Source organism: Streptomyces sp. NPDC104307, assembly GCF_055584045.1.
Genome location: NZ_JBVJMU010000009.1, coordinates 36,066 through 93,736, shown reverse-complemented (window position 1 = coordinate 93,736; position 57,671 = coordinate 36,066). Strand labels below are relative to the sequence as shown.

The window sequence follows — 57,671 nt, the reverse complement described above, 5'->3', positions numbered from 1 at the left end:
GCGAGAAGCCGGTCGGCAACGGCGCGTACAAGTTCGTCAGCTGGGACCACAAGAAGCAGATCAAGGTCGTCCGCAACGACGACTACAAGGGTGCCGACAAGGCGAAGAACGGTGGTGTGATCTTCAAGAACTACACCACCCTCGAAACCGCCTACGAGGACCTGAAGTCGGGCAACGTCGACGTCCTGCGTCAGATCGGCCCGAAGGACCTCCCGGTCTACCGTTCCGACCTCGGTGACCGCGCGGTGGACAAGCCGTACTCGTCGATCCAGACGATCGCTGTCGCCTTCTACACCAAGCAGTTCAAGGACATCGACCCGAAGGTCCTCCAGGGCCTGTCGATGGGCATCGACCGCGACACGATCACCAAGACCGTGCTCCAGGGCACGCGCGAGCCGGCCACCGGCTGGGTCGCCCAGGGTGTTCTCGGCTACCAGAAGGACGCCGCGGGCGACGTCACCAAGTACGACCCGGCGAAGGCCAAGGCTCTCATCAAGGAGGGTGGCGGCGTCCCGGGCAACAAGATCTCGATCCAGTTCAACGCCGACGGCGGCCACAAGGAATGGGTCGAGGCGGTCTGCAACAGCATCAAGCAGTCCACCGGTGTCGCTTGCACCACCGACTCGAAGGCCGACTTCCAGGCCGACACGAACGCGCGTGACGCCAAGGAGGTCAAGTCCCTCTACCGCTCCGGCTGGGTGCTCGACTACCCGGTGAACGCGAACTTCATCTCGGACCTGTTCCGTACCGGCGCAGCCGGTAACCAGGGTGACTTCTCGAACAAGGGCCTTGACGCGGAGATCAAGAAGGCCGACTCCGCGGCTTCCCTCGACGCGTCCGTCGCGGCCTACCAGAAGATCGAGAAGGAGCTGGTGAACTACATGCCCTCCATCCCGCTCTGGTACTACAAGGTCAACGCCGGTTACTCGGAGAAGGTCCAGAACGTCGATTACGCGCAGGACGGCGACCCGATCCTGACCAAGATCGAAGTCAAGAAGTAACCACACCGACGTAGTCCGCGCGCGGGCGCGGGACCGCTGAAAGACGGTCCGCGCCTGTCCGCACGCCGTGGCCGGGGGGCCCTTCCACGCATCCGACGAACCCTCAGGGGGAAGTCGGGTGCGGGGGAGGGCCCGTTGGCTGCTGCTTGCCTATTACATGGAGGCATGATGGGGCGCTATGTCGCACGACGACTGCTCCAGATGATCCCGGTCTTCCTCGGGACAACGCTGCTGATCTTCCTGATGGTCTACACGCTGCCCGGCGACCCCGTGCGCGGGCTCTTCGGGGACAAGGGTGTCGATCCGGCCACACTGGCGAGACTTCGCCATGAAAAGGGCCTTGATCTGCCGATTCTGCAGCAGTACTGGAATTACATGACAGGCATCGTCCTGCATTTCGATTTCGGCGATCAGATAGCCAGCGGGCGTCCCGTCACGGACGTCCTCGGCGACGCGTTCCCCGTCACCCTCCGGCTGGCCGGCATGGCGTTCGTCATCGAGATCGTCGTGGGCATCAGCCTCGGGACGATCGCCGGCCTGCGCGCCGGCCGGCTCACCGACAACGTGGTCCTGGTCTTCACCCTGCTGATCATCTCGATCCCGGTGTTCGTCCTCGGCTTCATCATCAAGGCGGTGTTCGCCTTCCAGCTGGACTGGATCTCTCCGAACGTGTCCGGTGAGGCCAAATGGAGCGAACTACTGGCACCAGCCATCGTGCTGGGATCACTCTCCCTCGCCTACGTCGCGCGGCTCACGCGTACGACGATGGCCGAGAACCTGCGCTCCGACTACATGCGCACCGCCATCGCCAAGGGACTTCCCAAGCGGCGCATCGTCGGCGTGCACCTGATGCGCAACTCGCTGATCCCCGTGATCACCTTCCTCGGCACCGACCTCGGTGCCCTGATGGGCGGCGCGGTCGTCACCGAGGGCCTGTTCAACGTGAAGGGCATCGGCGGCACGATCTACGAGTCGATCCAGAAGCGCGAGGGCACGACGCTCGTCGGCCTCGTCACCATTCTGGTGCTCGTCTACCTCCTCATGAGCCTCATCGTCGACCTGCTGTACGCGGTCCTGGACCCGAGGATCCGTTATGCCTGACGTGACCAAGACCGCTCCCGCTCCCGAGGACGCCAAGGCGCCCCTCGCGGACCCCTCGGCGGTCGTCAAGGCCGAGAAGGCCCGCAGCCTCTGGGGCGACGCCTGGCGGGACCTGCGTACCAACTGGTACTTCATCATCTCGTCGGTACTGATCGTCATCCTGCTGGTGATCGCCGTCTTCCCCGGCCTGTTCACGAGTGCCTCGCCGACCTCCGCCGACCTGGTGCACCACTACCTGGGCAAGCCGGAGCTGAGCAAGATCGGCTCCGAGGGCTGGCTCGGTTACGACGGCCAGGGCCACAGTGTCTTCGCGCGTGTCATCTACGGCACCCGCGCCTCGGTGACCGTCGGTATCTGCGTGACGCTCCTGGTGACGCTGTTCGGCGGGCTGATCGGCATGCTCGCCGGCTACTTCGGCGGCTGGGTCGACGCCCTGCTCTCCGGGTTCTTCACCAACGTCTTCCTCGGCATCCCCTTCCTGCTGGGCGCCATGGTGGTGCTGCAGGCCTTCTCCGACCGGACGGTATGGGTGGTCATCTTCGCCCTGGCGTTCCTGGGCTGGACCCAGATCGCGCGTGTCATGCGCGGTGCGGTGATCGTGATCAAACAGTCGGACTACGTGCAGGCCGCCAGAGCGCTGGGCGCGGGTACCAACCGGATCCTCTTCCGGCACATCCTGCCCAACGCCATGGCCCCGGTGATCGTGGTCGCCACCATCTCGCTCGGTGTCTACATCTCCGCCGAGGCGACCCTGTCCTACCTCGGTCTGGGTCTCGCCGACCCGACGATCTCGTGGGGCATGGACATCTCCGGCGGCGCCGCCCAGATCCGTACCGCGCAGCACATCCTGCTGTACCCGTCGATCATGCTCAGCATCACCGTTCTGGCGTTCATCATGCTCGGCGAAGCCGTCCGCAACGCCCTCGATCCCAAGTCGCGATAAGGAGGGTGAACGTGACCACCATCGACAAGACCGCCGAAGTCCCGTCCCCGCGCTCGGGTGACGGCCACGTCGGCCCGCTGCTCGACGTCCGTGATCTGCACGTGGAGTTCCACACCCGTGACGGTGTGGCCAAGGCGGTCAACGGTGTCAACTACACCGTGAACGCCGGTGAGACCCTCGCCGTGCTCGGTGAGTCGGGCTCCGGCAAGTCCGTGACGGCCCAGGCCATCATGGGCATCCTCGACATGCCGCCGGGCAGGATCCCGCAGGGCGAGATCCTCTTCCGCGGCCAGGACATGCTCAAGATGTCCTACGAGGAGCGCCGGAAGATCCGCGGCCAGAAGATCGCGATGATCTTCCAGGACGCGCTCTCCTCGCTGAACCCGGTCCTCACCGTCGGCTACCAGCTCGGCGAGATGTTCCGGGTCCACCAGGGCCTGTCCAAGAAGGAAGCCAAGGCCAAGGCCATCGAGCTGATGGACCAGGTCAAGATCCCCGCCGCCGCGGCCCGGGTCGCGGACTACCCGCACCAGTTCTCCGGCGGTATGCGCCAGCGCATCATGATCGCCATGGCGCTCGCCCTGGAACCGGACCTGATCATCGCGGACGAGCCGACCACCGCGCTCGACGTGACGGTCCAGGCCCAGGTGATGGACCTGCTCGCGGAGCTCCAGCGCGAGTACAACATGGGCCTGATCCTGATCACCCACGACCTGGGTGTCGTCGCGGACGTCGCGGACAAGATCGCCGTGATGTACGCGGGCCGGATCGTCGAGACCGCCCCGGTCCACGAGATCTACAAGCGGCCGGCGCACCCCTACACCAAGGGGCTGCTGGAATCGATCCCGCGCCTTGACCAGAAGGGCCAGGAGCTCTTCGCGATCAAGGGCCTGCCGCCCAACCTGCTCCACGTGCCGTCGGGCTGTGCCTTCAACCCGCGCTGCACCATGGCGCAGGACATCTGCCGTACGGACATCCCGGCCCTGACCCCGGTGACCGAACAGGACGGCGCCGAGCTGGTCGGACGCGGCAGCGCCTGCCACTTCTGGAAGGAGACGATCCATGGCTGACATGAAGAAGGAGCCCGTGGACGCCACCCCGAACGTCACCGAAGTGGAGACGGTCGACGCGGGCACGGAGGCGGAGGCCGTAGCCGCCATCGACGCCCCCGTGTCGCAGGGCGAGCCGATCCTCCAGGTCCGCAACCTGGTCAAGCACTTCCCGCTGACCCAGGGCATCCTGTTCAAGAAGCAGGTCGGGGCCGTCAAGGCCGTCGACGGGATCTCGTTCGACCTCTACGCGGGCGAGACGCTCGGCATCGTGGGCGAGTCCGGCTGTGGCAAGTCCACCGTCGCCAAGCTCCTGATGACACTGGAGCAGGCCACCGCGGGCGAGGTCTTCTTCAAGGGCCAGGACATCACCAAGCTGTCCGGCCGCGCGCTGAAGGCCGTGCGCCGCAACATCCAGATGGTGTTCCAGGACCCGTACACCTCGCTGAACCCCCGTATGACGGTGGGCGACATCATCGGGGAGCCCTACGAGATCCACCCCGAGGTGGCTCCGAAGGGCGACCGCCGCCGCAAGGTCCAGGAGCTCCTGGACGTCGTCGGTCTCAACCCGGAGTACATCAACCGCTATCCGCACCAGTTCTCGGGCGGTCAGCGCCAGCGCATCGGCATCGCCCGGGGCCTCGCGCTCAACCCCGAGATCATCATCTGCGACGAGCCGGTCTCCGCGCTCGACGTGTCGGTGCAGGCTCAGGTCATCAACCTGATGGAGAAGCTCCAGGACGAGTTCAACCTCTCCTACCTCTTCATCGCGCACGACCTGTCGATCGTCCGGCACATCTCGGACCGGGTCGGCGTCATGTACCTCGGCAAGATGGCCGAGATCGGTACGGACACGCAGATCTACGACCACCCGACGCACCCCTACACCCAGGCGCTGCTGTCGGCGGTCCCGGTCCCGGACCCGGAGGCCCGTGAGGGCCGCGAGCGGATCATCCTCTCCGGAGACGTCCCCTCGCCGGCCAACCCGCCCTCCGGCTGCCGCTTCCGCACCCGCTGCTGGAAGGCCGAGGCCAGGTGCGCCGAGGAGATGCCGCTGCTGGCCATCCCCGAGCGCTTCAAGACCTCCACGACGCTGGCCGCGCACGAGTCGGCCTGCCACTTCGCGGAGGAGAAGGACGTGGTCGGCGCGGCCTCGTAGGCCCGTTCCGGACATACAGGCACGGAAGGCCCGGAAACCCTCATGGGTTTCCGGGCCTTCGCTGTCCTCATGGCGAACCGTCATCCTCCGCTTTATGCCGGTTCGCGGTGAGCTGCCGCGCGGGGGGCTACTTGTACTGGATACCCCACAGGTTGTTGCTTCTCCTCACCGGAGCGACGTTGCCGCTCTTTTTCCAGCTCTGCACCTTCCGGCAGCCGCCGCCCGACTTCGGCTCCATGTGCGTCTTGGTGACGCTGAATCCCTTGGCCTCGTGATACATCATCAGCCGCCCCCGGCTCTTACCCTTCTTCTTCGCGACCTCGGTCGAGTACGTCCAGGTGTCCGACTTCGCCCAGGACTTGCCGACCGCCACGCTGAACGAGGTGGAGGCCTTGGCGAAGATCACGCCCGCTTCGGCGCCGACGGTGGCGGTGCCTGTCGCGGTCCAGGTGCCGGTCTTGTTCTTGGCGTAACTGATCGTGACGCCGGGCTTCGCCCAGTCGCTGTGCACATTGGTCGCGCGCCAGACGGTCGTCTTGTTGCCGATCGTGTAGGTCGGGTTCGTCGGGCACTTGGTGCCGGCCGACGCCGGAGCGGCCGCCCCGGCCACGACTCCGGCGCTCAGCAGCGCGGTACTGACAACGGTGCTCATGAGACGCTTCACGTAGATCCTCCTGATCTGAGAGGTTTCATGTGGACGCATCACATGCTGGCAGTGAATGCGCTTGCCATGTATGGGAGTTGAGCGAATTTTGAGCTTTTCTCGTGAAGCCTGAGGAGATCATGGCGCCGGTCGTGTTCAGGGCTCGGCGCGGCAGGGGCCGTACCGCCTCCGGCACGCAGAGGCGCCCGGAACCGATCGGTTCCGGGCGCCTGTCCTCTGTTCCCTGAAGCCGGGCCCGCGGGTGGCTTGGGTCAATGGGCCTACGCGCTCGGTCTCCTGGGCAGGAGGTATCGGATGGGGAGTCAGCCCTCGGCCTTGGGGTTCTTGTCGGGCCGCGGGGCGTCGGACGCCGTACGCGCCTGCGGAATGGACGGGGTGAGGCTGGGCTCCTCCGGATAGTGGCAGGCCGTCAGATGCCCGCCCGTGCCGTCCCGGACCTGTACCAGCTGTGGGGTCTCGCTGGCACACCTGTCCGTTGCCTTCCAGCAGCGGGTGCGAAAGCGGCAGCCGGACGGCGGATTGACGGGGGAGGGGACGTCTCCGGTCAGCCGGATGCGTTCGCGGGACGGCGCGTCGTCGGCGGTGGCTTCGGGCACGGCGGAGAGCAGGGCGCGGGTGTAAGGGTGGCGAGGGCCGGCGTACAGGTCCTCGCGGTCGGCGATCTCCACGATCCGGCCGAGGTACATGACGGCGACCCGCTGCGAGAAGTGCCGAACGATCGCGAGGTCGTGGGCGATGAACAGGAACGCGATGCCCAGTTCCTGCTGGAGCTGCTGGAGCAGGTTCACGACTTGCGCCTGGATCGACACGTCCAACGCCGAGACGGGCTCGTCCGCCACGATCAGCTTCGGCTCCGAGGCGAGCGCTCGGGCCACTCCGATGCGCTGGCGCTGGCCGCCGGAGAATTCGTGCGGGAACCGGTTGTAGTGCTCAGGGTTGAGCCCGACGGTCTCCAGGAGCTCGCGGACCCGTCGCTCGAAGCCGCCGTGCGGCTTGATTCCGTTGATCTCCATCGGGGCGGAGATGATCTTGCCGACCGTCTGGCGCGGATTCAGTGACGCGTACGGGTCCTGGAAGATCATCTGGATCTCGGAGCGGATCGGGGCGAGTTTCTGACGGCCTGCGTGCGTGATGTCCTGGCCGCGGTAGCTGATCGTCCCGCCGGTGGGCTCCAGCAGACGCGTGATGAGCCGGCCCGTCGTCGACTTGCCGCAGCCGGACTCACCGACCAGGCCCAGGCTCTCGCCCTCGGAGATCTGGAGGTTCAGGCCGTCGACGGCCTGAACTGCGCCGATCTTCCGCTTGAACGGAAAGCCAGCCATCACCGGGAAGTGCTTGGTCAGATCTGTGACGTCCAGGAGGGGGCTCGTGCTGTTCATGGTCGTGGGGTCCCGTCTCTTATACGTCAGTGCGACCGGGGCGCGGCATGGTCGGCGAAGAAGTCACGGCGTTGGTCCGCGGTGAGGTGGCAGGCGGCGCCGTGGCTTTCGGCGGTTTCGAGCGGGGGGCGTTCGGCGGCACAGAGCCCGCTCCTTACCTTCTCCGTGAACGCGCAACGCGGATGGAAACTACAGCCGGACGGCGGGTTGAGGAGCGAGGGCGGTGAGCCCGGGATCGGTGACAGCGGTACGTCGACCGGCCCCTCCAGGCTGGGCATCGAGCCCAGCAGGCCCCAGGTATAGGGATGCTGAGGCGCCCGCAGCACCCCGTTCTTGGTGCCGTGCTCCACGCACCGGCCGCCGTACATGACGAGTACGTCGTCCGCGATGTCCGCGATGACACCGAGGTCATGTGTGATGAAGATGATGGCTGTGCCGAACTCCTGCTGGAGGTCCTTGAGGAGGTCCATGATCTGGGCCTGCACCGTCACATCGAGAGCGGTGGTGGGCTCGTCCGCGATCAGCAGCTCGGGGTCGCAGACCAGTGCCATGGCGATCATGGCCCGCTGGCGCATACCGCCGGAGAACTGGTGCGGGTAGTCGTCCACTCGGATGTCCGGCTGGGGGATGCCGACGCGCCTCAGCATCTCGATCGCACGCTGCCGCGACTCTTTCTTCGAGGCGCCGGTGTGCTTGCGGTACGTCTCGCTGATCTGCTTGCCGGTCGTGTGGTACGGAGACAGTGAAGCGAGCGCATCCTGGAAGATCATCGACATCTTGTTGCCGCGCAGCCGTTCCAGTTCCCGTTCGTTGGCGCTGAGCAGGTCATTGCCATCGAGCAGGATCTGCCCGTCGATGGCGGTTCGGTCACGGTCGTGCAGGCCCAGGATCGTCAGGTTCGTGACCGACTTGCCCGAACCCGACTCGCCGACGATGCCGAGTGTCTTGCCCCTGGCCAGATCGAAGGAAAGGCCGTCCACGGCTTTGACGACGCCGTCTTCGGTGGAGAAATGGACCTTCAGATCCCTGATGGAAAGAAAGGGCTGTTGATCGGTGCTCGTCACGGGGACGCTCCTGAGAGGTGTTGCCGGAGTAACTGTCGAGGGCGAGGTGTCCGGTGTCAGGCGAGCCGGATCCGCGGGTCGATCAGGGCGTAGACGGCGTCGACGACGATGTTGAAGACAACGATCGCGCCGGCCGACAGGATGGTGACGCCCAGCAGCATCGGTAGATCGCTCTTGTTCACGGAGTCCACCGCGAGGCGGCCGACGCCCTGCATGCTGAATGTTGTCTCCGTGATGATCGCGCCGCCGATCAGTGTCCCCAGATCAATACCGAAGACTGTGACGATCGGCCCCATGGCGCCTCGCCAGGCGAACCGGAAGAACACATTCGCACGTGACAGACCCTTGGCGCGGGCCGTGCGCACGTAATCCTCGCTGAGTTCCTCAACGAGTTGGGACCGTGTCATACGGGTGTAGTTGGCCGTGAAGATGATCGCCAGGGTGAGCCACGGCAGGAGGAGCCCGGAGACCCAGGCGCCGGGGTCCTCGGTGATCGGGGTGTATGACGGCTGGGACAGCAGACCCAGCTTCGAGACCAGGAAGAACATCGCGATGTATCCGACGAAGTAGATCTGTAGTGAGGACCCGAGCAACGAGGCCGAACTGGCGAACTTGTCCAGGAACTTTCCCTGCTTGAGGGCTGCGAGCATGCCCGCGCCGATTCCCAGGACCAGGAAGACGACGGCCGCCCCGAAGGCGAGCGAGAGAGTGGTCGGCAGGCGGTCCATGATCGTGCCGAGGACAGGTTCACGGTTGGCGAAGGAGTAGCCGAGACAGGGCGCGTCGCAGTAGCCGTATCCGGCGTAGTCGCGCCCCGCGAAGATGCCGACCAGCCAGTGCCAGAACTGCACCGGGACCGGCGAGTCGATGCCCAGGTTCTTGCGGATCTGGGCGAGTGCGTCCGGTGTGCAGTTCTTGCCGCACGACATCATCGCCGGGTCTCGCGGGATGGCGTAGAAGAGGCCGAAGGTGATGGCGCTGATGATCAGCAGGATGACCAGCGCGCCGAGGATTCGACGGACGAGGAAGCGGGACATGGGGGCGTGACTTTCCGGACGGGGCGCCGTCGCCGGGGCGTGAAGGGCAGGGGGCCGGAGGAGAGCCGGCAGAGCGGCAGCTCCCGGGGCCCCGCCGCCGAAGCGCCTTCCCTCCTCGCGGAGGGCTCGACGGTGTTCGGCGGCAGGGCCCGGGTGATTCTGCCTACTTCATGGCGTACAGCTTGCAGAGAGCGACGCAGGTGTTGCCGCTGTCGTACACGACGTTGCCGACCTTGGATCCGTACATCCAGTTGCGGATGGAGTGGTAATCCGGGACGACCGGGGCGAGCTCCATGATCTGACGGTCGATGGCGCCCCAGGCCTTGTTCGCCGCCTCGGTGTCCGTGAGCTTGGCGGCCGCGTCGATTGCCTTGTCGACACTCGGGTCTTTCAGCTGGGCGTAGTTGCTGCGGCCGTCGCCGATGTTCTTGCCGCTCCAGCAGGGGAAGAAGACCGAGTAGCCGTTCGGCCAGTCCGGACTCCAGCCGGCGGCGAACAGGTCGAAGTCGTTGTCGATCTTGCCGATCTGCGTGTAGAAGGTGGACTTGTCGAGCTGCTTGTTCACGACGGTGAAGCCGGCCGCCTCCAGAGCGTTCTTGATGGCGACGGCCTGCTTCAGCGCGTTGTCCGAGGTCTGGTAGGCGATGACCAGCTTCTGGCCGGCCTTGCCGGCCTCCTTCAGCAGGGCCTTGGCCTTGGCCGGGTCGCCACCGGGCTTCGTGGCCACGCCGTACAGGTCGAACTTTGCGTAGCCCGGGGTCACCGGCGAGAGGATGGTGCTTGCCAGTTCGCTGGTGGAAGCGCCGCCACGGATCGTCTGCAGCTGCTGGTGCGGCCACGCCCAGTTGATGGCCTGGCGGACCTTGACGTCCGTGATGCGGGTGGTGTTGATCGGCCAGTAGTAGGTGACCGTGTCGACCTCGATCAGCACGCGCTTCTTGAGCTTGGGGTTGGTGAGGACCTGGGCGGTCCGCTCCGCAGCGACCTCGTTGAAGATCGACATCGCGTACTGGTCCTTGCCCGAGTCCGCTATGTAGCGGTCGGTGGCGGCCAGCGGCTGGAAGCCGAACTGGAAGACGTACTTGTCCGGGTAATTGTTGCGGATCGCGTCGGTCTTCGGGTCCCAGTGCTCGTTTCGCACGAAGGTCATCGACTTGCCGATGCTGCGGCTGTCGACCTTGTACGGACCGCTGGCGAAGGGACGCTTGTCGTACTTCTCCTTGGTGTCGTGTTTCTTGTTCACCAGGGCGTAACCGCGCATCGCGAGGGTGAAGTTGAAGTCCCCCCGCGGCTCGTTCAGATGGAAGGTGATGGTCTTGCCCTCGACCTCGATGGAGTCGAGCTTCTTGCCCTCGTAGGGGCCCTTGTACTTGTCGCCGCCCACCAGGAACTGCTGAACGAAGCGGGGGCCCTCGGTGACGAAGGGGGCGAAGAGCCGTTCGAAGGTGTGCTGGAGGTCCTCGGAGGAGATGTCCGAGCCGTCCTCCCATTTGACGCCGTCCTTCAGCGTAAAGGACCAGGTCTTGCCGCCGTCCTTCACGGTGCCGGCGTCGGTCGCGAGGTCACCGACCAGTGTGGCGCCCCCCTTGCTGTCGATCTTGTAGCCGGTGAGGCCACGCAGCACCGGGACGGTGATGGCCGCCTCGGTCGAGACGTAGATCTGCGCCGGGTCCATGTGGTCCATGTCGAACTGGTCGAGAGAGTAGATCGTCCCGCCCTTGACCGCTCCGGTGACCTCCGCCGCCGGGCCGGCCGAGTCGGCCTTGGTGCCGACCGGGATTTCCTGGGTTTTGCTGCCGCTGACCTTCGGGCCGGTGTTCTTCTTGGAGCTGCCGCCGCTGTCGCTGCCGCCGCAAGCCGTCAGGACGGATGACGAGGCCGCGGCCACGCCGGTGGCGATCAGGAAATTTCTACGAGAGAAAGACATGAATGATCCTGCCTCACATGGGCGATCAGAACGGATGGACCAGCCGTTCATCGATGAACGGGCTGGATGGAGCCGGGTGTCTACCGCTTGGACTTCGGGTCGAGAGCGTCGCGTACCGAGTCGCCGAGCAGGTTGAAGGCGAGAACGAAGATGACCATCGACAAGCCCGGGAAGAGCATGAAAGTGAGGTCTTCGGTGTAGAACTGGGCCCCGCGCTGGATCATCACGCCCCAGTCCGGAGTGGGGTCGATGATCCCGACCCCGAGGAAGGCCAGGCCGGCCTCCGCGGTGACGAAGGCCGGCAGCATCAGCGTGGACTGAATGATGATGGGTGTCCACAAATTGGGGAGCAGCTCTCTGAATACGATGCGCCGTGGTGACGCCCCCGTGACCTTGGCCGCCTCGATGAACTCCCTCTCGCGCAGGCCGAGTACCTGGCCACGCAGCAGGCGGGCTATGGAAGCCCAGCCGAAGGAGGAGAGGACCAGGATCAAGGAGATGGCCCGCAAGCTGGTGGGGATGTTCTCGTCGGGGGCGACGAACAGCCCGTACACGACCGGCATGAAGGCGATGAAGAACAACGTGGACGGAAACGACAACAGGATGTCTATGACCCGTCCGACGAAGTAGTCGGTTCTGCCGCCCAGGTAGCCCGCCGTGATGCCGACGATGACACCAGCGACCGTGGTCAGCAGCGTGGCGGCGACGGCGATGCTCAGCGAGGTGCGGATCCCGTACAGCAGGAAGGTGAAGACGTCACGGCCCAGCTGCGGCTCGACGCCGAACCAGAACTCCGAACTCATACCGCCGTTCGGCCCCGACGGGTAGGCGAAGGCGTCCAGAAGTTCCGGCCGCTGGCTGGCGTAAGTGGTGTAAGGGTCCTTGCCGTAGAGTTTTGCGATCAGCGGCGCCGCGAGCGCGATCACGAAGAAGAACACGACGATCCAGGCGGACGCCACGCCGGTCCTGTCGCGCTTGAAGCGGATCCAGGCAAGGCGCCCCGGGCTCCTGGCGGCGGCTCCCCTTTTGTCACTGTCGGGAAGCTGGGGCTCCGCGGTCGCTTCGGGAGGCGTCAGGTCCACCGAGAGGCCGGAGGCCGGGGATGGCATGGTCATCGTGCTCCTGTCCCCGTCCGGAACGGCGTCCCCGGGGTGAGAAGTGTGCGAAGAAGAGGTTGGGATGGACCCAATCAACCGAGTTGACAACGGTCAATCGACTGTGGAAGTCCGTACCTGTTCTTTAGGTTTTTGACTTGAACTTGACAAATCTAGGGCGTCCCCTGGGTGGACACCTCCTTCGCTGACAGGGCTTATCGGGTCTTCTTGGGCGTCCGTGTCCGATCGCTGGTGTGGCCCTTTCGTTATCCGGCGCATATGGTCACCGGCCACGCTTCGAGTGGTGGATCGACACGTTTGGCCGTAGTGCGGGTGCACTGATCCTTTTATGCGCTGATATTTAGTTTCAAGTGAGACGGAGCACTACGAGGAGGCACTCCATGCGCGGAGCCACACAGGCGAAGTGGGCAGCATGCGCGGTCGCCGTCGCCCTGGCGGCGACCGCCTGCGGCGGCGGGGGCGACAGCGGTGGCGGCGGTGGTGGTGCCAATGGGGTGGTGAGTTCCTCGTGGGGTGACCCGCAGAACCCGCTGGAGCCGGCCAACACCAACGAGGTGCAGGGCGGCAAGGTCCTCGACATGGTCTTCCGGGGTCTCAAGCGGTACAACCCCAAGACCGGCGCCGCCGAGGACATGCTGGCGGAGAAGATCGCCACGTCCGACTCGAAGACCTTCGACATCACCGTCAAGGACGGCTGGACGTTCTCCAACGGCGAGAAGGTCACCGCCAAGTCCTTCGTGGACGCGTGGAACTACGGGGCGAGCCTCAAGAACAACCAGAAGAACGCCTACTTCTTCGGCCAGATCGAGGGCTACGACAAGGTGCACCCGGATTCCGGTGCCCAGGCCGCCGGGACGATGTCCGGGCTGAAGGTCACCGGCGCCAGGACGTTCACCGTCAAGCTCAACCAGAAGTTCTCGCTGTGGCCGGAGACGCTGGGCTACGCGGCGTTCGCCCCGCTGCCCAAGATCTTCTTCGACGACCATGCCGCCTACCTGAAGAAGCCGATCGGCAACGGGCCCTACACCATCAAGTCGTACACCAAGGGTTCGCAGATGTCCCTGCGCAAGTGGGACAAGTACCCGGGGACCGACAAGGCGCAGAACGGTGGCATCGACCTCAAGGTCTACACCGACAACAACACCGCCTACACCGACCTGGTGGCCGGCAACCTCGACCTGGTGGACGACGTCCCCGCCGCGCAGCTCAAGAACGTCAAGGCGGACCTCGGCGACCGCTACATCAACACCCCGGCGGGCATCATCCAGACCCTGGCCTTCCCGTTCTACGACAAGGCGTGGGACAAGGCCGACAGCGACAAGGTCCGCAAGGGCCTCTCCATGGCCATCAACCGCAAGCAGATCACCGAGACGATCTTCAACAAGACCCGGACGCCCGCCACCGACTGGACCTCGCCGGTGCTGGGTGACGCGGGCGGATACCAGTCCGGCTTCTGCGGCAGCCTGTGCGACTACAACCCCGCGGAGGCCAAGAAGCTGGTCTCCCAGGGCGGCGGCATCCCCGGCGGCCAGGTCAAGATCGGCTACAACGCCGACACGGGCAGCCACAAGGACTGGGTGGACGCGGTCTGCAACAGCATCAACAACGCGCTCGGCAACGACAAGGCCTGCGTGGGCAGCCCGACGGGCACCTTCGCGGACTTCCGCAACAAGATCACCCAGAAGAAGATGACCGGTCCCTTCCGCGCGGGCTGGCAGATGGACTACCCGCTCATCCAGAACTTCCTGCAGCCGCTCTACTACACCAACGCCTCGTCCAACGACGGGAAGTGGACGGACAAGAAGTTCGACGACCTGGTCAACAAGGCCAACGCCGAGTCCGACAAGGCCAAGGCGGTCAAGACCTTCAAGGACGCCGAAGCGGTGGTCCGGGACAACATGGCTGCCATTCCCCTCTGGTACCAGAACGGCAGCGCCGGCTACTCCACGAACGTCTCGAACGTCGCGCTGAACCCGTTCAGCGTTCCGGTCTACAGCGAGATCAAGGTCAAGTGACCCGGTAGCGGCCGCCCCCGGCCCGGCACACCCTCAGGGAGTGCCGGGCCGGGGTGCGTTCTGTCGGTCCCGGTGCCCGTCACACGGTTGGCCCCTTCCGGCGCGTGCGTGGTCCCGTGAGGGTGCGCAGAAGGTGCTATTTCATGTGAAATGGGATGTTATTTGGTTCACGGCAACAGGGAGGTGACCGCGCGATGCGACCGTTCATCAGGTCCCGATCCACCGCGGAGCGAGCGCCGGCCGGAGTCCAGTGCCCGATCGACGCGCGGAGGGTGACATGGGGCGTTATGTGATCCGTCGTCTGCTCCAGATGATTCCGGTCTTCATCGGAGCAACGCTGCTGCTCTTCCTGATGGTCAACGTGATGGGCGACCCGATCGCGGGCCTCTGCGGCGACCGGCAGTGCGACCCGACGACAGCCGCCCAGCTGCAGAAGGAATTCGGGCTGGACAAGCCCGTCTGGCAGCAATACCTGACCTACATGGGCAACGTGTTCACCGGCGACTTCGGTACCGCCTTCAACGGGCAGAAGGTCACCGAGCTGATGGCGTCCGCCTATCCGGTCACCCTGCGGCTGACCATCGTCGCGATCCTGTTCGAGATCATCGTGGGCGTCACGCTCGGCGTCATCAGCGGCCTCCGGCGGGGCCGCGTCGTCGACAACTCGGTCCTGGTCGCGACGCTCGTCGTGATCGCGATCCCCACCTTCGTCACCGGCTACGTACTCCAGTACCTGCTCGGGGTGAGATGGTCCGTCATCTCCCCGACGGTCTCCTCGGAAGCGCCGTTCGACGAGCTCATCCTGCCCGGCCTGGTGCTCGCCTCGGTCTCCCTGGCCTACGTCACCCGCCTCACCCGGACCTCGATCGCGGAGAACTCCCGCGCCGACTACGTCCGCACGGCCGTGGCGAAAGGACTGCCCAGGCGCCGCGTCATCGTGCGCCACCTGCTGCGCAACTCGCTGATCCCGGTCGTCACCTTCATCGGTACGGACATCGGCGCGCTCATGGGCGGTGCGATCGTCACCGAGCGCATCTTCAACATCCATGGCGTCGGATACCAGATCTACCAGGGCATCCTGCGGCAGAACACCCAGACCGTGGTCGGCTTCGCGACCATCCTGGTGCTGGTCTTCCTCATCGCGAATCTGGTCGTCGACCTCCTGTACTCCGTACTCGACCCGAGGATCCGTTATGCCTGAACCTCAGCCCGAGCCCCAGAACGCGATCGCCGGGACCGGTGCCGGCGGAGCGGCGGACCTGGCCATGAGCGAGGGCACCACCCTGGAGGGCACACCGGAAGGCCCGGAGGGCGGCGCGCCCAGGGAACGGGCCGGGAGCCTGTGGGCCGACGCCTGGCGCGACCTGCGCCGCAACCCCGTCTTCATCGCCTCGGCCCTGATCATCGTCTTCCTGGTCATCATCTCGATCTGGCCCTCGCTCATCGCGTCCGGCAACCCCCTCAAATGCGACCTCGCCAAGGCCCAGCAGGGCTCTCAGCCCGGCCACCCCATGGGGTTCAACGCGCAGGGCTGCGACGTCTACACCCGGGTCGTCTACGGGGCACGGGCCTCCGTCACCGTCGGCGTCTGCGCCACGCTCGGCGTGGCGCTGCTGGGCGGGCTGCTCGGCGGGCTCGCGGGCTTCTTCGGCGGGGCCTGGGACGCCATCCTCTCCCGCGTCACGGACATCTTCTTCGCCATCCCCGTGGTGCTCGGCGGTCTGGTCCTGCTCTCCGTGGTCACCAGCAGCACCGTCTGGCCGGTCATCGGCTTCATGGTCCTGCTCGGCTGGCCGCAGATCTCCAGGATCGCCCGAGGCGCGGTGATCACCGCGAAACAGCACGACTACGTGCAGGCCGCGCGCGCCCTCGGAGCCTCCAACTCCCGCATGATGCTGCGGCACGTCGCCCCCAACGCGGTCGCGCCCGTCATCGTCGTCGCCACCATCGCGCTGGGCACCTACATCGCGCTGGAGGCGACGCTCTCCTACCTCGGCGTCGGACTGAAGCCCCCCACGGTCAGCTGGGGCATCGACATCTCGTCCGCCTCGCAGAACATCCGCAACGCCCCGCACATGCTCCTCTGGCCGGCCGGCGCGCTGGCGATCACCGTGCTCGCGTTCATCATGCTCGGCGACGCGGTGCGCGACGCCCTCGACCCCAAGCTGCGCTGAGGAGTCCGCTGCCATGTTGCTCGAAGTGCGCGATCTGCAGGTGGAGTTCCACACCCGGGACGGGGTCGCCAAAGCCGTCAACGGGGTCAACTACTCGGTGTCCGAGGGGGAGACGCTCGCCGTGCTCGGCGAGTCCGGCTCCGGCAAGTCGGTCACCGCACAGGCGATCATGGGCATCCTCGACACGCCACCGGGGAAGATCAGCGGCGGCGAGATCCTCTTCAAGGACCGCGACCTGCTCAAGCTGAAGAAGGAGGAGCGCCGGAAGATCCGCGGCCAGGAGATGGCCATCATCTTCCAGGACGCGCTCTCCTCGCTCAACCCCGTGCTGACGGTGGGGGAGCAGCTCGGGGAGATGTTCGTGGTGCACCGGGGGGCGTCCCGCAAGGAGGCGAAGGCCAAGGCCGTCGAGCTGATGGACCGAGTGCGCATCCCGGCCGCCAAGGAACGCGTCGGCAACTACCCGCACCAGTTCTCCGGCGGTATGCGCCAGCGCATCATGATCGCGATGGCGCTGGCCCTGGAGCCCTCGCTGATCATCGCGGACGAGCCCACCACCGCGCTCGACGTCACCGTCCAGGCCCAGGTGATGGACCTGCTCGCGGAGCTCCAGCGCGAACTGAACATGGGCCTGATCCTGATCACCCACGACCTGGGCGTCGTCGCGGACGTCGCGGACAAGATCGCCGTGATGTACGCGGGCCGGATCGTCGAGACCTCACCCGTCCACGACATCTACCAGGCACCCGCGCACCCCTACACCCAGGGCCTGCTCCGCTCGATCCCGCGCCTGGACCAGAAGGGCCGGGAGCTCTACGCGATCAAGGGGCTGCCGCCCAACCTGCTGCACATCCCGCCCGGCTGCGCCTTCAACCCGCGCTGCCCGATGGCCCAGGACGTCTGCCGCACCGACGTACCGCCGCTGTTCGACGTGGCCGAGAACCGTCAGAGCGCCTGCTACTTCTGGAAGGAGACGCTCGATGCACGCTGATCACTCGGGGCGCAGGGAAGCGCGCCAGGAGGGCGAGGTGGCACGCGCCCTGCTGGCCAAGTCACGCGAGACGAGCGCCCAGGCGGGCAAGGAACCGATCCTGGAGGTGCGCGACCTCGTCAAGCACTACCCGCTCACCCGGGGCATCGTGATCAAGAAGCAGATCGGAGCCGTCAAGGCCGTCGACGGGGTCTCCTTCGACCTGGCGGCCGGCGAGACGCTCGGCATCGTGGGCGAGTCCGGCTGCGGGAAGTCGACCGTCGCCCGGCTGCTCGTGCACCTGGAGGACCCGACGGCCGGAATGATCCGGTACAAGGGCGAGGACATCACCAAGCTGTCCGGCCGCGCGCTGAAGGCGGTGCGCCGCAACATCCAGATGGTGTTCCAGGACCCGTACACCTCGCTGAACCCCCGTATGACGGTGGGCGACATCATCGGGGAGCCCTACGAGATCCACCCCGAGGTGGCCCCCAAGGGCGACCGCCGGCGCAAGGTCCAGGACCTCTTGGACGTCGTCGGTCTCAACCCGGAGTACATCAACCGCTATCCGCACCAGTTCTCCGGCGGCCAGCGCCAGCGCATCGGCATCGCCCGCGGCCTCGCGCTCAACCCCGAGATCATCGTCGCGGACGAACCGGTCTCGGCCCTCGACGTCTCCGTCCAGGCGCAGGTCGTCAACCTGCTGGACCGGCTCCAGTCGGAGTTCGACCTGAGTTATGTGTTCATCGCCCACGACCTGTCGATCGTGCGGCACATCTCCGACCGGGTCGGGGTGATGTACCTGGGCCGGATCGTGGAGGTCGGCACCGACGAGGAGATCTACGAGCACCCCACGCACCCGTACACCCAGGCGCTGCTCTCCGCCGTGCCGGTGCCGGACCCGACGGCGCGCGAGTACCGCGAGCGGATCATCCTGCACGGCGACGTGCCCTCGCCCGCCAACCCGCCCTCCGGCTGCCGATTCCGCACCCGTTGCTGGAAGGCGCAGGAGCGGTGCGAGCTGGAGGTGCCGCTGCTGGCCGTCCCGGCGGTCTTCCGGCTGACGGACACCCCGGCCCGGCACGATTCGGCCTGTCACTTCGCGGAGGAGAAGCGCGTGGTGCCGCCGGAGGGGACGCTGACGCCGGGGGAGGGCGGGCCGGGCCCTGACGTCGAAGAGGTGGACCGGGAGGCCCGCAGGCCCCCCGCGTCCCCGGAGCCGCCGAACCCGCCCGGCGAGGACGAGGCGCCCGGGCCGGACACCGACGACGGGCCGCCGCCCGCCGGCAGCAGCCGGGCCGACTGACCCGCGCACGCGTTAACGCACGGGCAACTCGCGCGTCGCACGTCCGATATACGGACCCGTCACCATGGACGACGTACGGCCGTGCGGGTGCCGTGGACCGGCCGGGGGACGTCAAGTACCCCGGCCGGTCGCCCCACAGGACCGCGCCGTCACGGCCCCCTTGTCGGGAGGCCGGGCTCGGTGGAGTATCGCCGGTGTGATACTCACGCGGGGAGCAAGAGTCACGGGTTCTGTCCTCTGCGGCGTGCTGGCGGTGATCGTCGCGAGCTGGCTCGTACGGGACGTCAGGGCAGTCGAGTTCGGCCAACTGCTGCGGTACTGGGCCGGTTTCCCGGACGCCCGCGCGCACGCGCTGCCCGCGACCACGGCCACGGACGCCGCGCTGCTCGTGGTCTACGTGGTCGCCGCCGTCGCCGCGCTCCGCTCCGCCGTCGCCGCCACGGTGCTCGTCGCCATCGGAGTGGTCACGGTCGCCGTACGGCTGCCCGGACTCTGGAACATCGGCGGCCGCGCGATGGAGTCGGCGTACTCGGACGAACTGCGCACCCGGGCGCTGATCAGTGCCTTCGCCGCCCTCGCGGCGGGCATCGCGCTCCTGATCACCGCCGGGGCCGGGCGGCGTCCGCCGGACGGCTCCTACGAGCAACTGCCCACCCGGCCGGGTCCGGGCGCCTCGGTCACGGCGTTCCTGCTGCTGTGCGCGGCCGGCGCGGTGCTGGCCGCGTGGGAGATCCGCCAGGCCGTGAAGTACCCGGAGCTCGTCCCCGACCGGTACCTGGGCGGCGACCGGCTCACGCACGTGCTGGCCGATCCGCCCGCGGGCTGGGCGAGCGTGCTGACGGCCCTGCTCTGCCTCTTCGCGGGGGTGAGCGCCCTCTCCCACGCCGTGCACTCAAGGCCGTTCGGCCTGGTGGCGGCCGCGCTGCTGCTGACCGGCGGGGTGTCCGGCGTGGCCCTGGCCGTGCACTACGAACTGTTCGACCAGTTCGGTTCGCTGTCGACCGAGACCCAGCTCACGCTGGCCAGCTGGTTCTTCGAGGCGTTCGTCGCCGTCCTGGTGCTCATCGCGCTGGCCCCCAGGGGCTTCGCGGACGTCCCCGGCCCGCCGGCACCGGGGTACGGCTCCGGATACGGGGAGCCGGGGTACGGGCAGCCGGGGTACGGCACCCCGGGATACGGAACACCTGGATACGGCCCCGAGGCGCACCCCGGACCGGAAGACGCCGGCCCGAACCCGGGGCAGCGGCCGCCCGCCCCGGGACCGGGATACGGATACCCGCGGGGCGGCGGCTTCGGACCGCCCCCACCGCCCTCCCAGCCGCCGCCGGGCTGGTAGCGGGGAAGGTCTCCCGCGCGGCCGGGGCCGAGGGCCTACGCGGCCGGGTCCGGCAGGGACCGCTTCAGGAAGTCCACCTGGAGCAGCAGCAGGTTCTCGGCCACCTTCTCCTGCCGGGGCAGATGGGTCACCCCGCTCAGCGGCAGCACCTCGTGCGGCCGCCCCGCGGCGAGCAGCGCGGAGGACAGCAGCAGCGTGTGCGCGACCACCACGTTGTCGTCCACCAGTCCGTGGATGATCATCATCGGCCGGGCCGGCTCTGCGGCGTGCGACAGCCCCTCGTCGGTGACCAGCGAGTTGTCCGCGTACACCTGCGGCTGCTTCGCCGGGTCCCCGAGGTAGCGCTCGGTGTAGTGGGTGTCGTAGAGCCGCTGGTCGGTCACCGGGGCGCCGACGATCGCCGCGTGGAAGACGTCCGGCCGCCGCAGCGCCGCCATGCCGGCCAGGAAGCCGCCGAACGACCAGCCCCGGATGGCCACCCGGTCCAGATCCAGCGGGAACCGCTCCGCGAGCGCGTGCAGCGCCTCCACCTGGTCGTCGACGGTGAGGGCGATGTTGTTCTTGACCGCCTTCTCCCAGCCGGGGGAGCGGCCCGGGGTGCCGCGGCCGTCCGCGACGACCACGGCGAAACCCTGGTCCGCGAACCACTGCGAGGTGAGATGCGTGTTGTGGGTGGCGACCACCCGGCGGCCGTGCGGCCCGCCGTACGGATCCATCAGAACCGGAAGCGGACCATCCGATTCCTTGTACCCGGTGGGGAGCAGCACGGCGCACGGAATCCGCCGTGCGCCCCCTTCGGTGAACTGCGCCCGGACGGACAGCACCGGCTGCTCCGCGTGGTTCGCCACGGTGGTGATCCGCTTGCCGCCCCGGAGCACCTGGGCGGTCGTTCCGGGCCGGTCCGGGGAGGTGGACACCAGCACCGTCACGCCGCCGGCCCGGACCGCGGTATGCACGCCCACGCCCTCCGAGACCCGCTCCACGCCCAGCTCGTTGACCCGGTAGACATGGGTCTCTCCGATCTCCGGCGCGGCCGCCGTCTCCCCTGCGGAGGCCGCCACCAGGATGTCGGAGGCGCCGATGTCCAGCACCGACTGGATCTGCAACTGCGCCCCGGTCAGCAGCCGGTCACCGACCGCGAGGACCCGCGCCCCGCCCTCGTCCGCGATCCGGACCAGCCGTCCGTCCGGCGCCCACGCGGGCACCCCCGGGAACAGGTCCAGCCAGACCGGGTCCTCGTCGACGTGCACAGTCCGGGTCGTGCCGGTCTCCGGGTCCACCGCGAGATGCAGCTGGCTCTGCTGGTCACGGGCCTGCACCAGCAGCAGCGGTGCCCCTGCCGACGACCAGTGCACCCGGGCCAGATAGGGGAACCGGGCCCGGTCCCACACCACTTCGGTGCGCTCCCCCGCCAGGTCCACGACGAAGAGCCGCACGTCCGCGTTGGGCGTACCGGCCGCCGGGTACGCGATCTCGGCGGGCCTGCGCTCGGGGTCCGCCGGGTCGGAGATCCACCACCGCCGCACCGGGCTGTCGTCGACCCGGGCGACCAGCAGCCGGTCCGACTCGGGCGACCACCAGAAGCCCCGTGAGCGCTGCATCTCCTCGGCCGCGATGAACTCCGCGAGACCGTAGGAGACCTGCGCGTCCTCCGGCTCCGCGAGCGCCCTGTCCTCCTCGCCGCCGGCCCCCACGACGCGCAGTGCACCCTTGGACACGTATGCGATGTGTCGTCCGTCCGGGGAGGGGCGCGGGTCGATCACCGGACCGGGCACGGGCAGCGCACGCGCCGTGCCCGCCCGCAGCCGGGCGACGTACACCTTCCCGGAGAGCGCGAACGCGGCCAACTCGGCGGCCGCGTCCAGCGCGTAGCCCACGATCCCCGACGACCCCTCGCGGCTCCGCTCGCGCCGGGCCCGCTCCTGCGCCGAGAGCCGCTCCGCCGAACCGCCCAGCAGCACCGCGGGGTCGGCCACCACGCGCTCCCGCGGTGCGCCGTCGCCGGTCAGGTCCAGGGCCCAGAGCTGACTCGCGCTGTCGGTGCCGGAGCCCGAGCGCAGGAAGATCACCCGCTCACCATCGGGTGACACCGTGAACGCCCGGGGTGCGCCGAGGGTGAATCGCATCGTCCGGGCCTGCTGCAGCGGAAAGGTGATCTCTGACGAAGTCATGAGCCGAACCTATCGGCCGGCCCCGGGCCGTGCGCCCCTCGTGCTGCTGTGCCCCGATCAATGCCTTGCCACGGATAGTTATGATCCGTAGCGCTCGGTGGGTATGAACCTGCTGGCTCCATGCGTGCTGCCCGTCCCGACCGTACTGATGGAGGTGAACCGCCGTGGCACTCTCGATTTCGGCGGTGGTGCTGCTGGCGATCGTCGTCTTCCTGCTGGTCCGGAAATCCGGACTGAAGGGCGGACATGCGGTGGTCTGCATGCTGCTCGGTTTCTATCTCGCCAGCTCGTCCATCGCGCCCACGATCTCCGAGGTGACGACGAACGTGGCGGGCATGATCGGAGGCCTCAAATTCTGAGAGCGGCAACCGTCCGCGGTTCGTCGGCGCCCGGTGCGTGGGCGCCGTCGGCCAGGGGGTCCGCAGGCTCGTAGGGTGGTCCCCATGACGGATCTTCCCGCCCGGCGTCTGCTCCTGGTGCACGCGCACCCCGACGACGAGTCGATCAACAACGGCGCCACCATGGCCAGGTACGCCGCAGAGGGCGCCCTGGTCACGCTGGTGACCTGCACGCTCGGCGAGGAGGGTGAGGTCATCCCGCCCGCGCTCGCGCACCTGGCGGCCGACCGGGACGACTCCCTCGGGCCCTGGCGACAGCGCGAACTCGCGGCGGCGATGAAGGAGCTGGGGGTCACCGATCACCGCTTCCTCGGCGGCCCCGGCCGGTTCCGCGACTCCGGGATGATGGGCGCGGAGCAGAACGACCGTCCGGGCGCCTTCTGGTCCGCCGACGTGGACGAGGCCGCCGGGTACCTCGTGGAGGTGATCCGCTCGGTCCGCCCCCAGGTCCTGGTCACCTACGACCCCGACGGCGGCTACGGGCACCCCGACCACATCCAGGCGCACCGGGTCGCGACGCGCGCCGCCGAACTGGCCGCGGACCCCGGGTACCGCGCGGGCTCCGGTGCCCCGCACACCATTGCCAAGATCTACTGGAACCGGGTGCCGCGCACCACCGCGGAGGGCGCCTTCGCGAACCTGCGGGCCACCGCCCCCGACACCTTCCCCGGCATCGCCGCGATCGACGACGTGCCGGGTGTGGTGAACGACACCCTGATCACCACCGAGATCGACGGCACCGCCCACGCGGCGGCCAAGGCCGCGGCGATGCGGGCGCACGCCACCCAGATCGCGCTGAGCGGGTCCTTCTTCGCTCTTTCGAACGATCTTGGCCAGCCTGTTCTCACCACCGAGTACTACGAGTTGGTGAGCGGCGCTCCGGGCGCGGCTCCCGGGACGCGGGAACACGATCTCTTCGCCGGTGTGACGGGAGCGGACCAGTGAGCAGCAGCAGGTCGCGGGCCGCGCGGACCAACGCGCCCCCGAGGGACATTCAGGCCACCGGCCTGGCCGCTCCGCCCAACCCGCGCCGGATCGCCGCCCTGCTGGGCCTCGCGGTGCTCGGCGCGATTGTCGGTATCGCCGGATCCCTGGTCCAACCCGCCTGGTTCCCGGGCGGATTGCTGCTGGCACTGCTGGCGACCGGCGGACTCTTCTACGGGGGCCGGTGCCTCATGGGTACGCAGCCGGGCGCCCTGGTGCCCGCTGCGGGGTGGCTGATTTCGGTCGTAGTTCTGCTGGGTGGCCGCCCGGAAGGGGACTACGTATTCGGTGACGAACTGGGCCTCGTCCTCTTCCTGCTGGGCGGGATGGCCCTCGCTGTGATCTGTGCCACCATGTCGCGCTCACCCCGGCCGGGTGCCGACAGCGGCCGACCTGGCAAGTAATGTGCCACGTCCGATCCCGTAATGCCCCCTGTCCGTCCGGGGGGTGCGCAGTCGTTTCCCCCGGTCGCGGGGTGTCTGTCTGCCGCGGCCAGTATGGTGGTTCGCGCGCCTGGTCGGGTGCTGGACTGCGGCACGGGGGAAGTACGGGCGGCGGAGCCAATCGGGAGAACCTGCTTTGAGTCGTGAAACTGACAGTTCGTCCACCGGGCCCCAGGGCCGCGGGGGAGCCGCGTACCCCTCGGGTACGCCGCCGTACGGATCCCGCCAGTATCCGTCGCTGCACCCTTCTCAGGATGCCCCGGAGGAGACCCCGGAGCCTGCGGACCCGTCCCAGCCGGAAGAGCCGAGGACGGAGACGACGCTGACGACGCGTATCCGGATCAACATCCCCGGCTCGCGTCCGATCCCGCCGGTTGTCATGCGTACGCCCATGAGCGACGCGGACGGCGGCCCCGGCAACGAGCGCACCGGCAACATCCCGCGCCCGGGTCAGTCCGCCTCCAACGGCGCACCGGGCACCCCCGCGGCACCCGGGTCCGAGCCCGGCGAGGGGTCCGCCCCCGCGGCGGAACCCGCCGCGGAGAAGCCGGCCCGGGAGAAGAGCGGCAGCGACTGGTTCGCACCGCGCAAGCCCCCGACGGCCGCCCCGGCGGACGCCTCGGGCGACACCAACGGTGCGGGTTTCTCCGCGTCGGGTTCCGGTGGCGGTACGAACGGTGCGGGTTTCTCCGCGTCGGGTTCCGGCGGTGGTACGAACGGTGCGGGCTTTTCCGCGTCGGGTTCCGGCGGTGGTACGAACGGTGCGGGTTTCTCCGCGTCGGGTTCCGGCGGTGGTACGAACGGTGCGGGCTTTTCCGCGTCGGGTTCCGGGGGCCGGGCGGACGGTCCGGGCGGCGACCGGGGCACCCCGCCCGCCGGTACTCCGCGCGCCGATCTGCCGTATTTCTCGGACGGCCCACAGCGCGCGGGCGAGCCGGGCGCACCGGGCTCCGGCTCCGGCTCCGGCTCCGGCGAGTTCGGAGCGGACGGCCCCGGCGGGCAACGCTCCACCCCGAACCTCGGCATCCGTACGCCGGGTCCGTCCGGGCCCACCACGGGACCGGCCGGCGGCACCTCCCCGCTCACCCCGAACCTCGACGGACCGGGCCCCTTCGCCGGGGCCTTCGCGCCTCGGGACTCCGGACCGGCAGAACCGCAGGCACCCGGTGGCCCCGGGAAGACCGGTGGCCCCGGGGGTGCCGGTGGGGTTCCGCCGCGGATGTCCGACGACACCGCGGTGCTCACCCCGCAGTTCCCGGCCGCAGGACCCGGCTCCGGCTCGGGTGACAACGTCTCGGGTGACACGCTGACCAGCGGCATCCCCGTCGTCCCGGCGGAGCGCCGCACGGCGGGGCCCCAGTCGCCGTTCCAGGGCCCCGATCTCACTCCGAGGATCCCGGACAACCCGATGGGCACCGGACCGGCCGGGCCGGGAGGGTTCGCCGCGCAGGCGCCCGAGCCCGCCGCCCGTACCGCTCCGGAGCCCGCCGCGGCGAAGGCCCCGGCGAAGAAGGGCCGTTCGAAGCTGGTCCTGCTCTGCGTGGCCGCCGTCTGCCTGCTCGTGGTCGCGTACGGCGCCGGGCTGCTGATGAACCACTCCGACGTCCCCAAGGGCACCACCGTCCTCGGCGTCGACATCGGCGGCGGCACCAAGGAGAACGGTGTCGAGAAGCTGGACGCCGCCCTCGGCGAACGGGCCAAGGCCCCGCTCCAGCTGAGCGTGGACGGCAAGAAGGCACAGCTCGCACCGGACAAGGCCGGGCTCTCCCTGGACAGCCAGGCGACCGTGCGCGCCGCGGCGGGCAGTGACTACAACCCGGTCTCGGTCATCGGCTCGCTCTTCGGCGGCAAGCGTGACATCGACCCGGTGATCCCGGTCGACCAGGAGAAGCTGGGCGTCGCGCTGACCGACCTGGCCGGTGCCTCCGGCTCGGCCAGCAACGGCACGATCAAGTTCGTTCCGGGCAAGGCCGTCCCCGTACCCGGCAAGGAGGGCAAGGCACTCGACGCCAACCAGTCGATGGGCTCGGTCCGCGACGCCTACCGCGCCCAGGTCGAGACGGGCCGCTCCGCCACCGTCGAGCTGCCCGTCACCACCCGCCGGCCCACCATCAGCCAGGCCGAGCTGGACCGGGCGATGAAGGAGTTCGCGGAGCCCGCGATGTCCGGCCTGATCACCATCAAGGCCGGCCCCAAGGTGATCCAGTTCGGCCCCGACAGGTCGCTGCCGAAGATCCTCTCGATGGTGGCGGTCGACGGCAAGCTCGTCGACCACTACGACAAGAAGGCCATCGACACCCTCTGTGAAGGCGTCTTCGACGGCATCATGATCACCAAGGGCGACGGTTCGAAGCACCAGCTCAGCGCGGACGACGTGGCCTCCGCCATGAAGGGCGCGCTGCTGGGCAAGACCCCGGTCGAGCGCACCGTCACGATCGACCTGAACGGCAACGGCTGACACCGGCCCGCACCGCGCCACAGGCACCGCCCCCGACCGGATCCCGGCCGGGGGCGGCGCCGTCCGCCCGCCCGGCCCCGGCATCAGGCTTCCGGCACCGCGCAGCGCCCGTCACCCGTCACCCGTACGGCATGACATCTGTCATCCCGGATTCACGACCCGTGACCCTGCCGCGCGCGTACCCCGCTCGGCCAGGCTGGACCCATGACAACCAAAGCTCCAGAAGCCACCGGGGCGAAGACCGCCGTGGTCAGCTTCGACCAGGTCAGCAAGGCGTACGGCGACGTACGTGCCGTGGACGGGCTCACGCTCGACCTGCACCCGGGCGAGACGGTGGCGCTCCTCGGGCCGAACGGCGCGGGCAAGTCCTCCGCGCTCGACCTCCTCCTCGGCCTGCGCACCGCCGACTCCGGTACGGTCCGGCTCTTCGGCACCACCCCGCAGGCGGCCATCGCGGCCGGCCGGGTCGGCGCGATGCTCCAGACCGGCGGACTGATGGAGGAGGTCACCGTCGGGGAACTGGTCGGACTCGTCTGCGATCTGCACCCCAAGCCCTACCCGGTGGAAGAGGTGCTGGCGCGGGCCGGTATCGCCTCGATCGCCGGCCGCATGGTCAACAAGCTCTCCGGCGGCCAGGAGCAGCGCGTACGGTTCGCGCTCGCCACCGCCGGGGCCAACGACCTGATCGTGCTCGACGAGCCGACCACCGGGATGGACGTCACCTCCCGGAGCGCCTTCTGGGCCACCATGCGCGAGCAGGCGGACCAGGGCCGGACCGTCCTGTTCGCCACCCACTACCTCGAAGAGGCCGACGCCATCGCGGACCGCGTGCTGGTCCTGCACAAGGGCCGGATCCTCGCCGACGGCACCGCGGCCGAGATCAAGGCCAGGGCCGGCGCCCGCCGGATCTCCTTCGAGCTGGAGGGCCCGGTCGACGAAGAGGCCCTGCGCGCCCTGCCGTTCCTCTCCGCACTCGACGTCACCGGTCGCCGGGTCCGTATCCAGTCGCACAACGCCGACGCGACCGTGCACGCCGTCTACGGCCTCGGCCTCTACCCGCGCGAGCTCGAAGTCGCGGGTCTCGGACTGGAGCAGGCCTTCGTCGCCATCACAGAGGCCGAGGAGGCCAGGACCCGATGAACACCCTGATCAAGCTCGAAGTGACCCGCACCCTGCGGAACAAGAAGTTCATGTTCTTCTCGATCATCTACCCGTCGGTGCTCTACGTGCTGATCTCCAGCACCCAGAACACCACCGACAAGGTGCCGCACACCGATCTGACCCTCCAGTCCTTCTTCATGGTCTCGATGGCCTCCTTCGGCGCGCTGACCGCCGTGCTGATGGGCAACAGCGAGCGCATCGCCAAGGAGCGCGAGAAGGGCTGGGTCCGCCAGCTCCGGCTGACCGCGCTGCCCAGCCGCGGCTACGTCCTGGCCAAGATCGCCAGCGCCGCGATGGTCACCCTGCCCTGCATCGTGGTCGTCTTCCTGGTCGCCGCCTCCGCCAAGCACGTACGGTTCGACCTCTGGCAGTGGCTGGCCCTGACCGGCCTCATCTGGGCCGGTTCGCTCGTCTTCGCCGCTCTCGGGGTGGCCATCGGCTACATCGCCAGCGGTGACGCGGTCCGCCCGATCACGATGATCATCTACTTTGTGCTGTCGATCCTCGGCGGCCTGTGGATGCCGTCCTCGACCTTCCCGCAGTGGATCCAGAACATCTCCGAGTGGCTGCCCACGCACGCGTACGCTGCACTCGGCCAGTCCGTCGAGATGGGTGGCGCGCCGCATGCCAAGGACATCGCGATCCTCTGTGTCTACTTCCTGCTCTTCGCGGGCGGAGCGGCCTGGCTCTACCGGAAGGACACCCTGAAGGCGTGAACGAGGACGACGAGATGTCCGTGGGCATGGGGCGCCCGCCCACGAACGCGAGACAGGCGGGGACGAAGTTCCTGTGGATCGGCGTCTGGCTCGCGTTCATGAGCGCGCCGGTCAAGGACCTGGTGGACGCCGAGCACACCTCGTGGGCGACCGCACTCGGTGCCCTCGGACTGGTGGTCTTCGTCGGCGTCTATCTGGTCCTGGTCTTCCGCCACACCTCGAAGGCGCTCGACCCCTTCCGGGTCCGCGCTGCTCTCGCCTTCCTCGGGGCCCTCGCGGTCCTGCTGTCTCTGACGCTCGGTGCGCCATGGCTGGTCCTGTTCGTGTACGTGTCGGTCTCCGTCGGCGCCACCCTGCCGCTGCGGGCCGCGCGTTGGCTGATCCCCGCCGTCACCGCCGTGCTGGTGGCCATCGGCACGACCCAGGAACACTCCCGCGAGATCATCACGGCCCTGGCCTTCCCCGCCCTGCTCGGTGGCTTCGCGATGTCGGGCATCCGGCAGATGATCCGCACCACGATCCAGCTGCGCGAGGCCCGCGCCACCGTCGCCCAGCTCGCCGCGAACGAGGAACGGCTGCGGCTCGCCAGGGATCTGCACGACCTGCTCGGCCACTCCCTCTCGCTGATCACCCTCAAGAGCGAACTGGCCGGGCGGATGCTCCCGGGCCACCCGGAACAGGCGGCCGCTCAGGTCGCGGACATCGAACAGGTCAGCCGGCAGGCCCTGGTGGACGTGCGCAGCGCGGTCACCGGCTACCGCCGCCCGACCCTCCCCGGTGAACTGGCCGGTTCCCGGACCGCGCTGGCCGCCGCCGGGATCGCCGCCGCCATCCCGGCCGATCCGCCCGAGGACCTCCCCGAGAAATCGGAGGAGGTGCTCGCCTGGGCCCTGCGGGAAGCCGTCACCAACGTCGTACGCCACAGCGGTGCCCACAGCTGCGAGGTGACCCTCGCTCCGCGCCAGACCCTGGGCGGGCGGGTCCTCGAACTCACCGTCTCCGACGACGGCCGCGGCGCCTCCGGTACGGCACCCGGCAACGGCCTCACCGGCATCGCGGAGCGCCTCGCCACCGTCGACGGGACGCTGGCCACCCGGGCCACCAACCCCCGTTCCGGGAAGGGCTTCACCATCACCCTCAGCGTGCCGGTCGAATCCGACCTAGGATTCCCGGAATGAGCATGATCAGACTCCTCCTCGCCGAGGACCAGTCAATGGTGCGCGAAGCCCTGGCCGCGCTCCTCGGCCTGGAACCCGACATCGAGGTGGTCGCGCAGGTCGCCCGCGGTGACGAGGTACTGGCCGCGGCCAGGGAACACCGGGTCGACGTGGCCCTCCTGGACATCGAGATGCCCGGCATGACGGGCATCGAGGCGGCGGCCGGGCTGCACCGCGAACTTCCCGACGTGAAGGTCGTCGTCGTCACCACCTTCGGCCGCCCCGGCTACCTCCGCCGCGCGATGGAGTCGGGCGCCGACGCGTTCCTGGTGAAGGACGCCCCGGCCTCCCAGCTCGCGGCAGCGGTACGCCAGGTGCTCGCCGGTGAACGCGTCATCGACCCGACCCTCGCGGCCGCCGCCCTCGCGGACGGGGCCAGCCCGCTGACCGACCGGGAGCGCGAGGTGCTGCGCACGGCGGCGGACGGTTCCACCAACGCGGAGATCGCCGCGGTGCTGCACCTCTCCCAGGGCACGGTCCGCAACTACCTCTCGACGGCGATCCAGAAACTGGCGGCGCGCAACCGTGCGGAGGCGGTCCGGATGGCACGGGAGAAGGGCTGGCTCTGAGCGGGAGCCCGGCAACCCGGCCCTGTGCCCCGTGCCCTGTCCTCAAGGCCCTGTCCTCAAGCCGAGTCCGCGGACACGGGCGGGGACACGGGCGCAGTCAGGGGCGGGGCCGGAGACGTCACTGGCCCGGTGACACGAGCCCCGCCTCGTACGCGATGATGACCAACTGCACCCGGTCCCGGGCGTCGAGCTTGGCGAGCAGCCGGGTCAGATAGGTCTTCGCGGTGGCGACACTGATGAACAGCCGCTCCGCGATCTCGGCGTTGGACAGCCCGCTGCCGACCAGCACCAGCACCTCGCGCTCCCGGTCGGTGATCGCGGTGAGCGGCCGCGACGGCGACGCGGAGGCGGGACGGCCCGCGAATTCCTTGATCAGCCGCCGGGTCACGCTCGGCGCGATCAGGGCGTCGCCGGCCGCCACCACCCGGACCGCCGCCAGGATGTCGTCCAGCGCCATGTCCTTGACCAGGAACCCCGCCGCCCCGGCACGCAGCGCCCCGTAGATGTAGTCGTCGTCGTCGAACGTCGTCAGGACCAGCACATGCGTGCTGCCGCCCCCCGCCGTGATCCGCTCGGTGGCCTCGATGCCGTTGAGCCCCGGCATCCGGATGTCCATCACGACGACGTCCGGGGCCAGCTGTTCGGTCAGCAGTACCGCCTCGTCGCCGGTGCCCGCCTCGCCCGCCACCTCGATGTCCGGGAGGTCGGCGATCACCATGCGCAGGGCAGCCCGGATCAGTGGCTGGTCGTCGGCGAGCAGCACCCGGATCGAAACCGGGGCCGTCGCGTCCTGGTCGCTCACGCCGCGTACTCCTCGGGCACCGGCAGCCGGGCCGTCACCCGGAAACCGCCCTCCGGGTGCGGGGCGGCGGTGAACTCGCCGTGCAGCAGAGCGACCCGCTCCCGCATGCCGATCAGCCCGAACCCGCCGTCCGCGACCTTGCCGGGGCCCCGGCCGCCGTCCGCGACCTCGATGGCGAGCTCCTCGCTGCCGTACTCGACGGACACCCGGCAGGAACCGGTTGCCGCGTGCCGCACGACGTTGGTCACCGACTCCTGGATGATGCGGAACGCCGACAGATCGATGTCCGGGGGCAACGGCCGTCGCGCGCCCCGCCATCGGACATCCACCCGGACCCCCGCAGCGGTGGTGGCCCTCGCCAGCCGGTCGACGTCCGCGAGCCCCTCCGTGGGGTGCAGCGGCGCCGCCTTCCGCTCCGGCTCCTCGGGCGCCGACACGTCCTGCCGCAGCGCACCGAGCATCCGGCGCAGCCCCGACAGCGTCTCCCGGCCCGCCGTCTCCACGGCGTGCATCGCCTCGCGGGCGGCGTCCGGCTGGGTGTGCACGACCCGGGCCGCCGCTCCCGCCTGGAGGGCGATGATGCCGACGCTGTGCGCGACGATGTCATGCATCTCACGGGCGATGCGCAGCCGTTCCGTTATGACCGCCTGGTCGGCGGCCCGCGCGGCCAGCCTCTCGCCGTGCCGGCGGGTCTCGTACGCCGAGCCGCCCACCAGCCAGGCGACGACCGCGGTCAGAGCGACGACCAGCTCCGCCGACGTACCGATGCGCCACCCGGCCAGCAGCCGGACGGCCAGGAATCCGGCGAGGACGCCGAGCGACATCAGAAGGGCGGCAAGACCGGTCCGGCGAGACCGGGAGGCGGTGATGAAGTACAGCGCTACATCGGCGGCCAGGAACTGGGCGAGCGGTATCTCCCCCACGCTCAGCGAGAACGTGGCGGTCGTGGCGGCACCCAGCAGAAGCGCCAGGCCGGTCAGCGGACGCCGCTCCATCACCAGGCAGCCGCCCGCGGCCAGGGCCGTGGCGAGCAGTTGGGTCAGCAGACCGTCCCACCGGTACAGCAGCATCCCGGGCCGGACCGAAGGTTCGAACTCCCCCGGCAGCTGTACCCGCACGAGGAACGTGAGCAGCACGCCCGCGTACCAGGCCATGCCCACCCACCAACCCGGCGGTACGCGCTTGAGCAGGGGAACGGAGAGTGAGGGGGACATACGCCGATCGTAGCCACCGCTCTCCCGGCCCGGCATCGGACCACGGTTGTACACCCCTGGCTGACACCCCGCCCCGGCAGGTGTCACCGACGGTCCGATGACGAACGCGGGTGGCGGACGGCACCGTTGGGACCGTGATCGAAGTCAACGCACTGACCAAGCGGTACGGCGCGGCAACCGCCGTCAACAACCTCACCTTCACCGTACGGCCGGGTGAGGTCACCGGATTCCTCGGACCGAACGGGGCCGGCAAGACCACCACCCTGCGCATGCTCCTGGGCCTCGTCGAACCCACCGCCGGAACGGCCACCCTCCAGGGCCGGCCGTTCCGCGACCGCCCGCGCGGGCTGCGCCATGTCGGCGCCCTGCTCGACGCGGGTGACGTCCACGGCGGCCGTACCGCCCACGCCCATCTCGCCGTGCTGGCCCGGAGCAATGGCATCCCGCGTGCCCGGGTGGACGGGCTGCTCTGGGAAGTAGGCCTCGCCGGGGCCGCCCGCCGGCGCATAGGCGGCTTCTCGCTCGGGATGCGCCAGCGGCTCGGCATCGCCACCGCACTGCTCGGCGACCCGCCGGTGCTGCTCTTCGACGAGCCGCTCAACGGCCTCGACCCGGAAGGTGTTCTCTGGGTGCGCGGGCTCTTCCGACGGCTGGCGGCCGAGGGCCGTACGGTGTTCGTCTCCAGCCATCTGATGACAGAGATGGAGCACACCGCCGACCGTCTCGTCGTCATCGGACGCGGCGAACTCATCGCCGCCGAGAGCCTCTCCGCCTTCGCCGCCCGAGGCGCCCGGCTGAGCGTGACCGTGGGGACACCCGACACCGCCGCCCTCACCCCGCTGCTCACCGCCGAGGGCGCCTCGGTGGAACGGGACGGCGACCGGCTCACGGTGACCGGCCTGACCGCCACCAGGATTGGTGAACTGGCCTTCCGGCACCGCGTGATGCTGAACGAACTCACCACGTCCGGCGCCTCGCTGGAGGAGGCGTTCATGGAGCTCACCGCCGACAGTGCCGACTACCTCGCAGGAGACCCCCGATGACCACGGTGAGGACCGCACCCGCGGGCCACGTGATGCAGGACGAGCCCCGCGCCCGCTTCGCTGATCTGCTGGCCGCCGAGTGGCTCAAGATGTGGTCGCTGCGCTCGACCCCCTGGCTGTACGTGATCACCGCCCTGGCCGTCATCGCGTTCAACGCCGGTACGGCGTACGACCATTACAAGTACTGGTACCAGTACGACGGGCAGAGCCGTACATCGTTCGTTGCGAACGGCATACCGCTCGTCGACGCCTTCACCGCGAACTCCGCCATGGTCATGGTTCTGGCCCTGGCCGCGATCGGCGCACTGTCGGTCACCGGCGAGTACGGCACCGGACTGATGCGCACCACGTTCACCGCCGTCCCCGCCCGGCGTTCGGTGATGGCCGCCAAGGTGCTCGTCCTCGCGACGGTCACGACCGTCTTCGGCGCGCTCGTCGCCGCCGCCTCGTTCGCCTCGGCCCAGGCGATCCTCTCCGGCCGCGACGCCTCGGTGTCCCTCGGTCATCCGGACGCGCTGCGCGTCATCGTGGCCTCCGCGCTGCTCGCGCCGGTGGCCGCGCTCGCCGGACTGGCGATCGGCTCGGTGATCCGGCACACCGGGGGCGCCGTCGTCAACTGTGTAGTGCTGCTGCTCCTGCTGCCGATGGTCCTGAGCTCCCGCCGCCACCTGACGGCGGTGCTCCAGCACACCCTGCCCTTCAGCGCGTGGGAGCGCCTGACGAGCACGCAGATACAGCGCTCCAACGACCTCTTCCCGTGGGGGACCGGGGGAGCGTGGACGGTCTACTCTCTCTGGGCACTGGCGGCGGGCGTGCTGGCGGTGCTTGCGGTGCACCGCCGGGACCAGTGACGGCGGCGGGCCGGCCGGACCACTGGTGGCGGAAGACCGGCCGGAACCAGTGGTTGCGGAGGACAGACCGGAACCAGTGGCGGAGGAGGACCGGCCGGTGGCCGCCCGGCGGCCCACTCCTCCCAGCTGCTCAACTCGCCTTCCCTGTAAGTTGTTTCAGAAACATGCTGGAAATCCTTGCGCCACCTCTTGACGTGTCCATCGCTGGAGCGGCAGGCTCCGAACTCCCCCCACGGTGGCCAGGCGCGTGGCTGCCCACGCCGGGTGCGGGCTCCGCCCGTACCCGCGATCGAAGGAGCCGCAGATGAGTTCCCGCGCCGCTCGCGCGACACTGGCCGGACTGCTCGCAGCCGCCGGTATCACCGCCCTCGCCCCCTGGACCTCCCAGGCGACCCCACCGGGCGAGAAGACCGTCACCGCCACCCTGTTCGAGTGGAAGTACGACGCGGTGGCCCGCGCCTGTACCGACTCGCTCGGTCCGGCCGGCTACGGCTACGTCGAGGTCTCGCCCGCCTCCGAGCACATCCAGGGCGACCAGTGGTGGACCTCGTACCAGCCGGTCAGTTACCGGATCGCCGGTCGCCTCGGTGACCGCGACGCCTTCGCTTCGATGGTGGAGAGCTGCCACTCGGCCGGGGTGAAGGTGGTCGCGGACGCCGTCATCAACCACATGTCGTCCGGCTCCGGCACCGGGACCGGCGGCACGGCGTACACGAAGTACGACTACCCCGGGTACTTCCAGGACCAGGACTTCCACGCCTGCCGCAAGGACATCAGTAACTACGGCGACCGCGACGACGTCCAGAACTGCGAACTGGTCGGCCTGGCCGACCTCGACACCGGCAGCGACGCCGTCCGCACGACGATCGCCGGCTACCTCTCCGACCTGCGCGGCCTGGGCGTCGACGGTTTCCGCATCGACGCCGCCAAGCACATGGCGGCCGATGACATCGCCGCCATCAAGGGCAAGATGGCCGACCCCGGATTCTGGGTCACCGAGGTCATCTACGGCGGCGGCGAGGCCGTGCAGCCCGACGAGTACACGGGCGTGGGCGACGTCGACGAGTTCCGCTACGGCGGCCATCTCAAAAGCGCCTTCCAGGGCGGCGGTGTCACCGGCCTGAAGGACATCGCCGACGGCAAGCTGCCGAGCGCGAACGCCCGCACGTTCGTCGACAACTGGGACACGGAGCGCAACGGTTCGACCCTGACGTACAAGGACGGCGCCGCCTACACCCTGGCCAACGTCTTCATGCTGGCCTCGCCCTACGGTTCCCCGAACGTCTTCTCCGGCTACGAGTGGTCGGACAAGGACGCCGGCCCGCCCAACGGCGGCGCGGCGGCCTGCGGCAGCGACGGCTGGACCTGCACGCACGCCCAGACCGCCATCACCGGAATGGTCGGCTTCCACAACGCCGCCGAGGGCGCCCAGCTGACCGACTGGTGGGACAACGGATCGTCGGCCATCGCCTTCGGCCGCGGCGACAAGGGCTTCGTGGCCATCAACAACGGCGACGACGCCCTTGAGCAGTCGTTCACCACGTCGCTCCCGGCCGGCACCTACTGCAACGTGGCCCAGGCGTCCCCGGACGCCTGCGACGGCAACACGGTGGAGGTCGGTGACGACGGCACTGTGACCGCGTCCGTCCCGGCGAAGGGCGCGCTGGCCCTGCACGCCTGAGACGCTCCTGCGGCACATGCACCGCCGCCCGCCGGGCGGGGTCCGGGACCCCGCCCGGCGGGCGGAACGCTCAGCCGGACAGTGCGGCTCTCGCTACAGCGAGGCCGTGGTCTTCGCGCCGCTCGCGCTTCCGTCCAGCCACTGGGACCACGAGAGGTTGAAGGACGCGTAGCCGTTGTCGGCGGACGCCTTGGCGCGCGGGGAGCCGGTGACCGTGACGGGGTCGCCCTGCTTCACCTGGCCGTAGAACCACTTCGCGTCGGCCAGCGAGAGGTGCACGCAGCCGTGCGAGCCGAGGGCGCTGCCGCTGCCCGGGTTGGTGTCACCGGTGGAGAAGTGGACGTAGGTGCCCGACTGGGTGAGGTGGATGTCCCAGGGGAGGGTCAGGTCGTAGTAGTTCGCATCGCCCTTGTTGCAGCTGATGCCGACGCTGCAGGACGTCATGTGGACCTTCTCCTGCTTGTCGATCACCGCCATCGTGCCGTTCCAGGTCGGGTACTGGGCGCTGCCCGCGTTGATGGAGAGCGTGCGCACCGTGGCACCGTTACGGGTGACCTTCATGGTGTGACCGGTGACCGAGGCGTCGGCCCGGACGTCGTCGCCGATGGTGAAGGAGTGGGTGTAGCCGTGCGTGCCGTAGCGGCCGCTGCCGTTGGAGACGTCCTTCAGATCGGCGTCGATGCGCACCTTGGTGCCGGACTTCCAGTAGTTCTGCGGACGCCAGTCGACCCGCTTGTCGCCCATCCAGTGCCAGGCACCGGTCGTGGGGACGGACGCCGAGATCTTGAGGTGCTTCTCGATGTTGGAACGGGCCGAGGTCGCCACCGGGTTGGTGAAGACCACGGAGACCGGCATGGCGACGCCGACCGTCGCCTTGTCCAGTGGCGCGATCGTCTCCAGCAGCATCGGCGGACCCGTGGGATGCGTGTGCGACGGCGACGGGTGCGCGCTCGCGGACGCCCCGCCGGAGGAGCCGCCCTTCCCGTTCCCGGAGTCGGCCGAGGCCGATCCCTTGCCACCGCAAGCGCTCGTCCCCGCGAGTACCGCGCTCACCAGCAACGCGATCCCTATAACGCCCTTGCCCCGCCGCATGTCCTGCTCCGCTCGCATCACTACTTCAAGGATTCAACATTTATAGAGACATGGAGTCGGCCCGGCGCGGTTGCGGATGGTGTGTAAAGCGCGTCCCAAGTCCGCTACCGGAAGGGGCGCCTGGGCGCGAGGAGACGGCCGAAAGCGGCGGAGAGCGGCAGAAAAACACAAAGGCAAGGAGAAGAGCTCTCCTTGCCACTCTTAACTTATAGCGCACAGGGGGGCTTGCGGCAAGGCCCGGTCCAGGGCGCAGAATCATCGCTCGTCACCGCGGCCCGCGGACAACGGCGGCCGCGCGTGTGTCGCTGCCGACGTGGGCGGGACACGGTGACGTCGAATCAGTGGAGGGACCGGCAGCGCGGTCGCAGGAGTGCGCACCGCTCGGCTCGTCGAAGGGAAAACAAGCAGGAATGATGGCGATGAACGAGCAGTACGTGCTGGATCTTCAAGACGTCGACGAGACGCGGACCGAGGCCGTCGGCGGCAAGGGCGCGCATCTGGGCGCGCTGTCGCGGATCGAGGGCGTCCGGGTGCCGGACGGTTTCTGCGTGACGACGGACGCCTTCCGGCGGATCATCGAGCGGGCACCCTCGGTCGACGCCCTGCTCGACCAGCTCTCGCGGCTGGAGCCGGACGACCGGGAGGCGGTCCGCACCCTCAGCGCGGAGATCCGCCGCACCATCGAGGAGATCCCCGTCCCGGACGGTCTCGCGACGGAGATCACCCGCGCGCTCGGCCGGCTCGGTGCGGGGGCCGCCTGCGCCGTCCGGTCCAGCGCGACGGCGGAGGACCTGCCGACGGCCTCGTTCGCAGGGCAGCAGGACACGTATCTGAACGTCGTGGGGGCGGCGGAGGTCATCCGGCACGTCAGCCGGTGCTGGGCCTCGCTGTTCACCGAGCGGGCCGTCGTCTACCGGCGGCGGAACGGCATCGACCACGGCACGGTCGAGATGGCCGTGGTCGTGCAGCGGATGGTCCTCCCGGAGGCGTCCGGCATCCTGTTCACGGCCGACCCCGTCACCGGCAACCGGAAGACGGCCACCGTGGACGCCGGCTTCGGCCTCGGCGAGGCCCTGGTCTCCGGCCTGGTGAACCCGGACGTTTTCACGGTGCGGCACGGCGAGGTCGTCGCCAGGACGATCGCCGCTAAGCAACGCGCCGTTCACGCCCTGCCCGGCGGCGGTACGCGGGAAGTGGAGATCGACCCCCGGCAGCAGGAGCGGCCCGCGCTGACGGATGAGCAGGCCGTGCGGCTCGTAGCCCTCGGGCGACGGATCGAAGCGCACTTCGGCCGCCCGCAGGACATCGAATGGTGCCTGGCCGATGACGACTTCCAGGTCGTCCAGAGCAGGCCGATCACGACGCTGTTCCCCGTCCCGGACGCCGATGACCAGGAGGATCACGTCTACGTCTCCGTCGGCCATCAGCAGATGATGACCGACCCCATGAAGCCCCTCGGGTACTCCATGTGGCAGCTGACCGCCATGGTGGCGATGCACGAGGCGGGCGGGAGGCTGTTCGTCGACGTCACCCAGCGCCTCGCCTCACCCGAGAGCCGCGCCGCCCTGCTGGACGTCATGGGGAAGGGTGATCCGCTGGTCAGGGACGCCCTGGAGACCGTCCTCGACCGCGACGGCCTGCTCCCGCCGGCCCCGGACGCGGCCCCCGCCGGCCCGTCGGCGCACGGGGACGCCGTCCCGGACGGGCCGGAGCCGGAGATCGTCCCCGAGCTGATCGAGCGCAGCCGGGGATCCGTCGCCGCCCTGGAGCGCGACATCCGGACGAAGAGCGGGCCCGAGCTGTTCGACTTCCTGCTGGAGGCCTTCGAGGAGCACAAGCGGGTCCTCGGGGACCCGCTGAACTTCCGGGCGATCATGGCGGGAATGGAGGCCACCTGGTGGCTCAACGACCAGCTGCTGGAGTGGCTGGGCGAGAAGAACGCGGCGGACACCCTGACCCTGTCCGCTCCCGGCAACATCACCTCGGAGATGGGGCTGGCGCTGCTCGACGTCGCGGACGTGGTCCGCCCCCGGCCGGCGGTCGTGGCGTTCCTGCGGGAGGCGGACTCCGTGGATGACGCGGTCTTCCTGGACGAGCTGGCGAAGGTCCCGGGCGGGCCCGAGGCGCGCGAGGCCATCGAGGGCTACCTCGGCCGGTACGGGATGCGCTGCGCGGGCGAGATCGACATCACGCGGCCGAGGTGGAGCGAGTGCCCCACCACCCTCGCACCGGCGATCCTCGACAACGTCCGGAACTTCGCGCCGGGCGCCGCCGAACGGCGCTTCGAGCAGGGGCGGCAGAAGGCGCTTGAGAAGGAGCGGGACGTGCTGACCCGGCTGCGGGCCCTGCCCGACGGGGACCGGAAGGCCGACGGGACGAAGCGGATGATCGACCGGGTCAGGGCCTTCATCGGGTACCGGGAGTACCCGAAGTACGACATCGTCCGCCGCTACTTCGCCTACAAGCAGGCCCTGATGGCGGAGGCGGAGCGGCTCGTGCGGGCCGGGGTGCTGGCCGAGCGGGAGGACGCCTTCTACCTGACGTTCCAGGAACTCCGCGACGTCGTGCGCTCGGAGGTGGCCGATCACCGGCTCATCGGCGAGCGCGAGGACGCGTACCGCTCGTACGTGGCGCTCACCCCGCCCCGGGTGCTCACCTCCGACGGTGAGGCGGTCAGCGGGGCGTACCGGCGCGACGACGTGCCGGACGGCGCCCTGGCGGGTCTGCCGGTCTCCGCCGGGACCGTCGAGGGCCGCGCCCGCGTCGTCCTCGACATGGCGCAGGCCGATCTCGAAGCGGGCGACATCCTGGTCACGGCCTTCACGGACCCCAGCTGGTCGACGCTGTTCGTCGGCATCGCCGGCCTGGTGACGGAGGTCGGCGGCCTGATGACGCACGGCGCGGTGATCGCCCGGGAGTACGGACTGCCGGCCGTCGTGGGCGTGGCGGGGGCCACCGGACTGATCAGGGACGGTCAGCGGATCCGCGTGCACGGAACCGACGGGTACGTCGAACTCCTGCCCTGACCGGCGCGGACGCCCGCGACAGCCCGGACGCCCGCGACAGCCCGGTCGCCCGGCAGCGGTGTGCCCCGTCGTGTGTATCGACGGGGCACACCGCTGTCAGGGCTGTGTCGGGGGTCCTCCTACGGGAAGGACACCACCTGCGACGGGACGGTGTCCGTGCCCGACGTGGGCGAACCCGTGTCGTTGATGACGTGGTCGTACTGGCCCTGGCCGCCGAGCGAGACGACGAGCAGGTCGTGGAACTTGACTCCGGGCTTCACCGGGGCCTCGAAACCGTGGCCCTGGACGATCGTCGGGTCCACGTTGTAGTAGCAGTAACTGCCCAGGCCCCAGCCCTCGTGAGTGGTGACGGAGTCGTCGACCTTGTAGGCCGCGAACCCCTTGGTGTCACCGTTCTGGATGGCCGCCTGGTTGGGGGCGTCGTACGACTTCTCGTTCTGGAAGAAGATCGTCTTGCCGTTCTCACCGGACCAGCGCACGTCGTACTTGTTGAAGTGCTCGACGAACAGTCCGGTGGCCAGGACGTTGTCACCGTTGACCTGGAGGCCGTAGTCGGACCGGTTGGTCTCCCAGCCGACTCCGTCTCCGTGGTCGGCGCGCCACAGCCAGGTGTGGTCGATGATCGTGTCGTTGCTGTTGATCACCATGGCGGTGGTGGCCTTGCCGGCCCCCGCGCCGCCGACCCGGGCGAACACGTCCTGGAGGGACGTCGGGTTGTCCGCGTGGCTCGTGGTCGAACCCTCGGTGCCGACCTCGATCAGTGACTTCGAGTTGGTGGTACCGGCGTCGACGAGCAGACCGGCGAGCTTCACGCCGTCCACGTCACCGACCTTGATCGCGGTGACCCCGTTGTCCGGGACGATCGTGGCCAGTCCCAGACCGAGCGCCACGGTGTTGGCACGGTCGATGTTGATGGTCTGGTCGACGTGGTAGACACCGGGCGTGAACAGCAGGTGCAGACCCTGCTCGACGGCCGCGTTGATCGTCTCGGCGGTCGCGCCGGGCTTCACCACGTAGAACTGGTCCAGCGGTATCGACTCGCCCTTGGGCGCGCCGTTGGCCCACGAGACACCGCGCGCGTTGGTGCGCTTCTCGGGGACGAACACCTTGTAGTCGTCGCCGTCCAGGTACAGGAACGGCTTCTCGCGGGAGACCGGGGTGTTCTCCAGCGTGGTGTACGGCGGCTCCGGGAAGCTCTGGGCGGGGGCGCCCTCTACGCCGGAGAACGTCATGTTCCAGACGCCGTTGCCCCAGCTGCCGATCGAGCTGTCGCGGGTGTACCACTGCTGCTGCGAGTACGGGCCGACCTGGCCGTCGATCTTGCTGTCGGCGATGTACCCGCCGCTCGCCCAGCCGTAGCCGTCGGGGGCCAGGTTCAGCCCGCCCTTGACGTGCATCCGGCGGAACGGCGCGGCCTGCGAGACGGCCCAGCGGTCGGTGCCGCTGACCGGGTTGAGCGCCAGGTTCTCCGCAGAGCGCCAGAAGTTCTGGGTGGCGTTGCCGTCGAACCAGCCCGCGTCCACGGTCACATCACCGTTGAACGTGGTGTCGTCGGGGTTCAGCCCGAGACCGGCGATCGAGGTGTAGAACCCGATCTGCGCGTTGAGGTTGTCGTACGTGCCCGGCTTGAACATCAGCGCGTAGCGGCCGTCACCGAACTGCGCCGACTCCTGCTTCTTGAACACCTCGTCGACCTTGGCCTGGATGTCAGGCATCGACGGGTCGAACACCATCACGTTGGGACCGAGGTCGCCGCCGCCCTCGATGGCCTTCGCGTCCGCCCCGAAGGCGTTCTGCGCGGTGGGGACGGCCATGAGGAGCGAGATGGCGAACGCGGCGAACCCGAACGTGCGGGTACGTCGCCTGCGGCGGGGTGCGGTGGGGGGCGCCATGGGCGTCTCCGTGGGGGGAGCATGCATAGACGTACGTCTCCTGAGTCGTGGTACGGGTGACACGACGAGCTTCCCGGAGAGCCCGTGAGAGCGCTCTCCGACGGGAGTTGATGCTTCCGCCGTCACCCGGGAAACGTCAAGAGGTGTGCATCAAGAGCCTCACCCGAACCGCCTGTGCGCAACAATTAACGTCGGCAGAAAGGCAATTGACCCGTTCTGGGATCAGTTCCGGGTGCGGTTGACTTTAGGAGTTGATGTTCGTCGGCGTGCCTCACGGGCGGCCGTGATCCGGGTCCCGGGTTCCGGTTTCCGGACGCGGACCTGGCCGGCACCTTGGTCAGGTGGGGTGCCGGCCAGGGGATCTGGGGGTGCGGGTCAGGAACTCCCGCCCGTGCCCCGCGTGATGCGGGCGATGGCCTCGACGGTCAGGGCACGCTCGTGCGGTTCGGTCTCCAGGGCGCGGTGGATGGACAGGCCCTCGATCAGCGCGTCCAGCTGCCGGGCCGTCGCCGGGTCGAAGTGCCACTCCAGTGCGCGCCGGCTCCGGCGCATCCACTCCCGGGTCAGTTCGCGGTAGGCGGGTTTCCGGGCCGCGAGCGTGTAGAGCTCGTGGGTGAGGACCAGTTCGCGCTGATTCCCGCTCGACAAGTGGTGAACGAGACCGGCCACCGCCTCGCGGGCCTCGTCGGGCGATTCCGCGGCGCCGAGCCGCTCCTCGAACACGGCGATGATGCTGCTGGAGAAGCGGACGAACGCCTCCCGCAGCAGCTCGTCCATGCCGCCGAAGTGGTACGTCATCGATCCGAGCGGCACCCCGGCGCGGGCGGCGACCTTGCGGTGCGACGTCCCGGCGACCCCCTCCTCCGCGATCAGGTCGAGCGCGGCGGTGATGATGCGCTCCCGCCGCTCGGGGTCGTTCCTGCCGGTCGCCACGGTGCTTCCTCTGCTGGAGGGCTGGATTTCTGGGCTAGATCGAACGGATCACCCGGGCCGGGTTGCCCACGGCGACCACGTCGGCGGGGACGTCCTTCGTCACGACGGCTCCGGCGCCGATGACGCTGTTGTCCCCGATGGTCACCCCGGCGAGCACGATCGCTCCGCCGCCGAGCCAGACATTGTCCCCGATCGTGATCGGCTTGGCCGCTTCCAGCTTGTCGCGGCGCGGCTCGGGCTCCACCGGGTGGGTCGGGGTGAGCAACTGTACGTTCGGTCCGATCTGGCAGTCGCGGCCGATGGTGATCGGGGCCACGTCCAGGGCGGTGAGGTTGTAGTTGATGAACGTGTCCTCGCCGACCGTGATGTACGTGCCGTAGTCGACGTACAGCGGCGGCCGGATGTGTGCGCCCGTGCCGACGGAGCCGAGGAGTTCGGCGACCAGGGGCTGCGCGGCGTCGGCGTCCTCCGTGTACGCCGCGAGGTACCGGGCGGCGAGGCGCACGGCTCGCTGCTGGGCCTTCGCGATGTCCGGATCATCGGAGATGTAGAGGTCTCCGGCCAGCATCCGCTCATGGTTGGTACGGGGGTCTCCCGCGAAGTGATCCTTCATGCGTACGATCGTACACTCAAGGCGTACGATCGTACGCTCCTGATGTCGTCCTTCCTCGAACCGTCTGCTGAGGCCCCGCTGCCATGGATGCCGCTACGCGCCGCTGGCGTACCGCCCTGTTTCTCTTCATGCTCGCCGCAGGTGTCGGAATGGCGTCCTGGGTGGCCCGCACCCCGGCCGTCCGGGACGGGCTCGACGTCTCCACCGGCTCGATGGGCCTGGTCCTGTTCGGGCTGTCCGTCGGCTCGATGGCCGGTGTCACCTCCTCGGGCCCGCTCGTACGCCGGTACGGCGGCCGGGCGGCGATCGGCATCGGGGCGTCGCTGATCGTCACCGGGCTCCTGGTCGTCGCCGCGGGCACCGGCCTCTCGCTGGCCGCCGGTGTCTTCGGCGGACTCGCCCTGTTCGGCGGCGGGATGGGGCTGGCCGAGGTCGCGTTCAACATCGAGGGCGCGGCCGTCGAGGGCGTCATCGGCCGGCCCGTACTGCCCGTGCTGCACGGCTGCTTCAGCCTCGGCACCGTGGTCGGTGCGCTGCTCGGCATGGGGCTGACCGCGGCCGCGTTCCCCGTCGGGTGGCACCTCACCGTCATCGCGGTGCTCATAGCCGCCGCCGCGGTCCGGGCCGTCCTCGCGATCCCGCACGGCACGGGAAAGGAGGAGGCGGCCGAGACCGCGGGACCGGGCGGACTGCGCGGCCAGTTGGCGGTGTGGCGGGACCGGCGCCTCGTCCTGATCGGGATGATCGTGCTGGCCATGGCCTTCGCGGAGGGCGCCGCGAACGACTGGCTGCCGCTGCTGATGGTGGACGGCTACGAGGTGAGCGCCACCGCCGGGTCCCTGACCTTCCTGGTCTTCGCCTCCTCGATGACCCTCGGCCGCTTCGCGGGCGGCCCCCTCCTGGAGCGCTTCGGCCGGGCCCGGACCGTCCGGATCAGCGCCCTCTGCGCCGCGCTGGGCCTGGCGGTGGTGATCGTCGCGCCGAGCCCGGCCATGGCGGGCGCCGCCACGGTGCTGTGGGGGCTGGGCGCCTCGCTCGGATTCCCGGTCACCGTGTCCGTGGCGGGCGACCACCCGCACGACGCGGCGGCACGGGTCGGCGCCGTCTCCACCGCGGGTTACCTCGCCTTCCTCGTCGGCCCGCCCGGACTCGGCTTCCTCGCCGACCACATCGGACTCCGGCTCGCCATGACCGTCGTCCTCGCGTTCCTGATCGTCGCCGCGACGCTGACCGGGGCGCTCGGCTCAGGCCGGAGCGCCGCGGAGGAGCCGGCCCCGGTCACCCCATAGCGCCGGGCTCCTCGTCCCACAGCGCGGTGCTGTGCGCCGCGACCCGTGCGCCGATCCGGGCGAGCGCCTCCCCGGCCGGCTGCGGGTCGAGCCGGCGCCCGTCGCGCAGGCGCAGCGCGACGCGGTCGTCCGCGGCCTCCGCCGCGCCGATGACCGCCTGGTACGGGACGAGCCTGGCCTCCCGGATACGGGCGCCCAGGCTGCCGCGCTCCCGGCCGCTGACCTCGGCTCGCAGCCCGAGCGCGGTGCAACGGGCGGCGAGCGCCTCGGCGTTCGGGAGTTCGGCGTCCGAGACCGGCAGGATCACGATCTGGGTGGGGGAGAGCCAGCCGGGGAACGCGCCGCCGTGCTGCTCGATGAGGTGGGCGACGGCCCGCTCGACGCTGCCGATGATGCTGCGGTGCACCATGACCGGCCGGTGTTTCGCCCCGTCGGCCCCGATGTAGTGCAGATCGAACCGCTCCGGCTGGTGGAAGTCGATCTGGACGGTGGACAGGGTCGACTCGCGGCCCGCCGGGTCCGCGACCTGGACGTCGATCTTCGGCCCGTAGAACGCGGCCTCGCCCTCGGCCGACTCGTAGGGCAGCCCGGACGAGTCGAGTACCTCGGTCAGCAGAGCGGTGGAGCGCCGCCACATCTCCGGCGCGGCGACGTACTTCCCGCCGGGCCCCGGCAGCGAGAGCCGGAAGCGGACCGGCCGGATGCCGAGTGCCTCGTACGCCCGGCGGATCATGCCGAGCGCGGCCCGCGCCTCCCCGGCGACCTGGTCCAGGGTGCAGAAGATGTGCGCGTCGTTCAACTGGATGGCGCGCACCCGGGTCAGCCCGCCCAGCACGCCGGAGAGCTCGGAGCGGTACATGCCGCCCAGCTCGGCCATCCGCAGCGGCAGCTCGCGGTAACTGTGCGAACGGGAGCGGTAGATCACCGCGTGGTGCGGGCACAGGCTCGGCCGCAGCACCACCTGCTCGCCGCCCAGGTCTATCGGCGGGAACATGTCTTCGCTGTAGTGCGACCAGTGCCCCGAGATCTCGTACAGCTCCCGCTTGCCGAGCACCGGCGAGTACACGTGCCGGTAGCCCGCCAGCCGCTCCGCGCTGCGGATGTACTCCTCCAGGGTGTGCCGCAGCGCCGCGCCGTCGGGCAGCCAGTACGGAAGTCCCGCGCCGATCAGCGGGTCGGTGTCGAACAGTTCCAGCTCGCGGCCGAGCTTGCGGTGGTCGTGCATGGCGGTCTCCTCGCGTGGGGAGGGGCGAGTCACCGCAAGCAGAAGCCCCGGGGCACTCGCCCCGGGGCTTCGGACTGGTCAGCAGTCAGCGCGCCGGGACACTCTCCGGCGTCGTCGTCACAGCGGCACGCTTCATGCGGGGGACGCTAGCAGGGACCCCCGGCGCCCCGCGCGCGGATTTCCGCGCCCCGCGCGTGAGCACGGCGGTCAGCCCTTCTTCGACGAGTCGAGGTGGGCGAACACGACCACGTTGTCCTCGTAGTCCTTGACGGTCCTGTCGTAGTTGCCGCCGCAGGTGATCAGACGCAGCTGGGCGTCCGGGGTGTCGGCGTACACCCGCTTGTCGGGGAACTTCGCCTTGCTGAACGTCTCGACGGTGTCGACCTTGAACGTGGCCACCGTGCCGTCCGTGCGCGTGATGTCGACTGTCGCGCCGGGTTGCAGGAACCGCAGCTGCAGGAAGATCGCGGGCCCGGTCGTCGTGTCCACGTGACCCGCCACGATCGCGGCCCCGCGCTCGCCCGGCGTCACGCCGTCCTTGAACCAGCCGGCCAGGTTCTTGTCGTTCGGAGGAGGGGCGTCGAGCCGGCCGGAGGAGCCGATCGACAGGGGCGTGAACGGCGCGTCCACCGCGATGGCCGGGATCCGCAGCCGCTTCGGCTCGGAGCGGGGCAGGGACGGTCCCGGGTCTGCCGTCTCCGGGGCGGCGGAGGCCGACGCGGGCGCGGGGGCGGCGGGCGCGGCGGCCGCGGGTGGGGCGGGTGGTTTGTCGTCGGGCGCGGAGCCGACCGAGTTGTAGATGAGCAGCATGCCGAGACCGGCCGCCGCGGCGGGCCAGAGCAGGGCGCGGCCGAGGGTGACGGTGTCGGAGGCGGTCCGGGAGGAGGGTGAACCGGGCGACTGCGGGGCGGCCATGGGAACGAGCCTTTCGTCTGCGCGGGACAGCGGTGGCGAGGGTGCGGGAGTGCGGGAGTGCGAGGGACCGGGGGAGTGGAGGCGCGGGGAGCGGGGAAACGAAGGCGCCGCGGCCGCCGCCCGGAGGGACGACGGCCGCGACAGTGGAGCTACCGGCCGGCAGTGCGGTCGGGTCAGGCCATCGCACCGCCCGTCGCCTGGCGGCGACGCAGCTTGTAGGCGCCGACGCCGACGCCACCGAGCAGCAGCAGCGAACCGGCCGCGAGACCACTGCCGGTCATCGCCATCGCGCCACCACCGGTGTGCATGCCGCCGCTGGGCTTGTCCTTCTTCCAGCCCTCGTCGTCCGACTTGCCGTGCTCATCCGACTTGCCGCGCTCGTCCGACTTGCCACCCTCCTCGTCGTTGCCCGGCTGCCACTCCTTGACGACCGTCATCGACAGGGCGCCGCCGCCGGTGTGCATGCCGCCGCGGGGCTTCTCCTTGTCCTCGTCCTTGTACTTGCCGCCCTCGTCGTCGTTGCCGGGCTTCCACTCCTTGGCGACCGTCATCGACAGCGCGCCGCCGCCGGTGTGCACGCCACCGTGCGGCTTGTCCTTCTTCCAGCCCTCGTCGTCCGACTTGCCGTGCTCATCCGACTTGCCGTGCTCATCGGACTTGCCGTGCTCGTCGCGGTCGCCGGCGACCGTCATCGACAGGGCGCCGCCGCCGGTGTGCACGCCACCGTGCGGCTTGTCGTTGTCCTCGTTCTTGTACTTGCCGCCCTCGTCGGACTTGCCGTGCTCCTCGCTCCTGGAGGAGGAGCCGCTGTCGTGACCCCCGTCGTTGGAGACGGCGATGGCGTAGGCGGAGGGAGCGGTGACCGTGAGGACCGCCGTGACGGCGGCCGAAGCGAACAGTGTGCGGGCAGAGCGCATCTGAACACATTTCCTTTCGTCGCGACTGCGAGGAGTGACGGAATGCCGACTCGTAGTGGCGCAGTGGCTACGTGATCCACCGTCAGCCGGAACGCCGGGGCGCGCCATCGGAGAGCGCCGCATTGGAGCTAAGCCATGGGCTCATCGAGTGGCGGAGCACGGATAATCACCCGTTGGACGGCACGCCGCGCCGGGGCGAGGTTTGGACTTTTTCCGGACCGGTCGTCCGCTGACAGTTCCTCACCGTGCCGGAGGCCGGTCCGCGGCCCGGTAATCCGGTTGCACCGTCGTCGGCCCGGCTGCTGTACTCACCGCACAAGCCGACAGAGCCAGGAGACTTCCATGCGCCGATCTCACGTGTTCGTTCAGACGGGAATTCACACCGAAACTGAGAACATGGAGTTCTGTGCACACGCTGAATCTCGGCATTCTGGCGCATGTCGACGCCGGTAAGACAAGCCTGACGGAGCGGCTGCTCCACACCGCGGGAATCATCGACGAGCTGGGCCGCGTCGACGACGGGAACACCCGGACCGATTCCCTCGCGCTCGAACGGCGACGCGGCATCACGATCAAGTCCGCGGTCGTCTCGTTCGATATCGACGACGTCACCGTCAACCTGATCGACACCCCCGGTCACCCGGACTTCATCGCCGAGGTGGAACGGGTGCTGAGCGTGCTCGACGGCGCCGTGCTGGTCATCTCCGCCGTGGAGGGCGTCCAGGCGCAGACCCGCGTACTGATGCGGACGCTCCAGCGGCTGCGCATCCCGACACTCGTCTTCGTGAACAAGACCGACCGCGCCGGAGCCCGGTACGAGCAGGTGCTGCGCGGCATCACGGAGAAGCTCACGCCGAACGCCGTCGCGATGGGCCCGGCCGTCACCGGTCTCGGCACCCGCGACGCGCGCTCCCCGTCCTACGCGGCCGATGACCCCCGGCTCACCGGCCGGCTGACGGACCTGCTGACCGAGCACGACGACGAGCTGCTGACCGCGTACGTGGAGGGTGGCGACAGGCTGGCGCCCGGCAGGCTCCACGAGGAGCTGGCAGCCCAGACCGGGCAGGCACTCGTCCACCCCGTGTACTTCGGCTCGGCCGTGACGGGCGCCGGAATCGCCGCGCTGGCCGACGGGGTCAAGGAACTGCTGCCCGGCGCGCGCGCCGACGCCGACGGGCCGGTCTCCGGCACCGTCTTCAAGGTCGAACGCGGACCGGCGGGCGAGAAGCTCGCATACGTCCGGATGTTCTCCGGCACCGTGCGCACCCGCGACCGGCTGCCGTTCGGGCGCGGACCGGGTGCTGCCCGTGAGGGCAGGGTGACCGGGATCAGCGTCTTCGCAGGGGGTTCGGACGTTCCCCGTCCATCGGTCGGACCGGGGCGCATCGCGAAGCTCCGAGGGCTGGGTGACATCCGGATCGGAGACGCGGTCGGTGTCGCACCGGAAGGGGCCCGGGAACACCATTTCGCCCCGCCCACCCTGGAATCCGTCGTGGTACCGGAAGCGCCCGCCTCCAGGGGCGAACTGCACTTCGCCCTCGCGCAGCTCGCCGAACAGGATCCGCTGATCGATCTGCGGCAGGACGACATCCGTAAGGAGGTCTCCGTGTCGCTCTACGGCGAAGTACAGAAGGAAGTCATCGAGGCGACGCTCGCGGAGGAATTCGGTATCGACGTCACCTTCCGCGAAACCACGACCATCTGTCTGGAACGGCCTTCCGGTACCGGTGCGGCATTCGAGATCATCGCCAAGGACGACAATCCCTTTCTCGCGACGGTCGGCCTGCGCGTCGACCCCGCCCCGGCCGGCAGCGGGGTGGACTACCGGCTGGAGGTGGAGCTCGGCTCCATGCCGTACTCCCTGATGCGGGCGGTCGAGGAGACCGTGTTCGAAACGCTCGGACAGGGCCTGAACGGATGGCAGGTGACCGACTGCACGGTCACCATGACGCACTCCGGCTACTGGCCCCGGCAGAGCCACGCGCACGGCACGTTCGACAAGTCCATGTCGAGCACCGCCGGGGACTTCCGCAGCCTGACCCCGCTGGTCCTGATGACCGCGCTCCAGCGGGCGGGCACCACGGTGTACGAGCCGATGCACCGGTTCAGGCTGGAACTGCCCGCGGACGCGCTCGGCCCGATCCTGCCGGTCCTCGCCCACCTGACGGCCGTACCGGGCCCGCCGTCCCTGGACGGCGCGAACTGCGTACTGGAGGGCGAGATCCCGGCGGCCAGGGTGCATGAACTGCAGCAGCGGCTTCCGTCGCTGACCCGGGGCGAAGGGCTGCTCGAATCCGCGTTCGCCTCGCACCGTGCGGTCGTCGGCTCCGTCCCGAGCCGCTCCCGCACCGACCACAACCCGCTCGACCGGAAGGAGTACCTGCTGCACGCGGCGCTGCGGGGACCGGGCCCGTCCGGCGGCTGACAGCGCGCGGGGCGGACCGCGGCCCCCCGGTTCAGCCGGGGCGACCTCAGTTCAGCCGGGCACGGGCCGCCCGCGCGCTGCGCCGGACCGCCTCCGCGGCCTCCGGCTCGACGTCCGAGACCACGTCCGCGTACTCCTCCAGCTCCGCCGCCCCGCGCAGGAAATCCCCGCTGCGGACCAGCAGCTGGGCCCGTTCGTAGCGCAGCCGGGCCGGGTGCGAAGGCAGCAGGAGGGACAGCTCCACCGCCCACAGCGCCACGTCGGAGCGCTCCGGGCGGGCCGCCGCCCAGGCCCGGATGTTGTTCAGGATCCGCAGCACCGTCTCCAGCGGTCGCGCGGGCACCAGCATCGACGGTTCGAGCGGCTCCCCGGTGGTGCTCGTCACCAGCAGCTCCGCGTCCTGGCCCGAGAGCGGACGGCCGCCGGCGAACGGATCGGCCAGCACCCGCTCCTCCGGATCACCGAAACCGACCACGAAATGGCCCGGCAGCGCCAGGCCGTAGACCGGGGCGCCCGCCCGCCTGGCCACCTCGATCCACACCACGGACAGCAGGATCGGCAACCCGCGCCGGCGCCGCAGCACCTCGTGCAGCAGTGACGACTCAAGGCGCTGGTACTCCGCGGACGAACCCTCGAACCCGTACCGCTCACCGAGCAGTTCAGCGAGTGCCGAGGCCCAGGCCCGGCCGCCGCGCAGCCCGTACGGCAGCAGGCCCGCGAGCCGGTCCAGCTCGATCTGCGCCGCGTCGATACCGTTCGCGTCCAGCTCGGGATCCGCCTCTGCCGCCAGCAGCAGGCAGAGCAGCGCCAGGTCCGGCCGCTCGGTCCGCGCCTCCGCCGCGAACCGGCGGCGGATCTCTTCCCTGTCCTGCCTCCCGGAAGCCATCGCGCTACGCCGGGCCGGAGGGCCGGAAGTGGTGGTACCGGTGATGGGTGGCGAACCCCATCCCGTCGTACAGCGCGCGGGCGCCCTCGTTCTCCGCCTCCACCTGGAGCCACCCGGCCGACGCGCCCTCGTCCATCGCCTGCCGGGCCAGCGCGGACATCACCGCCGTGGCGAGCCCCCTGCGCCGGTGCTCGGGAGCCACCTCGACGGCCATGAACCCGGCCCACCGCCCGTCCACCACACAGCGGCCGATCGCGGCGGGCGCGGCGTCACCGTCGTCGCCCGGCACGGTCGCGAACCATACGGAGGGGCCGCTGCCGAGCACCGCCCGCACCTCCGGGCCTGGGCTCTCGAAGCGCTGGTAGCGGGAGAGCCACGCCGCGTCCACCGCACGGCCCAGCCGCACCCGCGACACCTCGGCCGCCAGATCGCCGATCGGGGCCAGCGCTGCGATCCGCACCTCCGCCGTCACCTCGCGCCGCCACCCGGCGCTCTCCAGCGCCGCGCACAGCTCCTCCTGGGTGCCCTCCGCGCCGGTCGCCGTCTGGACGTACGGCTCCAGCCCCCGGTCCGCGTACCACTGCCGGACCCGGGCGAGCGCGGTGTCGAGCGGAACGCCCGGATCCCCGAGCGGCAGCACGGAGTTGGCGCGCCGGGTGAACCCTGCGGAGGCGCGCAGCAGCCAGTCACCGAGCGGCTCGCTCTCCACCGGCTGCCAGGCGCGGGCGCAGACCCGGGCCAGTTCACCGAAGGAGGCCGCCGGGCCGCGTCGCCGGGGCGGCGCGGCAGCCACGGTCTTGCCCGCCACCAGGGCCGATTCCGTGATGCGGACGGATTCACCGCTCTTGGGTGTGACGGACAGCACACCATCGTTCCACGATGTGAGAACACCAACCGTGTCAGTGAATTTCGGGCCCGCCGGACCCTCCTGGAGCAGGCGCCGGACCGAGACCCGTTTGCCCACGTCAGCCGGTGTGATCCGGATCTCCAGCCGTCCGCCGATGGTGAATTCCACAGCTCTGTTTGCCCCTCCTGTTCGGATCGTGCCCGGGAACGGAGATACTAGGTGCGGGCATCGACGACGCCGCGCTCCCGCGCGAGAGCCAACGCCCTACCGAGGAGGAACGACAGCGTGACCTACGTCATCGCGCAGCCTTGTGTCGACGTAAAGGACAAGGCCTGCATCGAAGAGTGCCCCGTCGACTGTATCTATGAGGGCCAGCGGTCCTTGTACATCCATCCGGACGAGTGCGTCGACTGTGGAGCCTGTGAGCCGGTCTGCCCGGTCGAGGCGATCTTCTACGAGGACGACACCCCGGAGGAGTGGAAGGACTACTACAAGGCGAACGTCGAGTTCTTCGACGACCTCGGGTCGCCGGGTGGGGCTTCCAAGCTGGGTCTGATCGAGCGCGACCACGCGTTCATCGCGGCACTGCCGCCGCAGAACCAGTAACAGCGTCCGGCAGGCCCTGATCCGCTGGACAGGCCCCACGTGCGTCACCCCGGTCCCGTACGGCTCGTCACCGTGCGGGACCGAGGCGTTTCCCGCGCCGCCCGAACCCCCGTACGAGAAAGCAGAGATCCGTGTCCGCAGCAGTCTCCTCCCGCCTCCCCGTCTTCCCCTGGGACAGGCTCGCGCCCTACAAGTCGACGGCCGGGAACCACCCGGACGGCATCGTGGACCTGTCCGTCGGCACCCCCGTCGACCCGGTGCCCGAGCTGATCCAGCGGGCGCTCGTCGCCGCGGCCGACAGCCCCGGCTATCCGACGGTGTGGGGCACGCCCGCGCTGCGTGACGCGCTCACCGGCTGGGTGGAAAGGCGGCTCGGCGCGGTCTCCGTGGCGCACGAGAACGTGCTGCCCGTCGTCGGGTCCAAGGAGCTGGTGGCCTGGCTGCCGACCCAGCTCGGCCTCGGCGCCGGCGACAGGGTCGCCTACCCGCGGCTCGCGTACCCGACCTACGAGGTCGGCGCCAGGCTCTGCGGCGCCGAGCCGGTCGCGTACGACGACCCGACCGAGCTGGACCCGGCCGGGCTCAAGCTGCTCTGGCTCAACTCCCCGTCCAATCCCACCGGAGAGGTGCTGGACAAGGACGAGCTGATCCGGATCGTCGCCTGGGCGCGCGAGCACGACGTGCTGGTCTTCAGCGACGAGTGCTACCTGGAGCTGGGCTGGGAGGCCGAACCGGTCTCGGTGCTCCACCCCGACGTCTGCGGCGGTACGTACGAGGGTGTCGTCGCCGTCCACTCGCTCTCCAAGCGGTCCAACCTCGCGGGCTACCGCGCCGCGTTCATCGCGGGCGATGCGGCGGTGCTCGGCGAGCTGCTGCAGATCCGCAAGCACGGCGGGATGATGACGTCCGCACCGGTCCAGGCCGCCACCGTCGCGGCGCTCGGCGACGACGCGCACGTGGCCGAGCAGCGCGCCCGGTACGCCGCCCGGCGCGCCGCCCTGCGCACCGCCCTGGAGGCCCACGGCTTCCGCATCGAGCACAGCGAGGCGAGCCTCTACCTCTGGGCGACCCGCGACGAGCCGTGCTGGGACACCGTGGCCCACCTGGCGGAGCTGGGCATCCTGGTGGCGCCCGGGGACTTCTACGGGCCGGCCGGCGACCGTTTCGTGCGCGTGGCGCTCACGGCCACGGACGAGCGGGTGGCGGCGGCGGTGAAGCGGCTGGGCTGAGCGCCTGCCGGCTGACACGCGCGAGGGCCTGAGGGGTGCGCACCCCTCAGGCCCTCGCGCGTGTCAGCCGGCAGGTGTGGATCAGCCGAGCGGCAGGCCCTGCGTGGGGAGGCCGCCGAGGCTGCCGGTCGCACCGCCGGTCGCCGCCTTGCCGGCCGTCTCGCCGAGGGTCTTGCTCGCCACCGGAAGCGTGGTCCCGACGACCTTGCCACCGGTCTCGGCGCCCTGCTTGGACACGCCGTCGACCGTCTTGCCGAGACCGGTGCCGTCGACGGCCTTGTCGAGACCAGCGCCGTCGACGCTGGTGAGACCGCTGAGCTCCGGGGCCTGCGGGAGCTCAGCGGCACCGGCCGCGCCGGCCGCACCGACCACGGGGGCCGCACCCGCCGCGATCAGCAGCGCGGTACGGGCGATCCGACGGGTCAGGGGGAGGGACATGATGCTCCTTCGACGGGATGTGGAATCTGTCTGTCCGTGGACCGGACGCCATGACAACCGTCTTGGGGGCGGGGGAGGTTGCGGTGAACCGACGTAAAGAGTCGGCAATGCGTCAGATAATCCGCAACGGAGGAACCCGGGCAAACAATGCCTTCCCCGACCGCGTGATGAACCGTCACTGCCCTTTGAGCACAAGGGAATTGGGCCATCCGAAAGGGTGCACGCGAACCCGTGTGCGGAGGCTCTTACGAGAATGCCCGGACCCCCTGCAAGAGGGACCAGCCGTACTAATGCACGAAGCGCATATGGACCTCAGTGGTGCCCGATTTCCCGCTTTCCGTCCGCCAGCCGGAGCCGGCCTTCCAGAGCTCGCCCGCGTACGCGACCTCGTCGATGCCCAGCACCTCGGACTGCGCCACCGCCCAGTGCGCGAGCTCCCAGCCGTGCTGCGGAACGCCACCCTCCGTGGCCGCGCCGCCAGAGCGCACCGGCACCGAGAGCGACCCCTGGGCCGTCGCGCCCGCCGTGGGGGCCCGGTCGTCCGCCGCGTCGGAGGCGGGCAGCGCGCCCTTGCCGAAGGAACGGGTCAGCGCGGCCCGCACCTTCGTGACGTCGCCCGTCCCGGCGGTGGCGCGCGGCGGCGCACACGTCAGCGCGGCCGGCGTCCGGCCGGTCAGCACGGCCGCCAGCAGCGCGGCGTCCGGCTCGTGCTTCGCGTAAGCCTGCGGGAAACCGCTGCGCTGGACGCGCTGCGCGGCCACCGTCAGCGGCAGCCGCGAGTAGCCCGGGACCTCGGCCAGGCGCTCGTAGAACTTCTCGGCCGAGTAGACCGGGTCCAGGATCTGCTGCCCGGTGCCCCAGCCCTGTGAGGGACGCTGCTGGAACAGCCCGAGGGAGTCCCGGTCGCCATGGTCGATATTGCGCAGCCCGGACTCCTGGAGGGCCGTCGCCAGCGCGATCGTCACCGCCCGCTCCGGCATCCCGCGGGTGGTGCCGACAGCCGAGATCGTCGCGGCGTTCGCGGCCTGTTCCGGACTCAGCCGGTACGTACGCCCCGCACCGGACGAGCCGTCCGCGGAGTGCACGGTGCACTGGTCGGAGCTCTTGCCGCCCGACAGGTACGAGACGGTCAGATAGCCGCCCACGGCCACGAGCACGGCGAAGGCGGCCGCGACGCGGAGCCGGCGGCTGCGGCGGCGGCCGGTGTGTCGGCGGGCAGAGGAGTCGGTCCGGGGCACGGGGCCACCGTACGCGAGGCATTAGGGTCGTAGCCATGGCCGAAAGCACCCTTGACCTCACTCTGGACGGACCCGCGCTCACCGCCCGGCTCGTCGACTTCCCCTCGGTCAGCGGGGAGGAGAAGGACCTCGCCGACGCCATCGAGACGGCGCTGCGGACCCTCCCGCACCTGACCGTGGAGCGGTACGGCAACAACATCGTCGCCAGGACGAATCTGGGCCGCGCCGAGCGCGTCCTGCTCGCCGGGCACATCGACACCGTGCCGATCGCGGACAACGTGCCCTCCCGGCTCGACGCCGACGGGCTCCTGTGGGGCTGCGGGACCTCCGACATGAAGTCCGGCGTCGCCGTTCAGCTGCGGATCGCCGCGACGGTGCCGGAGCCCAACCGCGACCTCACGTTCGTCTTCTACGACAACGAAGAGGTCGCCGCACACCTCAACGGCCTCGGACACATCGCGGACGCCCACCCCGACTGGCTGGCGGCCGACTTCGCCGTCCTCCTGGAGGGCTCCAACGGCGAGGTCGAGGGCGGCTGCCAGGGCACGCTGCGCGTCCTCCTCCGTACGGAGGGGGAGCGGGCGCACTCCGCGCGCAGCTGGATGGGGTCCAACGCCATCCACGGCGCCGCCCCGATCCTCGCCAGGCTCGCCGCGTACGAGCCGCGCAAGCCGGTGATCGACGGGCTGGAGTTCCACGAGGGGCTCAACGCCGTACGCATCGAGGGCGGCGTCGCCAACAACGTCATCCCCGACGCCTGCACCGTCGTCGTCAACTACCGCTACGCCCCCGACCTGAGCGAGGAGGAGGCACTGGCCCACGTCCACGAGGTCTTCGCCGGCTGCGGCGTCGCGGAGTTCGTCGTCGACGACCACTCGGGCGCGGCGATGCCCGGCCTCTCGCACCCCGCGGCCAAGGCGTTCATGGACGCGGTCGGCGGCACCGCCCGGCCCAAGTTCGGCTGGACGGACGTAGCGCGCTTCGGCTCGCTCGGCGTCCCCGCCGTGAACTACGGCCCCGGTGATCCGATCCTCGCCCACAAGCGCGACGAGCACGTCGCGGTCGAGCGGATCACCCACTGCGAGGAGCGGCTCCGCTCCTGGCTCACGACCTGACCTCCGGCATTCCCCTGTCCGTAACCTCCGGCGATCTACGCTGGCGGGAGGCGGGGCGTCGCAGGACGCCTCCGATGTCGGCGGAGGGAGCAGGTCATGGGCAACCCCGAGGATGCGCGGATCCCCGAAGGTGCGGAGATCCCCGAGGGCGCGGTCAGGCCGGAGGAACAGCGACTCGGCCCGGTGCTGCGCCGCAGGGACCAGGTACAGCCCGGCACCACCGACCAGCGGCTGCTGGACTCCGAGGGTGACTCCGAGTGGGTGCACACCGACCCCTGGCGGGTCATGCGCATCCAGTCGGAGTTCGTCGAGGGGTTCGGCGCGCTGGCCGAACTGCCGAGCGCCATCAGCGTCTTCGGCTCGGCCCGGACCCCGGCCGGCTCGCCGGAGTACGAGGCGGGCGTACGGATCGGCAGGGCGCTGGTCGAAGCGGGCTTCGCGGTGATCACCGGGGGCGGACCCGGCGCCATGGAGGCGGCGAACAAGGGAGCGCGCGAGGCGAAGGGGGTCTCGGTCGGCCTGGGCATCGAGCTGCCCTTCGAGTCCGGCCTCAACCCGCACGTCGACATCGGCGTCAACTTCCGCTACTTCTTCGTCCGCAAGACGATGTTCGTGAAGTACGCCCAGGGCTTCGTCGTCCTGCCCGGCGGGCTCGGCACCCTGGACGAGCTCTTCGAGGCGCTGACGCTGGTCCAGACGGGCAAGGTCACCCGCTTCCCGATCGTGCTGTTCGGCACGGCGTACTGGGGCGGTCTGGTCGACTGGCTGCGGGACACGGTGATCGCCCAGGGCAAGGCGTCCGCGAAGGACCTGCTGCTGTTCCACGTCACGGACGACGTGGACGAGGCGGTGAACCTGGTGACGAAGGAGGTCGGCCGGTGACCGGGCGTTCGTTTTTCGGCCCGCCAGGCTGCCTGTGTCCCAGCCCCTCCGGCGTTTGAGGAGCGGGGTGGGCGGGGGGGGCGGGCCCCCCCCCCCCCCCCCCCCCCCCCCCCCCCACCCCCCCCCCCCCCCCCCCCCCCCCCCCCCCCACCCCC

Annotated in this window: 49 protein-coding genes (1 of these 49 only partly in view); 29 read left to right on the top strand and 20 right to left on the bottom strand. The window is 69.7% G+C overall.

Annotated elements, in window-relative coordinates:
* From ACZ601_RS22985 to ACZ601_RS22965, 5 genes are all read left to right on the top strand, one after another.
* Positions 1-1,001, top strand: partial view of a peptide ABC transporter substrate-binding protein gene (locus tag ACZ601_RS22985; protein WP_440574910.1) — the 3' portion only. 640 nt of this gene lie to the left of the window's left edge; the window shows 1,001 of its 1,641 coding nt (coding positions 641-1,641); its start codon lies beyond the left edge, outside the window; the stop codon is at positions 999-1,001.
* Between the two features lie 168 nt (positions 1,002-1,169).
* Positions 1,170-2,102 (top strand): ABC transporter permease, encoded by a 933-nt coding sequence (locus tag ACZ601_RS22980; RefSeq protein WP_073736643.1) that lies wholly within the window; start codon positions 1,170-1,172, stop codon positions 2,100-2,102.
* Positions 2,095-3,045, top strand: coding sequence for an ABC transporter permease (locus ACZ601_RS22975; protein ID WP_440574909.1), 951 nt, complete (start codon positions 2,095-2,097; stop codon positions 3,043-3,045). Before ACZ601_RS22980 ends, ACZ601_RS22975 begins: the two co-directional genes overlap by 8 nt.
* Positions 3,046-3,056: 11 nt before the next feature.
* A complete protein-coding gene (locus ACZ601_RS22970; protein WP_440574908.1) occupies positions 3,057-4,115 on the top strand; it encodes an ABC transporter ATP-binding protein in 1,059 nt (352 codons plus the stop codon).
* Positions 4,108-5,253 (top strand): ABC transporter ATP-binding protein, encoded by a 1,146-nt coding sequence (locus ACZ601_RS22965; RefSeq protein ID WP_469540840.1) that lies wholly within the window; start codon positions 4,108-4,110, stop codon positions 5,251-5,253. The genes ACZ601_RS22970 and ACZ601_RS22965 overlap by 8 nt, the downstream gene beginning before the upstream one ends.
* 127 nt (positions 5,254-5,380) lie before the next feature.
* Here ACZ601_RS22965 and ACZ601_RS22960 read toward each other — a convergent pair whose 3' ends face one another.
* The 6 genes from ACZ601_RS22960 to ACZ601_RS22935 all read right to left on the bottom strand — a co-directional run bounded on the left by ACZ601_RS22960 (position 5,381) and on the right by ACZ601_RS22935 (position 12,439).
* Positions 5,381-5,905, bottom strand: a complete 525-nt coding sequence (locus ACZ601_RS22960) for a hypothetical protein (RefSeq protein WP_469540837.1) — start codon at positions 5,903-5,905, stop codon at positions 5,381-5,383.
* Between the two features lie 314 nt (positions 5,906-6,219).
* On the bottom strand, positions 6,220-7,296 hold the full coding sequence (locus ACZ601_RS22955) for an ABC transporter ATP-binding protein (protein WP_469540834.1): 1,077 nt from the start codon (positions 7,294-7,296) through the stop codon (positions 6,220-6,222).
* Positions 7,297-7,322: 26 nt separating this feature from the next.
* Positions 7,323-8,360: an ABC transporter ATP-binding protein gene (locus ACZ601_RS22950; RefSeq protein ID WP_469540831.1), complete on the bottom strand. Its 1,038-nt coding sequence runs from the start codon at positions 8,358-8,360 to the stop codon at positions 7,323-7,325.
* A gap of 56 nt (positions 8,361-8,416) precedes the next feature.
* Complete coding sequence (locus ACZ601_RS22945; protein ID WP_469540828.1) at positions 8,417-9,397, bottom strand: ABC transporter permease; 981 nt, start codon at positions 9,395-9,397, stop codon at positions 8,417-8,419.
* Between the two features lie 163 nt (positions 9,398-9,560).
* Positions 9,561-11,324, bottom strand: a complete 1,764-nt coding sequence (locus tag ACZ601_RS22940; RefSeq protein WP_469540825.1) for an ABC transporter substrate-binding protein — start codon at positions 11,322-11,324, stop codon at positions 9,561-9,563.
* An 80-nt stretch (positions 11,325-11,404) separates the two neighbouring features.
* Positions 11,405-12,439: an ABC transporter permease gene (locus tag ACZ601_RS22935; protein WP_469540822.1), complete on the bottom strand. Its 1,035-nt coding sequence runs from the start codon at positions 12,437-12,439 to the stop codon at positions 11,405-11,407.
* Positions 12,440-12,819: 380 nt separating this feature from the next.
* Here ACZ601_RS22935 and ACZ601_RS22930 point away from each other — a divergent pair, with 380 nt between their 5' ends.
* From ACZ601_RS22930 to ACZ601_RS22905, 6 genes are all read left to right on the top strand, one after another.
* Positions 12,820-14,454 (top strand): peptide ABC transporter substrate-binding protein, encoded by a 1,635-nt coding sequence (locus tag ACZ601_RS22930; protein WP_469540820.1) that lies wholly within the window; start codon positions 12,820-12,822, stop codon positions 14,452-14,454.
* 277 nt (positions 14,455-14,731) lie between these two features.
* Positions 14,732-15,655, top strand: coding sequence for an ABC transporter permease (locus ACZ601_RS22925; protein WP_393339828.1), 924 nt, complete (start codon positions 14,732-14,734; stop codon positions 15,653-15,655).
* On the top strand, positions 15,648-16,628 hold the full coding sequence (locus tag ACZ601_RS22920) for an ABC transporter permease (RefSeq protein WP_440577297.1): 981 nt from the start codon (positions 15,648-15,650) through the stop codon (positions 16,626-16,628). The genes ACZ601_RS22925 and ACZ601_RS22920 overlap by 8 nt, the downstream gene beginning before the upstream one ends.
* Positions 16,629-16,641: 13 nt before the next feature.
* Positions 16,642-17,619 carry an ABC transporter ATP-binding protein gene (locus ACZ601_RS22915; RefSeq protein WP_469540816.1) on the top strand — a complete coding sequence of 326 codons (978 nt, stop codon included), beginning with the start codon at positions 16,642-16,644 and terminating at the stop codon, positions 17,617-17,619.
* The gene (locus tag ACZ601_RS22910; RefSeq protein WP_469540813.1) at positions 17,609-18,904 is read left to right on the top strand and encodes an ABC transporter ATP-binding protein; all 1,296 of its coding nucleotides are present in this window, start codon (positions 17,609-17,611) and stop codon (positions 18,902-18,904) included. The genes ACZ601_RS22915 and ACZ601_RS22910 overlap by 11 nt, the downstream gene beginning before the upstream one ends.
* A 244-nt stretch (positions 18,905-19,148) precedes the next feature.
* A complete protein-coding gene (locus ACZ601_RS22905) occupies positions 19,149-20,240 on the top strand; it encodes a hypothetical protein (protein WP_469540810.1) in 1,092 nt (363 codons plus the stop codon).
* Between the two features lie 35 nt (positions 20,241-20,275).
* Here the strand turns inward: ACZ601_RS22905 and ACZ601_RS22900 are convergent, their stop codons facing one another.
* The gene (locus ACZ601_RS22900) at positions 20,276-22,366 is read right to left on the bottom strand and encodes a S9 family peptidase (RefSeq protein ID WP_469541225.1); all 2,091 of its coding nucleotides are present in this window, start codon (positions 22,364-22,366) and stop codon (positions 20,276-20,278) included.
* Between the two features lie 209 nt (positions 22,367-22,575).
* Between ACZ601_RS22900 and ACZ601_RS22895 the strand changes: the two genes are divergently transcribed.
* From ACZ601_RS22895 to ACZ601_RS22860, 8 genes are all read left to right on the top strand, one after another.
* The gene (locus ACZ601_RS22895) at positions 22,576-22,770 is read left to right on the top strand and encodes a hypothetical protein (RefSeq protein ID WP_073736631.1); all 195 of its coding nucleotides are present in this window, start codon (positions 22,576-22,578) and stop codon (positions 22,768-22,770) included.
* A gap of 84 nt (positions 22,771-22,854) precedes the next feature.
* Complete coding sequence (mshB, locus tag ACZ601_RS22890; protein ID WP_469540807.1) at positions 22,855-23,754, top strand: N-acetyl-1-D-myo-inositol-2-amino-2-deoxy-alpha-D-glucopyranoside deacetylase; 900 nt, start codon at positions 22,855-22,857, stop codon at positions 23,752-23,754.
* Positions 23,751-24,197 carry a DUF6113 family protein gene (locus ACZ601_RS22885; RefSeq protein WP_440574780.1) on the top strand — a complete coding sequence of 149 codons (447 nt, stop codon included), beginning with the start codon at positions 23,751-23,753 and terminating at the stop codon, positions 24,195-24,197. Before mshB ends, ACZ601_RS22885 begins: the two co-directional genes overlap by 4 nt.
* Before the next feature lie 175 nt (positions 24,198-24,372).
* On the top strand, positions 24,373-26,694 hold the full coding sequence (locus ACZ601_RS22880; RefSeq protein WP_469540804.1) for a peptidoglycan binding domain-containing protein: 2,322 nt from the start codon (positions 24,373-24,375) through the stop codon (positions 26,692-26,694).
* 204 nt (positions 26,695-26,898) lie between these two features.
* Complete coding sequence (locus ACZ601_RS22875; protein WP_440574782.1) at positions 26,899-27,834, top strand: ABC transporter ATP-binding protein; 936 nt, start codon at positions 26,899-26,901, stop codon at positions 27,832-27,834.
* Entirely contained in the window at positions 27,831-28,571 is a 741-nt protein-coding gene (locus tag ACZ601_RS22870) for an ABC transporter permease (protein ID WP_073736626.1), read from the top strand. The genes ACZ601_RS22875 and ACZ601_RS22870 overlap by 4 nt, the downstream gene beginning before the upstream one ends.
* Before the next feature lie 14 nt (positions 28,572-28,585).
* The gene (locus ACZ601_RS22865) at positions 28,586-29,749 is read left to right on the top strand and encodes a sensor histidine kinase (RefSeq protein WP_469541222.1); all 1,164 of its coding nucleotides are present in this window, start codon (positions 28,586-28,588) and stop codon (positions 29,747-29,749) included.
* The gene (locus tag ACZ601_RS22860) at positions 29,746-30,357 is read left to right on the top strand and encodes a response regulator (protein WP_469540800.1); all 612 of its coding nucleotides are present in this window, start codon (positions 29,746-29,748) and stop codon (positions 30,355-30,357) included. The genes ACZ601_RS22865 and ACZ601_RS22860 overlap by 4 nt, the downstream gene beginning before the upstream one ends.
* Before the next feature lie 118 nt (positions 30,358-30,475).
* Here ACZ601_RS22860 and ACZ601_RS22855 read toward each other — a convergent pair whose 3' ends face one another.
* Both ACZ601_RS22855 and ACZ601_RS22850 read right to left on the bottom strand, forming a co-directional pair.
* Positions 30,476-31,159, bottom strand: coding sequence for a response regulator (locus ACZ601_RS22855; protein ID WP_469540797.1), 684 nt, complete (start codon positions 31,157-31,159; stop codon positions 30,476-30,478).
* Positions 31,156-32,373 carry a sensor histidine kinase gene (locus tag ACZ601_RS22850; RefSeq protein WP_469540794.1) on the bottom strand — a complete coding sequence of 406 codons (1,218 nt, stop codon included), beginning with the start codon at positions 32,371-32,373 and terminating at the stop codon, positions 31,156-31,158. The genes ACZ601_RS22855 and ACZ601_RS22850 overlap by 4 nt, the downstream gene beginning before the upstream one ends.
* A gap of 134 nt (positions 32,374-32,507) precedes the next feature.
* Between ACZ601_RS22850 and ACZ601_RS22845 the strand changes: the two genes are divergently transcribed.
* The 3 genes from ACZ601_RS22845 to ACZ601_RS22835 all read left to right on the top strand — a co-directional run bounded on the left by ACZ601_RS22845 (position 32,508) and on the right by ACZ601_RS22835 (position 35,948).
* Positions 32,508-33,416: an ABC transporter ATP-binding protein gene (locus tag ACZ601_RS22845; protein WP_469540791.1), complete on the top strand. Its 909-nt coding sequence runs from the start codon at positions 32,508-32,510 to the stop codon at positions 33,414-33,416.
* Positions 33,413-34,267, top strand: a complete 855-nt coding sequence (locus ACZ601_RS22840) for an ABC transporter permease (RefSeq protein ID WP_469540788.1) — start codon at positions 33,413-33,415, stop codon at positions 34,265-34,267. The genes ACZ601_RS22845 and ACZ601_RS22840 overlap by 4 nt, the downstream gene beginning before the upstream one ends.
* A gap of 304 nt (positions 34,268-34,571) precedes the next feature.
* A complete protein-coding gene (locus ACZ601_RS22835; RefSeq protein ID WP_469540786.1) occupies positions 34,572-35,948 on the top strand; it encodes an alpha-amylase in 1,377 nt (458 codons plus the stop codon).
* 93 nt (positions 35,949-36,041) lie between these two features.
* On the opposite strand, the gene ACZ601_RS22830 is transcribed toward ACZ601_RS22835, so the two are convergent.
* Positions 36,042-37,040, bottom strand: coding sequence for a L,D-transpeptidase (locus tag ACZ601_RS22830; protein ID WP_469541219.1), 999 nt, complete (start codon positions 37,038-37,040; stop codon positions 36,042-36,044).
* A 419-nt stretch (positions 37,041-37,459) separates the two neighbouring features.
* Here ACZ601_RS22830 and rph point away from each other — a divergent pair, with 419 nt between their 5' ends.
* Positions 37,460-40,066: a rifamycin-inactivating phosphotransferase gene (gene rph / locus ACZ601_RS22825; RefSeq protein ID WP_469540783.1), complete on the top strand. Its 2,607-nt coding sequence runs from the start codon at positions 37,460-37,462 to the stop codon at positions 40,064-40,066.
* A gap of 119 nt (positions 40,067-40,185) precedes the next feature.
* Here rph and ACZ601_RS22820 read toward each other — a convergent pair whose 3' ends face one another.
* The 3 genes from ACZ601_RS22820 to ACZ601_RS22810 all read right to left on the bottom strand — a co-directional run bounded on the left by ACZ601_RS22820 (position 40,186) and on the right by ACZ601_RS22810 (position 43,504).
* The gene (locus ACZ601_RS22820; RefSeq protein ID WP_469540781.1) at positions 40,186-41,985 is read right to left on the bottom strand and encodes a coagulation factor 5/8 type domain-containing protein; all 1,800 of its coding nucleotides are present in this window, start codon (positions 41,983-41,985) and stop codon (positions 40,186-40,188) included.
* A gap of 348 nt (positions 41,986-42,333) precedes the next feature.
* The gene (locus tag ACZ601_RS22815; RefSeq protein ID WP_469540778.1) at positions 42,334-42,891 is read right to left on the bottom strand and encodes a TetR/AcrR family transcriptional regulator; all 558 of its coding nucleotides are present in this window, start codon (positions 42,889-42,891) and stop codon (positions 42,334-42,336) included.
* Positions 42,892-42,925: 34 nt separating this feature from the next.
* Positions 42,926-43,504, bottom strand: coding sequence for a sugar O-acetyltransferase (locus ACZ601_RS22810; protein WP_469540775.1), 579 nt, complete (start codon positions 43,502-43,504; stop codon positions 42,926-42,928).
* 83 nt (positions 43,505-43,587) lie between these two features.
* Here ACZ601_RS22810 and ACZ601_RS22805 point away from each other — a divergent pair, with 83 nt between their 5' ends.
* Positions 43,588-44,793, top strand: a complete 1,206-nt coding sequence (locus tag ACZ601_RS22805; protein WP_469540772.1) for an MFS transporter — start codon at positions 43,588-43,590, stop codon at positions 44,791-44,793.
* On the opposite strand, the gene thrS is transcribed toward ACZ601_RS22805, so the two are convergent.
* The 3 genes from thrS to ACZ601_RS22790 form a co-directional block, all read right to left on the bottom strand.
* Positions 44,783-46,051 carry a threonine--tRNA ligase gene (gene thrS / locus ACZ601_RS22800; protein WP_469540768.1) on the bottom strand — a complete coding sequence of 423 codons (1,269 nt, stop codon included), beginning with the start codon at positions 46,049-46,051 and terminating at the stop codon, positions 44,783-44,785. The genes ACZ601_RS22805 and thrS overlap by 11 nt on opposite strands.
* 174 nt (positions 46,052-46,225) lie before the next feature.
* Positions 46,226-46,933, bottom strand: coding sequence for a class F sortase (locus ACZ601_RS22795; RefSeq protein WP_469540765.1), 708 nt, complete (start codon positions 46,931-46,933; stop codon positions 46,226-46,228).
* A gap of 173 nt (positions 46,934-47,106) precedes the next feature.
* A complete protein-coding gene (locus ACZ601_RS22790) occupies positions 47,107-47,850 on the bottom strand; it encodes a hypothetical protein (protein WP_469540762.1) in 744 nt (247 codons plus the stop codon).
* Between the two features lie 406 nt (positions 47,851-48,256).
* Here ACZ601_RS22790 and ACZ601_RS22785 point away from each other — a divergent pair, with 406 nt between their 5' ends.
* Positions 48,257-50,275, top strand: a complete 2,019-nt coding sequence (locus tag ACZ601_RS22785; RefSeq protein ID WP_469540759.1) for a GTP-binding protein — start codon at positions 48,257-48,259, stop codon at positions 50,273-50,275.
* A gap of 46 nt (positions 50,276-50,321) precedes the next feature.
* Here ACZ601_RS22785 and ACZ601_RS22780 read toward each other — a convergent pair whose 3' ends face one another.
* Both ACZ601_RS22780 and ACZ601_RS22775 read right to left on the bottom strand, forming a co-directional pair.
* Positions 50,322-51,161 (bottom strand): transglutaminase family protein, encoded by an 840-nt coding sequence (locus ACZ601_RS22780; RefSeq protein ID WP_469540757.1) that lies wholly within the window; start codon positions 51,159-51,161, stop codon positions 50,322-50,324.
* A 4-nt stretch (positions 51,162-51,165) separates the two neighbouring features.
* Entirely contained in the window at positions 51,166-52,176 is a 1,011-nt protein-coding gene (locus tag ACZ601_RS22775; protein WP_469540754.1) for a GNAT family N-acetyltransferase, read from the bottom strand.
* 117 nt (positions 52,177-52,293) lie between these two features.
* Between ACZ601_RS22775 and fdxA the strand changes: the two genes are divergently transcribed.
* Together fdxA and ACZ601_RS22765 are read left to right on the top strand one after the other, a co-directional pair.
* On the top strand, positions 52,294-52,614 hold the full coding sequence (gene fdxA / locus ACZ601_RS22770) for a ferredoxin (protein WP_018956287.1): 321 nt from the start codon (positions 52,294-52,296) through the stop codon (positions 52,612-52,614).
* A 131-nt stretch (positions 52,615-52,745) separates the two neighbouring features.
* A complete protein-coding gene (locus tag ACZ601_RS22765; RefSeq protein ID WP_469540751.1) occupies positions 52,746-53,843 on the top strand; it encodes a bifunctional succinyldiaminopimelate transaminase/glutamate-prephenate aminotransferase in 1,098 nt (365 codons plus the stop codon).
* Positions 53,844-53,924: 81 nt separating this feature from the next.
* Here the strand turns inward: ACZ601_RS22765 and ACZ601_RS22760 are convergent, their stop codons facing one another.
* A complete protein-coding gene (locus ACZ601_RS22760) occupies positions 53,925-54,281 on the bottom strand; it encodes an ATP-binding protein (protein WP_469540748.1) in 357 nt (118 codons plus the stop codon).
* 287 nt (positions 54,282-54,568) lie between these two features.
* Positions 54,569-55,519, bottom strand: a complete 951-nt coding sequence (locus ACZ601_RS22755) for a VldE C-terminal domain-containing protein (protein WP_469540745.1) — start codon at positions 55,517-55,519, stop codon at positions 54,569-54,571.
* Between the two features lie 35 nt (positions 55,520-55,554).
* Here ACZ601_RS22755 and dapE point away from each other — a divergent pair, with 35 nt between their 5' ends.
* Positions 55,555-56,634 (top strand): succinyl-diaminopimelate desuccinylase, encoded by a 1,080-nt coding sequence (gene dapE, locus ACZ601_RS22750; protein WP_469540742.1) that lies wholly within the window; start codon positions 55,555-55,557, stop codon positions 56,632-56,634.
* A 96-nt stretch (positions 56,635-56,730) separates the two neighbouring features.
* A complete protein-coding gene (locus ACZ601_RS22745) occupies positions 56,731-57,516 on the top strand; it encodes an LOG family protein (RefSeq protein ID WP_390087015.1) in 786 nt (261 codons plus the stop codon).
* Positions 57,517-57,671 lie beyond the last annotated feature (155 nt).

Excerpts from the sequence above, each read along its gene's own strand:
- ACZ601_RS22940 (WP_469540825.1), bottom strand. The coding sequence starts at position 11,324 with ATGTCTTTCTCTCGTAGAAATTTCCTGATCGCCACCGGCGTGGCCGCG.
- rph (WP_469540783.1), top strand. The coding sequence starts at position 37,460 with ATGAACGAGCAGTACGTGCTGGATCTTCAAGACGTCGACGAGACGCGG.
- ACZ601_RS22810 (WP_469540775.1), bottom strand. The coding sequence starts at position 43,504 with ATGAAGGATCACTTCGCGGGAGACCCCCGTACCAACCATGAGCGGATG.
- ACZ601_RS22860 (WP_469540800.1), top strand. The coding sequence starts at position 29,746 with ATGAGCATGATCAGACTCCTCCTCGCCGAGGACCAGTCAATGGTGCGC.
- ACZ601_RS22870 (WP_073736626.1), top strand. The coding sequence starts at position 27,831 with ATGAACACCCTGATCAAGCTCGAAGTGACCCGCACCCTGCGGAACAAG.
- ACZ601_RS22965 (WP_469540840.1), top strand. The coding sequence starts at position 4,108 with ATGGCTGACATGAAGAAGGAGCCCGTGGACGCCACCCCGAACGTCACC.
- ACZ601_RS22875 (WP_440574782.1), top strand. The coding sequence starts at position 26,899 with ATGACAACCAAAGCTCCAGAAGCCACCGGGGCGAAGACCGCCGTGGTC.
- ACZ601_RS22910 (WP_469540813.1), top strand. The coding sequence starts at position 17,609 with ATGCACGCTGATCACTCGGGGCGCAGGGAAGCGCGCCAGGAGGGCGAG.
- ACZ601_RS22925 (WP_393339828.1), top strand. The coding sequence starts at position 14,732 with ATGGGGCGTTATGTGATCCGTCGTCTGCTCCAGATGATTCCGGTCTTC.
- ACZ601_RS22805 (WP_469540772.1), top strand. The coding sequence starts at position 43,588 with ATGGATGCCGCTACGCGCCGCTGGCGTACCGCCCTGTTTCTCTTCATG.
- ACZ601_RS22850 (WP_469540794.1), bottom strand. The coding sequence starts at position 32,373 with ATGTCCCCCTCACTCTCCGTTCCCCTGCTCAAGCGCGTACCGCCGGGT.
- ACZ601_RS22935 (WP_469540822.1), bottom strand. The coding sequence starts at position 12,439 with ATGACCATGCCATCCCCGGCCTCCGGCCTCTCGGTGGACCTGACGCCT.
- ACZ601_RS22840 (WP_469540788.1), top strand. The coding sequence starts at position 33,413 with ATGACCACGGTGAGGACCGCACCCGCGGGCCACGTGATGCAGGACGAG.
- ACZ601_RS22945 (WP_469540828.1), bottom strand. The coding sequence starts at position 9,397 with ATGTCCCGCTTCCTCGTCCGTCGAATCCTCGGCGCGCTGGTCATCCTG.
- ACZ601_RS22930 (WP_469540820.1), top strand. The coding sequence starts at position 12,820 with ATGCGCGGAGCCACACAGGCGAAGTGGGCAGCATGCGCGGTCGCCGTC.
- ACZ601_RS22820 (WP_469540781.1), bottom strand. The coding sequence starts at position 41,985 with ATGCATGCTCCCCCCACGGAGACGCCCATGGCGCCCCCCACCGCACCC.
- ACZ601_RS22900 (WP_469541225.1), bottom strand. The coding sequence starts at position 22,366 with ATGCGATTCACCCTCGGCGCACCCCGGGCGTTCACGGTGTCACCCGAT.
- ACZ601_RS22790 (WP_469540762.1), bottom strand. The coding sequence starts at position 47,850 with ATGCGCTCTGCCCGCACACTGTTCGCTTCGGCCGCCGTCACGGCGGTC.
- dapE (WP_469540742.1), top strand. The coding sequence starts at position 55,555 with ATGGCCGAAAGCACCCTTGACCTCACTCTGGACGGACCCGCGCTCACC.
- ACZ601_RS22830 (WP_469541219.1), bottom strand. The coding sequence starts at position 37,040 with ATGCGGCGGGGCAAGGGCGTTATAGGGATCGCGTTGCTGGTGAGCGCG.
- ACZ601_RS22955 (WP_469540834.1), bottom strand. The coding sequence starts at position 7,296 with ATGAACAGCACGAGCCCCCTCCTGGACGTCACAGATCTGACCAAGCAC.
- ACZ601_RS22920 (WP_440577297.1), top strand. The coding sequence starts at position 15,648 with ATGCCTGAACCTCAGCCCGAGCCCCAGAACGCGATCGCCGGGACCGGT.
- ACZ601_RS22795 (WP_469540765.1), bottom strand. The coding sequence starts at position 46,933 with ATGGCCGCCCCGCAGTCGCCCGGTTCACCCTCCTCCCGGACCGCCTCC.
- ACZ601_RS22980 (WP_073736643.1), top strand. The coding sequence starts at position 1,170 with ATGGGGCGCTATGTCGCACGACGACTGCTCCAGATGATCCCGGTCTTC.
- ACZ601_RS22745 (WP_390087015.1), top strand. The coding sequence starts at position 56,731 with ATGGGCAACCCCGAGGATGCGCGGATCCCCGAAGGTGCGGAGATCCCC.
- ACZ601_RS22975 (WP_440574909.1), top strand. The coding sequence starts at position 2,095 with ATGCCTGACGTGACCAAGACCGCTCCCGCTCCCGAGGACGCCAAGGCG.
- ACZ601_RS22865 (WP_469541222.1), top strand. The coding sequence starts at position 28,586 with ATGTCCGTGGGCATGGGGCGCCCGCCCACGAACGCGAGACAGGCGGGG.
- ACZ601_RS22760 (WP_469540748.1), bottom strand. The coding sequence starts at position 54,281 with ATGTCCCTCCCCCTGACCCGTCGGATCGCCCGTACCGCGCTGCTGATC.
- ACZ601_RS22780 (WP_469540757.1), bottom strand. The coding sequence starts at position 51,161 with ATGGCTTCCGGGAGGCAGGACAGGGAAGAGATCCGCCGCCGGTTCGCG.
- ACZ601_RS22960 (WP_469540837.1), bottom strand. The coding sequence starts at position 5,905 with ATGAGCACCGTTGTCAGTACCGCGCTGCTGAGCGCCGGAGTCGTGGCC.
- ACZ601_RS22915 (WP_469540816.1), top strand. The coding sequence starts at position 16,642 with ATGTTGCTCGAAGTGCGCGATCTGCAGGTGGAGTTCCACACCCGGGAC.
- ACZ601_RS22835 (WP_469540786.1), top strand. The coding sequence starts at position 34,572 with ATGAGTTCCCGCGCCGCTCGCGCGACACTGGCCGGACTGCTCGCAGCC.
- mshB (WP_469540807.1), top strand. The coding sequence starts at position 22,855 with ATGACGGATCTTCCCGCCCGGCGTCTGCTCCTGGTGCACGCGCACCCC.